The following is a 57,671-nucleotide window of genomic DNA, read 5'->3' as shown; positions in this document are numbered from 1 at the left end:
GATTAAGTGATAGATGGATTTTGATAGGAAGTCCAGACTTTTCCACCATGCGTTTTGCAAGTGAACCAACAATTTCTAGTTTTTCGCGACCTTCCTCAATATCTACTAACCAAATATCGGTAACGGGTAATTCGTCATATCGTTTAATAAATCCTTCAATAAGCTCAGGAGTATAGCTTGAACCTCCACCAATAGTTACAATCTTAAGCATTTTTCATTCTCTCCTTTGTAAAATGTTGATAATTAGGGAAGGGGAGAATGACAAGGTCAAAAACCCACTTCCTTATAAATTTTAATTATGATAACGCACTTACTTTGTCTTTTTGTTCTGCCTTTGTTTCTTCCCGTAATCGCTGCTTGTCCCACATACGGAAGAATGGATAGTAAATGAACATGGCGACTAATAAATCAATAATTTGAATAATCGCGCCGGATAAATGTCCTGTAGCTAAAAATCCACTTAATACGATTGGCATTGTCCAAGGTACTGCGACACCACTTGGAGCTGCAACAAGACCGAGTGACATCGTCACATAGTTAATGATTGTTAGAACAAGCGGTGTTAAGATAAATGGAATCATAAAAAAAGGATTCAAAACAATCGGTGTTCCAAATACGGTTGGTTCACTAATATTAAACACACTAGCACCAATAGATAATTTACCGAGCTGCTTCATTTGTTTACTTTTAGCGACTATAAGCATAAGGAGAACAATTGCTAATGTTGCTCCTGTGCCTCCAAGATTAAGAAAGTTATCGAAAAATTGTTGGGTAATAACATGGGGAAGGGGCTTCCCATCCTGAAAGGCCATGCGATTCTCATCCATTAGGGCCAACCATATTGAACTCATTACCGCGCCAACAATATTGTCGCCGTGCAACCCAATCATCCATAATAAAGATATACAAAAGACTATAACTAAAGTCCCACCAAGACTACCACCAAGATGTTTAAGCGGCATTCCAATCCATGTAGAGATCATGTTAGGAATATCTTCCCATGGTGTCATACCAACAATTAACCGAATAATCCATACTAGAACAATAACTGTAAAAGCAGGAACTAGAGCTGAAAAAGATTTAGCAACTGCAGGAGGTACCGAAGAAGGCATCTTTATAGTAATATTCTTTTGAATAATTATTCGATATATTTCTGTTGATAATAAGGCGAAAATCATTGCGATAAATATCCCTTGACTACCTAATAGATTAATAGGTAACACACCACTAATTATTTCTGTTTTTCCAGTGGATTTCGTAAATAATGTTTGATGTGGTGTTGTTAGAACGAATGCAGCTAGTGAAATAATCCCTGCTGAAACTGGTTCCACCTTATATCTTTCAGCTAATCTATATGCAATTCCAAAACTAATGACAAGCCCTAAAATATCAAAAGTAGCCCCAACTGGATAAGTTAATTTTTCCTGCCAACTTGATCCAAATAAATGTGCCATAAATTCGTTGTATCCATGTATGGGTAGATTAGCAATTATTAAAAATAAAGAACCGACAATGATTAATGGCATGGCCATAATGATCCCATCACGAATCGAAATTAAATGACGTTGATTGCCGACTTTTGCAGCAAATGGTGTAATATAGCGTTCTAAGAAGTTCATTAATTTATTCATATCGACCACCGCCAGTGACGATGTTTCCTCCTCTCATTAACCATTGGATATTAGTTGTAAAGCCTGACTAAGCACAGACTCACCATCACACATGCCGTAATGCATCGGATTAATCACTTCTGCCTCTATTCCGTTTTGATTTGCTAACGCTTTCATATCAGAAAAAAGATAACGAATTTGAGGACCCATTAATAAAACATCTGCTTGATTAATCTCTTTTTTTGCTTCTTCCACGGGTACAGCCCAAATTTTCGCCTCTATATTCTGTTCCTTTGCTGCCTTTTCCATCTTTGTTACTAGTAGACTAGTAGACATACCTGCTGCACAACATAACATAATATTTTTCATTTTATTTACTCTCCTTTGATTCTAATTCTTGTCGTAGATCGATTAATTCATTAGCTAATTCTCTTACTGTCATCGCATTCATCAAATGATCCTGAGCATGAATTAGCAGAATTGAAATTTGACCTTGAAGTTCTCCACGAGCTTCAGATTGAATTAACTCTGTTTGAAATTTATGAGCTTTTAATAATTCCTGATTACTTTCTTCGATTTTTTCCTTTGCTAATTGAAAGTTTTTTTGACGTGCTAAGCCTAACGCTTCCATCGCAGTGCTTCGAGCATTTCCGGCGTAAAGTATGATTTGAAAGGCGATTGATTCGTCCATCCTTTTTCCTCGCTTTCTTCTTTTGTTGATTTTTCTATTTCTTTTTTTGTTTTTAAATCTAGCGATAAAATAAATTTCAATAGTTGATTACCATCAAATGATTGATATATCGCCTTATCAATCATTTCTATCCTTGTAGATAGGGGAGCTAAGTTTCGAAGAATCTCTAATTTATATTTTAAATGAGGTCCTAATAAAATAAGTTCTGCCTGTACAAGTTTACGTTCAACTAATGTACTGTCCACTGCTTCAATATGTAAAGATATGGATTGTTGATCGGCAGCAAGCTTAGTTCGCTTAGATAAAATACTTGTAGACATTCCAGATGAACAACATAAGATTATATTCACCACTGTCATTCCCTTCTCTAGCACACTTTTATTATATGAAAACGCTTTAGAAAACTACAGTTTGATATTCTTCCGCTATGTAGCGGAAGGAGGTGTATGGAAAGTGTTTAGCTTATTCCAAAATTCAACAAAATCTGTAAATGATTCTTGCTTGTTTATTTGTGTTTGCAGTGAAGGTTGATCCATAATAAGAAGTAAACGGTCATACAAATCTTGTATTTCCTGTTCATTGTCTTTTTTTAATGATAGTAGAAAAACTGCTTGGACTTTTTCCTTTGTTTCGCCCCATAGTATCGGTTTTTTTAGAAGAGCAATAGCAATTACATTTTCATAACCACAGGGATTAAAGGGATGTGGCAATGCAATCATTCCGCCAAAAGCAGTAGAAGAGATTTTTTCCCTTTTTATTGTTAGTGGTAAAAATTCATCTGGTGCATAACCTTGCTGAATAATCGACTGTGCTAAAAAAGTAATTAATTCAATATCTGATTCAATTTCCACATTTCGGAAAAACAAATTAGGTCTTAATAAAGAATGATTATTTTGTTGAATAAATGCTTTTATTTTCTTTTGATCCTGATCTGGTAGGAGAGGGTTGACAGTTATTACAGGATAGCAGATCTCCTCCAGAATAGGTATTGTTGATAAAATTAAATGACATGCTTGTTTTATTTTGCTCTGTAATTCATTCATGTCAAAGACACCGATTATTTCAATTTCATTATTAAAAATAGTTTCAATCTTTCTTTTTAAAATTTGTGCAGAACCAATACCTGATGCACACACTATTGCAACTGATAATTTACTGAAAGGCTGTTGCGTTTTTGCATCTTGAAAATGCAAAGCAAGATAACCTCCGTCATCTTCTGAAAGGTCAAATCCGAATTTCTTTTTAATTAAAAGCATTGCTTTTAATGCTAAATCAAATGCTAGTGAATATTGCTTCTTGATCTCCTGAAGTAATTCGTTTTGAATGGATATTCCGTATTTAGCTCGTTTTAAACTAGGGAGTAGATGACGAATAAAGCGATTTCTCCAGTCCTGATTAATATCTAAATCAAATTCCTTCTCTAAGCAACTGACGATCTCTACAGTTAAGGTATAAAGTGAATGATCATGTTTTGGTAACCGATCGTTTTCAATGCTCGTTACTCTGTATTTAATAAACAGTAGAGCGAGAAAAGCTGAATCCAGTCCTGAGAGTGATAGGCCATTTCCGCTTAAATGTCTACTAAGTTCATCACTTATTTGATTTTCTATTTCTTCTTGAAGGAACTCTATATTTATAGGGAGCTCTTTTAACCATTTTCCTTTCGTATTCCGCGCTTGAGCGATCTGAATATACTGCAAAATTGAGTGGATGGCTTCTGGTCGCAGTAAAATGTTATATGTGTTCGATATGTCTTTTATTAATTGGCTCCATGATTCACTAAATCCCATATTAGGAAATACTTGAAGCATACAACGGCGAATATTATATTCCTCACCACTTAAATAGATTCCATAATTTGGTCTGGATTCGAGAGTGATATGATAGGATTTCAATATCAATTTAAGCTCTTTAATATCTTGAGAAATGGTAGATCGACTGACATATAATTCTTGAGATGCCTGATCAATTTTTAAATAATCATATTCATAACACAGATATTCCATAATCCATCGTTGTCTATTGATTTCATAAACTTGTTCAGTTTTTCTATTTTCCTCCTCCATCCACTTAGAGAAGTCTATAAAGTTAAAAATATTCAGTTGATAACCACTTCCTGGCAATGATACAATCTGTGCTATGTCTTTATTTAGTTGTTCATTGATTTGTTTAATAAATGTTCGAATCGATCGTGAAGAAACATTCAATTCATTTGATAAGATAGTTCCACTCACTGGAAGATCTGATTTATTTAATCGTTGAATAATATATAAATGTCTTTGATCCATCCGAAGGTTCCTTTCCTTTTAACATATCCAAACTTATTAATAGAAGCGTATTCTTTTTTATTTCTTCAGAAAACTCGATTATGATTATACAGATTTATATTAAATGAATAAACCATTTAGTGATACATAAGATAATTAGAAGTTATCATTATATCAATATATTATAAGACCCTGAAAAGGTGCAATTATTAGATTAATTACGCTTTTTGTCGAGCTATTGTAATGGATAATACTTATAGTATAATATACAACATGTCTTGTATATGATCAGGAATAAGGCCTGATTGTTTCTACCAAGCTGCCGTAAATAGCTTGACTACAAGGAGTTTTTTGATAAATGCATTCATTTATTCAATCAATTTCTTCTTGCATAATATTATGGCAGCTTCCACAGTGGTGGAGGCTTTTTTTGATATTTAGGAGTCTATTTATTAAGGATGCGAATATCGACTATTACATATTTAAGGTTGTATCCATCCATCTAAAGCACCTGACCCTTCAAAGATTGTGTAATCTTAAAAATGAAGCAAATAGTTTGATTGCCTCGCGAATTGTTAGTTGGAGTGGATCAAGGCGTTTTATTATACCTAGTTTTAATAACTTTATTAGAACTATTCATACTATATTTTTGAAATTGAGGCTATTCTAGTTGGTAGAAGAGTAGTCCATTTGGTTTGTTCTAAAGAATGGGAGGACATATAGTGAAAGATTTTTTTCAATTTGCTCAACGTAGAACCTCATATAAGCAGGAAACGCTTGCGGGAATTACTACATTTTTATCTATGGCCTATATTTTAGTAGTAAATCCCATGATATTAAGTCAGTCTGGGATGGATCAGGGCGCAGTATTTACTGCAACGGCTGTATCAGCAATTATTGGATCATTATTAATTGGTCTTTTAGCCAATTTTCCAATAGGAATTGCACCAAGTATGGGGCTAAACTCATTTTTTACATTCTCAGTATGTATAGGGATGGGGATTCCATGGCAAACAACATTAACAGGTGTATTCATTGCAGGAATTCTCTTTATTTTATTAAGCTTGTTTAAAATTCGAGAAATGATTATTAATATTATTCCAGAGGATTTGAAGTATGCAATTTCAGGTGGGATTGGCTTTTTCGTTGCATTCGTCGGTTTAAAAAATGCGGGTTTAATCGTCGGGAATTCTGATACAGTTGTATCAATAGGGGATCTTTCTAAGCCAACTACTATTTTAGCTATTATTGGTTTTGTCATCACGGTTATGATGATGGTTAGACGAATTGGGGGAGCAATCTTTTATGGAATGGTCATAACAACAATCATCGGGATAATATGGAATGTGATTGATAAACCAACCCATATTATTGGAGCAATACCGAGTATGTCACCAACATTTGGTGTAGTGTTCCACCACTTGGATCAAGTGTTTACTCCAGATGTATTAGCGGTAATATTTACATTCCTATTTGTTGCCTTTTTTGATACTGCCGGAGCATTGATTGCGATAGCAAGTCAAGCTGGTTTGATTAAGGATAATAAAATTCCTAATATCGGAAGAGCGCTTCTTGCTGATTCAACTTCCATTGTTGTCGGTTCTATTTTAGGTACTTCGACAACAGCATCAATGGTAGAATCAAGTGCTGGAATTGGTGCAGGTGGTCGAACAGGCTTTACTTCCATTATCATTTCTGGTTGTTTCGTTATTGCCTTATTTTTTTCTCCGTTATTATCTATTATAACACCTGAGGTAACGGCACCAGCTTTAATCATTGTAGGCGCATTGATGGCAGCAGAAATCAAACATATTAATTGGAATAAAATTGAGATTACATTCCCAGCATTTGTAACAATTATTATGATGCCCCTTACTTCAAGTGTCGCAACAGGTATTGCACTTGGGTTTATTTTATATCCAATTACAATGATTGCTTTAGGAAAGTGGAAAGCAGTACATCCGCTAATCTATGTTTTAAGTATCGCATTTTTAGCCTATTTTGTTTTTATTATTTAATAAAAGTGTATTTGCAAGTTTACCTATCTCTTCTTAATAATAGGAAGGGGATTGACGATCCCTACCTATAAAAAGTGAAAATAAAAAATAAGGTAAAAACCGCTAATTGTTGATTGAATAAGTGCGCAATTAGCGGTTTTTTTATATAGAAATTTTGGTCGGCAGTGACCTTATGCTTGTTTTTTTAATAGCAAATACATAAAATAGGGTGCACCAATTAAGGCGACCATGATCCCAGCTGGAATTCCACTAGGGTCAATGATATTTCTACCAATCGTGTCAGCAACTAATAAAAGCCAGCCGCCAATCATGATGGCTACAGGTATGAATAATTGATTACGTGGACCGACTAAGGATTTAGCTATATGTGGTGCCATTAATCCAATAAATGAAATGCCACCAGTAACTGAAACAGCAGATGCTGCAAGTGCCACAGCTGTTAATAAAAGGGAGATCCTTTCTTTTTCAAGGGATACTCCAACTCCAATCGCTACTGGTTCACTTAAACTCAAAATGTTTAATCGATTAGCCTTGAATAAGGTGTATGGGATGAGAATAAGTAACCAAGGAAGGAATGCCCAAATGAATGGCCAATCATCGCCCCATATATTTCCCGCTAACCACTTAGAGATGAAATCAACTTTTTCGCGCTCAGCGGATGAAATTAGGAGAATCATCACTCCTGATAGTGCCATGGAAAAGCCAATCCCAACTAAAACTAATCTAACCGGTTGCAATCCAATGTTTTTTTGATACGAGAATATATAAATAAGAATCGCCGTGACTAATGCACCTGCAAAAGCTAGAAGCGGCAACATATATACAAACGATCCGACTTCTATTGGAAAAAATAAAAAGAAGATAGAAATTGCTACACCGGCACCGGAGTTAATTCCAATAATACCTGGATCAGCTAAATCATTGCGGGTAATTCCTTGTAAAATGGCTCCGGATAGGGCGAGTGCAATTCCTGCCAAAAAAGTAATAATAATTCTGGGAAGACGAATGGAAAACAAAACGAATTCCTCAGTAAATGACCCTTTTCCAAATAAGGTTGGAAGGAGACGATCATAGGACAAGCTGGCATCACCAATCCCCATCCCGAGTACAATTGTCATTATAATTAACACTAGTAAAATGCATAAGATGATTCGCTGTTTTTTAACCAATGCTGGATGAATCATGAGAACATCTTACCTCCTTTACGAATAATAATTAAGAAGAAAGGTAAGCCTACTGCTGCAACTATAGCTGCGACAGGTGTTTCGTAAGGGGCATTGATTGTACGGCCCAGAGTATCGGCAAAAAGCATAAAGATGCCACCGACAATTGCACTGGATGGTATGATATAGCGATAATCAGTACCCACTAACGCCCGGACGATATGAGGGATCATTAGACCGATAAAAGCCATATTTCCAACGAGTGCTACAGATGTTCCTGCAAGTAAGATAACGACAAAAAATAGAATAGTCTTTATTCGGATCGTTTTTTGTCCTAATCCAACTGCTACTTCTTCATTTAAACTTAAAATCGTTAGTTGCCTTGATAGCAATAGTGAAATTATGATACCAATGATAATTATAGGAATCATTAGTCTAAGCTGCTCCCATGACGTTCCAATAACACCTCCAGAGGTCCACATGGATACATTTTTAGATAGCTTAAAAAAAATGCCAATTCCATCAGCGACAGCATATAAAAACGTAGAGACTGCTGCTCCAGCTAAAACAATTCGAAGAGGGGAGAAGCCTCCTTTTTGAAGTGCACCTAGCCCAAACACCATGCCAGTTCCAATTGCTGCCCCAATAAAGCAGCTAATGGTAATCCAAATATAATTAGCAGATGGAATAAAGGCAAGGGTGAGTGCAAGAGCTGCATTGGCTCCAGCAGATAAACCTAGTAAACCGGGGTCGGCTAATGGGTTCCTTGTTAAGCCCTGCATGATAGCACCTGAAACTGAAAGGGCAGCACCTACAATAATCGCAGCAATTTCCCGAGGGAAACGTATTTCACGTAGCATTAAAATAGTGTCACTTTTTCTATTTGAGGTAAGAGCCAGCCAAACATCTTTTAAGGTTGTTTCCGCTGCACCAAATATCATGGCAACTACAAACATCCCGATAAGAACAACAATTCCAATGAAAAGCTTAAATACGAATGGGATGGAGTTTTTAGTCTTTTTTTTCATTATTTTCCCATCTTTCATACATAGAATATAAAAGCAATTTTCTGACTACCTGTGCAATTTCGTAGCATTCCTATTAGGATTTATACCAATTTTTTTCACTACTAAGTAAAAAAGTAGGTAAGTACCAGTAGTTTAAATAGTCATGCATTATGTCATATACGAAAAGAGCCAATGGAAAAGAAGGAGTTGCCCTAATTTAATATGGACAACTCCTTTTCAAATTTATTTACCTAAGGCTACTTCGCATAAATTGTGGCAATGAAGTAAAGGGTAAAAAAACCGAAAATAGCTAGGTTACGGGGCATCTTTTCTATATATATTTTATTTTCTAACTTATATTGGTAGGTTAGAAAAAAATTATATTTCAATAACAAAAGTTTTAGAAAAGAGTCTTACCTAAAAATGATTCCTCAAAAAATTTAAGCTGCTTTTCTAATGTAATTGGATCATTAAAAGAAGCGCCATTTCCTTCCATTTCAAAGACATGGTTGTTTTTGACAGCAGGAATATTTTTATAGGATTCTGTTTTTTGGAATGAGTCATCGGCATCAGAATATTTACTTAAAATCACATAATCACCTGCATATTCTGGAAGAACTTCTGTAGATAAAGTATAATAACCTGACTTTAAGGCTTTTTCTTTTACTTTTTCAGGCATTTTTAGCTTCATTGATTGATATAATATTTCTGTTCCGCGAGCCCAGTTATCACCGTAAACGTACAGTTCTTTTCCAAAACTCTCTATAACGGATACAGTGGCATTTTCACCTATCTTTGCACGGATTTCATCTCCGGCAGCTTGAGCACGTTTTTGGAAATCTTCTACCCAATCTTTTGCTTCTTTTTCTTTGTTTAATAGTTTACCAATTTCGATATGTTGGGTTAAATAATCCACTTTTCCCCAAGTATAAGTAACTGTTGGAGCTATTTTCTTCAGTTTATCAAGATTTTTTGTCGTCGATAATCCGATAATGAGGTCTGGTTTTAATTCAATAATTTTTTCTATATTATCTTCAGAAACCTCTTGGGCATCTTTTAATTGGTCTTTAAAAGCAGGGCTGTTTTTTGACCAAGTATCAGCACCTACAACATTCACACCTAATGATAAGACATTACCTGTAAATCCTGATAATAAAACTACACGTTTTGGATGGGCAGGTACTTTTATAGGACCATTTTCAGATTGATAGGTTATTGTTTTTTGTTCCTTTTCTTTCGTAGCATTGCCTTTATCTTTTTCGGTTGTCCCATTACTGCATGCACTAACTATGAGCACTAAGAGCAAAATGAGAGGGAATAGAATTTTCTTCATGTTTATTTTCTCCTTTTAGAAGGTTATAAGTAATACACATTGGTTTGTTTGTCCGTGGATCTCTGCCAATTTCAGCATCAATTTGAAAAACTTTCTTCAATACTTGACGATTCATGACTTCCTCACAATTACCAGCTTTTACAATTTTGCCGTCTTTCATCGCGATCAAATAATCTGCAAAACGGGCTGCTTGGTTTAGATCATGCAACACCATAATAATGGTTCGTTGCTGTTCAATATTTAGTGTTTGTAGAAGCTCTAAAACTTCAAGTTGATGGGCCATATCTAAATATGTAGTAGGTTCATCAAGAAAGATGATATCGGTCTCTTGTGCGAGAGCCATCGCAATCCATACACGTTGACGTTGACCACCAGACAATGCGTCGACGGGGCGAAATTTATAATCAAAGGTACCTGTTACATCTAGTGCCCAATCTATAACTTCAAGATCTTTTTTTGTTAAACGTCCGAAACCCTTTTGATAGGGGAAACGACCATATGAAACAAGCTCACCAACAGTTAATCCACTTGCACTTTCTGGTGATTGTGGAAGAATCGCCATTTTTTTAGCTAAAGCTTTCGTATTTTCTTTAAGAATATCTTTCCCATCCAAAAGAACGTTTCCAGAATGATGATTAATTATTCGAGTAATCGCTTTTAAGAGGGTAGATTTCCCACATCCATTTGAACCGATAATCGTTGTAATTTGTTTATCAGGAATGCTGACACTGAGATCATTAACGATGATCTGTTCACCATACCCAATGTTTAAATTATTTGTAAAAAGGCGTCCCATGTTAAAAACCTCCTTTTGAAAGTGTAAATGATAAATATGTATGATAATGATTCTCATTTTCATCAATAACTATAGAGTGTATTATTTTTATTGTCAATCACTTTTTTTATCTATTTCAAACTTAACCTAATCACTTATAAATGATCATTTTTGTGGAAGGTAGGGGATGAGGAAGATAAAAAAAGTTTCTATAAATGAGAAAAAAACGATTGAAATTGATAATCGTTATCAGTTACACTAGATTTAGTGAAAATGAAATTGAGGATATAAGATAAATAATTTTGATGAATTCATTGCTGAGGAGTGTTCAAATATGGAACGGCAGGATTTATTTGATGTAACAATCATTGGTGGAGGGCCGGCAGGATTATATTCGGCATTCTATAGTGGATTAAGAGAAATGAAAACAAAAATTATTGAATTTCAACCATACCTAGGTGGAAAGCTGCATGTATATCCAGAGAAAATGATATGGGATGTAGGCGGCCAAACTCCTATTCCAGGGGAAAAATTAATTGAACAACTAGTTGCTCAAGGATTAACTTTTAATCCAACCGTCGTTTTAAAAGAAAAAGTTGAGTCCATTTCAAGGAATGAAGAGGGGATATTTGTTTTAGAAGGTTCAAGTGGAGAAAAGCATTATTCAAAAACAATTATCGTTGCTATTGGTAGTGGAATATTAAATCCGCAAAAGCTTGAAATTGATGGGGCAGAGAGGTTTGAGGTATCTAATTTACATTATACGGTTAAGTCACTAAAACAATTTAAAGATAAAAATGTCCTTATTTCAGGCGGTGGAAATTCTGCTATTGATTGGGCAAATGAATTGGAGTCCGTTGCTAAAAATGTTTATTTGACATACAGAAAGAATAACCTGGCGGGTCATGAAGCACAAGCTACACAGTTATTAAACAGTTGTGCAGTTTGTTATTTAAATACAACAATAAAAAAACTAATAGCTAGTCGTAATCATGAAGTTATTGAAGGAGTCGAACTTGAGAATCATGAAACAGGTGAGATTTCGAAGTTATCTGTAGATGAAGTCATTATTAATCATGGCTATCAGCGTGATGCAACATTACTTGAAAATAGTGATTTACATATTGAACTTGTTGATAATTATTATATTTCTGGAAATGCAATGAGTGAATCATCCGTAGAGGGTTTATATGGGGCTGGGGATATACTTATGCACGATGGCAAGGTTCATCTAATAGCTGGTGCATTCCAAGATGCTGCAAATGCAGTTAACAAGGCGAAACAGTTTATTCAGCCTGAAGCGAATAAATTTGGAATGGTCTCTTCGCATAATGAATTATTTAAAGAGCGAAATAAAGTGCTTGTAAAAGAAATGATGAAGAAATAAATTTTTTAATAACATAATATTATCCTTATCCTTCACTTGTCATCAAACAGTTGATAGGTACTATTCTCATATTCTTATAAATAAAATTTATTAAATTTTAAAGGGTTTTTCCTTCGAATGCCGAAATAAATAGTTAATCTATTATGGAAGGAGAGAAAAGGATATGGGGCAACAGGATTTGAAACGTTATAAAGAATCGGTGAAGGAGTATATGACCGATGCTGTAACAAATTTACAGAAATATTTAAGCCTACAAACTGTTTCTGCACAAAGCAAGGCTATTCCTGAAACGGTCGCATATGTAGTTAAACAGATTGAGGATATCAATGGGGAAACCATAGTATTAGATGAGCTAGGAGGGAATCCTGTCATTTATGGTTATTTTGCAGCAGGGGAAAATGGCGACTCAACGAAAACCCTGTTGTTTTATAATCATTACGATGTCCAGCCACCAGAACCACTTGAAGAATGGGATACTGATCCTTTTGAACCAACGATTATTGATGGGAAATTATTTGCCAGAGGTGCCTCTGACAATAAAGGGGATTTAATGGCCCGTTTAACAGCAATTAAACTATTACAAAATCAAGATGGTGGCTTACCTTGCAATGTGAAATTTCTAATCGAAGGTGAAGAGGAGATTGGTAGCCCCAATTTAGCACCTTATCTTGAAAAATATCAAGAACTATTTCAAGCAGATGCCTGTATTTGGGAATTTGGTGGCAAGGACGAAAAGGAACGTATCAGTATGGTAGCAGGAATTAAAGGAATGGCGTATCTCGAATTGACATGTGTTGGGGCAGATATTGATATGCATTCTTCAGTAGGTGCCTATGTCGACAATGCTGCTTGGAGACTAGTTCAGGCTTTAGCTACAATGAAGAACGAACAAAATGATATATTAGTTGAAGGTTTCTATGATGGGATTATAGAACCTACAGAGGAAGAGAAAAAAGTTGTTTCAGAACTGCCTTTTAATGAAGAAGCTGTAATTGACTTATATGGATTAAAACGTTCACTTATAACGAAGGCAAAAGGGATCGATCCTAGAACAGCAATGGTATTTCATCCTACAATGACCATATGTGGATTAGACAGTGGCTATACTGGGGAAGGAGCTAAAACAGTCTTACCAAAAATAGCGAAAGCTAAGCTGGATTGTCGTTTGGTACCTGGTCAGGATCCAAATCATATTTTATTAAGTGTGAAAAAACACTTAGAAAAGCATGGATTTAATGATATTGAAGTACAAATGATAAACGGACAAAAAGCCTACCGTTCCAACTATAACCACCCATTTATTGACCATGTTCTAGAATCGGCAAAGGAAGTTTATGAAAATGATGTAATCCTTTCTCCAAATGCTGCAGGAACAGGGCCAATGTATATCTTCGGTGAGCACTTAAAGCTACCAATAGTTAGTACAGGTGTTGGTTGGGTTGGATCAAAGGCACATGCACCAAATGAATCTATTCGCATAAAGGATTTTGAGGATGGTATCGTTCATATGGCCTATATGTTAAATGGATTTTCTTCTGCATTAGAAACAAAGGTTGAGTCAACTGAAGTTAATAATTAATATTTTATAGTGCAAAAGAAACAACCCATCGAGAATGGATTCGAATGGGTTGTTTCTTTTGCTTTTTCACTTCCTGTTTCAATTTCCCTATATATTTCTTTTTCATCACAAACCAATCTAAGCCTTTGTTTAACTGTTCAATATTGGTTTGATAGTAAGTTGAATTGATGAACGCTACTTTATCTTTTGACTCTTTGGATGATAAATGACTAGTTCCGAAAATACCAACAATGATAATCAGCGTAAATATATTGCCGATAATAAAGAATTTGATAATAATGATTCTCTCAAATGAAATTTAAAAACTGTCAAAAATTTCTCCATTTTATCCCACCCCTCAATAAAGATTTCGTTTAATTTAGGCTCTAGCAATTTACAGTTGTGAATTGGAATAGACTGTTTTTATTAATCGATTCAAGAGCTCAATTGCTTCTTTATCATTCCTTACTCTAATAATGATATATGCATATAATATTTCAAAAAGAATTTTCCATTCATTTAGTGCTGTTTCAATTGACTTATTGCTCGATAGTGTTAAATTACGATAACCCAAATTTTACTTAATTTCATTCAATAGTCCTTTAATGATTGCCTCTCCCTCATACAATAAACAAATTTGTTCACAAAAACTTTCAATTTGCTCCATACGATGAATGGACAGGATAACTGTTTTTTTAGCTGTGATCTGCTCTCAATGATGGAAGACAATAAATTAGCATTTACAGAATCTAACACACTAAATGGATCATCTAAAATAAATAATTCAGGATTATGCATTAATGTTGCGAATAATTGATTTTTTTGTTGTTTTCCTTTAGATATTTCACTTGCTTTTTTTGGTTATATATTAAGCTATATCAAGTTTATCCAGCCAATAATCTATTGCATCATCGTCTTGCTTGCGGCTCATTCCTTCCAGTTCTCCAAAATAGTGAAGTTGTCCGTTGATTTTACTTTTTAAATACAATCCACGCGCTTCAGGAAGATAGCCGATGGAAACCTTAGATCGGTCAAGTCGCCCGTCTTCCCATGTAATCTCACCTTGATCAGGCGTTAACAAACCTAACAGCATCTTTAAAGTCGTTGTTTTTCCTATACCATGATGGAAAATGTAGATAGGTTAACCCAATCTCAGTTTTTTAGTAGGTAGTAGTTTGAAAATTGTGTTCCAATAAATTTAGCTTTCCTTGCATTGCAGGCTCCACTTCATCCAAAAAGGGAGTGTGCTATAATAATTTTCAAATTGGGCTAATACGATTTTAAAATAAATAGATAAAAAGGAATGAGATCTACATGGATAAAATTAAAATTCTCATTATAGAAGATGATGGGCCAATTGCTGATTTACTATCTTATGGGTTAATTATGGAAGGTTTTCATACCCAAATTGAAACATCTGGGTCGTCTGGTTTGAGTGCCCTGGATACATACAAACCTAATGTTCTTCTACTTGATTGGATGCTTCCTGATTGTAGTGGATTAGATATTTGTAAACATGTAACAACTAATTATAATATTCCTATACTAATGATTACTGCTAAGTCAGATATAACTGATAAGGTAATCGGACTAGAATATGGAGCGGACGACTACATTACAAAGCCGTTTGATATGCGTGAAGTGGTCGCTAGAATTCGAACCATTGTAAGGAGATTGGATCAAGCTAATAAATTGGAATATCAAGTAGAGAACAATGAAATTCATGTAAAAGATATTACGATTATTCCGGAAGAAAGGCTGGTAACAAAGGCTGGAAGGCATGTAGAGCTTACCCCAAAAGAATATGATTTATTAATAACCCTAATAGGTCACAAAGGAAAAATCTTTACTAGATCAGAGCTACTTGACCTGGTTTGGGGTTATGATTTTGCTGGAGATACACGTACTGTTGATACTCATATTCAACGACTTCGAAAAAAACTTGATTCAGGAGATCTTATTACCACAGTGTTTGGAGTTGGCTATAAATTCGTAAAGCAGGTGAGATAGAGAATGCTGGGAACGATCAAAGCCAAATTTATTGTTGGTTTTTTTGTAATCTTTTTATTATCCTTCCTTGTGCTTAATCAAACGGTAAAAGAAATAATTTGGTCAAATAACAAAAAAATTGTAACATCAGATTTAATTGAGCTGAAAAACAATAGTAGTGTATATGTCCGCCAATCCTTTTTAATTAATCATTTTACAAATAACAAACTTTACTTTGGTGAGATGGCAGAAGAAATGGTATATGATTTAGCTTATTCAACTGGTAGTAATGTGAGTGTATATAATTTAGATGGTTCTTTATTATTTTCTTCGAATAAGAAGAATTTCTCTGGAAAAGCGAAAGATGATCTACAACAAGCTATCAAGGGGAAGACAGCATATCACATCACTTATGATAAAAATAAAGCAGAAGTTCTTTTCTCATATCCGGTTGTAATTGAAGGTTCGAAAGTTGGTATTTTACGTTTTTCAAAAGATTTCAGCCTTCTTTTTAATCAAAGTAAGAAAATATTAGACATTATTTTTTATATTGCGCTTGCAATCTTTGCAGTAGCATTTCTTTTTTCGTATTTCCTTTCTAGACATATTACTATACCACTAGTTAAACTCACACAGGTATCTAATGAGGTAATAGAGGGAAATTTAGATGTTAATATTCATTTTAGAAGGAAGGATGAGATCGGTAAGCTGGCAGTTAATTTTAGCGAAATGATCCACAGAATAAACAGTCAGATAACCACTATAGAGAGGGATCGTGATCGTTTGAAGGAATTAAATGAAAAGGAAAAGCGCTTTTTTGACAATATTACACACGAACTTAAGACTCCACTCACTTCCATTCTTGGATATGCTGAAATTATAAATAAAAAAGGAGAATCGGATAGAAAGTTTTTCGAAAAAGGTATGAATCACATTATAGAGGAAAGCCGCCGACTTCATAGTATGGTGGTTAAACTTCTTGAGGTGTCTAGAGGAACAACAAAAGATTATCCATTTAAAAAAATTAACGTTAGTTCCATTTTAAAGGACGTATGTGAATCTATGTCCTTTCGTGCTGAACGATATGCGAAAAGCATTGAGTGTGAAGTTAATGAGAATTTGTATATATTTGGTCAATCTAATCGGATTCGTCAGCTTTTTATTAATCTTTTAGATAATGCAATTAAATACAGTTCTCCTCATTCACAAATAGAAGTAAAAGCAGAGGTTATTGGAGAAAAGGTTTGTTTTATGTTTAAGAATCCAAGTGATCCTATTGAGCATGACCAATATGCTAATCTGTTTCAACCCTTTTATTCAATAAATCGAGAAAAAGCAGAGGAGGGAAGTGTAGGCTTAGGGTTAAGTATCGCTAAATCCATCATCGAAGACCATGGTGGGATTATACGAATCTTTAATGAGAAGCACCATACAATTGTGATTGTTGAAATGACATGCATTAAGGGTGAAAATTTATCATGAAAAACAAACAATTAATCAAATGGTCAGGGGTACTATTGTCTCTTACCATTATTTTATCTGGGTGTAATATAGAAAAGCGTTCAGAAACAATTATTATTCCAAACAATTCAGACAATGATACAAAGGGGCAAGGGAGTCAACCCTTTCAGGTGGAAACAATTTATCGACTGCCTAATACTGTTAATTTATTACTTGGTTGGTCCGATAAGAAGTCAGTTATTGGAGTGTTTAATGAAGGAGGATCACATGATAAATTGTTAAATAATCTCCAACGGTTAACAACTCCATATGAAAAGCCTGAAATGTTAAAAAGGATCAATAATAATACGACCAATTTAAATATGTCACCAGATGGGAAATTTATTGCACAAACAATTATGTCATCTAATGGTGTTTCATTGAAGTTAATCCCAGTAGGAGATGGCAAGGATATAGAAGTAGTAAAATTTAATTATAGTCAACAGATTTATCTTCAAGATGTAACATGGTCAAATAACAACAGATACCTATGTTATCTAAGCCTTAGTTCCCTTAAGGGTGAACCTAGGGCAGTTGGTATATATGATATAGTTTCAAAGAGTCTCCGAACATATGAACTAAATGAACTTAATAATGAGGGAACGCTAATAGGAGTTAGTATTTCAGATGACGGAAAGAGTTTATTGTTTACCATGTTGCAAACTTCTAATTATAACAGTATTATTTTAGGGACTATCAACAGTAATAAAATCAATATCCAGTACAAGCATCAGACAGGTGGTAATAGTAATACTTGGCTAAATAATCATCAGTTTGTGTTCCTAGGCAAAGATGACACATTGTATGAATATGATCGCCGGAATGGTGAAATTTCCGTATTGTTAGAAAAGGTAGATATATTCGAATTTTCTAGCGACCGAAAGAAAATCGTTTATTCTTTAAATAACCAAAATGATATTTATGTAGGAAAGCTACAAGGGAAAAATATCCTTTATCAGGATCCGATTTATCGTGGGATAATACCATCTGAAATATATTGGAGTCCAGATAGTCAATGTCTTTTATTACGTGGAACTAAAATGTATTCACAAGTACAAAATCCCCAATCGCAAATTATCCAACCAGAGGATCAGGGATTGATTATTGTCTTTAAATAATGTCTATTAGGAAAAATAAGTATTAAAAATACAAGGGGCAGTCTTTTTCTTTAAAGACTGCCTTATTGTTTTCGATTGAAATTTAAATTACAAGGAAACAAATACTATTAGTTTTCATGTTAGTAAATTCAATTAACTTTTAATCAGCCTGCTAAATCTTCATCCATTTGATCAATTTTGTATAAACCTTCAACTACTAACATGAGAATTTCCTCAAATTCCCTATCAATAGAATTATTCTCCACATCCTTTCAGTCCTCTTATGTTGCACCAAATAAAGTTGTGAACTCAAATTTCCTAGTATATTTTAACAATATTTTTCTTCTCTTAACCTTCAAAACTAATATTTTATGTTTCATATATTTACTTTTTGTCCAAGGGTTAATGTAATTACTTTAGTATTGTGACATTTTGTTTACAAGTTGGATGAACTACTGCTACATCTGAGTTTTATATTAAGAGTGTAAGGGAGTAGGTAAGAATGGATATTGAAATTATGAGCATATCCTAGAATCTATTAGTCCTATTTTAATAAATTATGGTAAGGATTGAACAGAATGAGTCACAACATGAAACAGCTTCCAAGTCAAAAAGGTAGACGCTATATGCCAGGATTAGACGGCCTCAGAGCTTTATCTGTTCTTGCAGTCATCGCATATCATTTAAATATTAAATGGGCTCAAGGGGGATTACTTGGGGTAGGGATATTTTTTGTCATCTCAGGCTATCTCATTACTGATCAAATAATTATTGAGTGGAGAAAGCAACATAGATTTAATCTATTAAGGTTCTGGAAGAGAAGGGTACGTAGGCTGATTCCAGCAATGCTATGGATGCTTTTATGTGTGGGAATATGGCTTGTATTATTTGATCCTGAAAGATTGCAATCTCTACAGGGTGCTTTTTTATCATCGATATTTTATGTGAATAATTGGTGGTTAATTTTTCACAAGGTTTCGTACTTTGAAAGTTTTGGTCCTGCTTCTCCAATAGGTCATATGTGGTCTCTCTCTATTGAAGAACAATTTTATCTTATTTGGCCACTCCTTTTGATTATAGGATTAAAAATGGTTCAACGCGGTAGTGAGCTGTTCATCTTGATTTTAATTGTTGCCACCTTATCCGTTTTTTCAATGGCATGGATGTATGAACCAGGTACTGATCCAAGCAGAGTTTATTACGGGACAGAAACAAGAGCATTTGGTCTTCTTATAGGAGCAGCACTAGCTATTGTTTGGCCCAGTCAATGGCTACGTGACAAAGTTCCAATACGTGCGCGTCTGATGTTAGATCTGATAGGTGGCTTCAGTTTGCTAATACTCATCATTTTGATTGGCTATTCAAATAAATTTGATGATTTTCTTTATCCTGGAGGTTTTGTGCTCTTAAGTGTAGTTACCGCCATTTTGCTTGCTGTACTGGCTCACCCAGCAAGCTATATTGGAAAGCTTATGGGTTGCAAACCTCTGCATTGGATCGGAGTTCGATCATATAGTTTATACTTGTGGCACTTTCCAGTTATTATATTATCCAACACGTCAGATGTGGAAAATTCAAGTGTCAAACACTTAATCATACAATTAATGGTTAGCTTTGTTTTGGCTGCTATTTCTTACAAATATATCGAGGAGCCTTTTAGAAGAGGGAGTTTTAGGAAGGATAAACGTGGTGAAACACGTCTATCACGCAGAACTTATTTCCGTCCGCTATATTTGGGAATCATTTTATCCACTGTAATTTTTCTAATTATCTTCAGATGGTATGTCGCTCTGTCTGAACCAGATGATCAAACTCCAGTAGCGGATGATTCAATACACCATATTAAGGTAAGTCGAGATAAAAAGGATGAAAGTAAAAATCTAGACAATGTCGCTACTCAAGTAGGAAAAGGAATTACTGTAATAGGAGATTCTGTCATTCTCGATGCAGCGCCATATTTAGAAGAGCTACTCCCAGGAATCGTGGTCAATGGTAAAGTGGGTCGTCAAATGATTCAAGCACAAGAAGTTATCGATCAACTCCAATCAGAGGGAAAATTAGGAGATAAGATTATTATTGAACTTGGGACCAATGGACCTTTTAATTCTGATAAATTACGTAATTTACTGGAATCTCTAAACGATTCAAAGGAGATTTTTTTAGTGAATACTCGTGTCCCAAGAGATTGGCAAGATACTGTAAATAAGGAGATTGCGGCAGTTGCTAATGAATTTAATCATATTACAGTTATCGATTGGTATTCAGCAAGTGAAGGGAAAAACAATTACTTTTATCAAGATGGAGTGCATTTAAATTCGGAAGGTGCAAAATTTTATGCTTCTATTCTTGTTGATGCAGTTAAAGTAAAAAATTAGTAAAAATTTAAAAGGGTTCACTTATCTATTTATAAATAGAAGAGGAGAAATATCATGCATATAAAATTTAAAACATTATTATGGGGAATTCTGATTATCTTGTTCGTAGGACTAGTAGTGTTTTTTACTCAAGAAAGACAAGAGGATACAACGAATTTTGATAAGCCAGTATTAAAAAAGGTACTTGATGACCGAACTCTAAAAGTAAAAGAACATAATTCGTCATCTACTGAGGAGGTACAAAAGGAAAATCAATCTACTGTACACCCAAAACCCATAAATGGGAAAAGTATAACGGCAATCGGAGATTCAGTTTTATTGGGTGTTTCTCCATATTTGGAAAAAATGATTCCTGGTATTGTTGTTGATGGAAAAGTAGGTCGACAAATGATTGATGCCCAAGAGGTAATCGACCAACTAAAATCTCAAGGTAAACTGGGTGAACAAATTATTATTGAACTAGGTACGAATGGACTGTTTAATCAAGACAAATTACGAAGTCTACTGGATTCGATAAAGAATTCTAAGCATATATACTTAGTTAATACAAGGGTTCCTAGGGAATGGCAGGATAAAGTAAATGAGAATCTTGCAGAGGTGGCTAAGGATTATAAAAATACAACCGTAATAGATTGGTATTCATCTAGTAAAGAAGTAGAGAATTATTTTTATGAAGATGGAGTGCATTTAAAGCCAAAAGGCGCGGAGTATTATGCAACCTTAATTATGAATGCTGTTCAAGAGGAAATTGAAAAATAAGCAAACATAAAAACAAAAATAGTTTTTTACTCAAAATTAGTAGCAAAGATGGGAAAGAGATGTTTATGTATAAATTAAAAAGGAAGAAAAAGATAAATCTAAAAAAGATTATTTTATTTATTTTAATATTATTTTTCATTATTGGCGGTTTGGTTTGTTATGGTTTTTATCGAACTCTTGCTCAATCAGCTCAACATATGTATAAACCATTGCATAAAGATGAGAAATTACAGCAAAACGAAACAGATATAAAGAATCCTAAGCCCATATCGATATTATTACTAGGTGTTGATGAGCGACATAATGATGTTGGGCGTTCCGATTCAATGATAGTTATAAATATTAATCCAGAAACAAAAAGGTCCACAATGGTTAGCATTCCACGGGATACCAGAGTTTTTAACCCGGAGAAAAATTCCTATAGTAAAATGAATGCCGCCTATGCTTATGGTGGAGTTGAAGGTTCTGTTCGAGCAGTAGAGGAATTTTTAAATATTTCTATTGACTATTATATTAAAGTTAATATGGATGGTTTTAAGGATATCGTAAATGCAGTTGGTGGCGTGACAATAAACAATCCATTTGCTTTCATTCTTGAAGGTGTTTATATCCCAGAGGGAAGGCAACATATCGATGGCAAAGTAGCCCTAAAATATGTTCGAATGCGTAAAGAAGATCCTCTTGGGGATTTTGGTAGACAAAAAAGGCAAAGAGAGGTAATAGATCAAATTATTCATGAAGGAACTAAAATTAAATCACTTTCAAATTATCCTAAAATATTAAAAATACTAGAAAAAAACGTACAAACAAACTTAACATTGGACCAAATAATCGATATTCAAAGAGCATATAAACCCGCAGTCGAGAAAGTAAAACAAGTAGAAATTGAAGGTGAAGGGAAGATAATTGATGGCATTTGGTATTATGTTGTATCAGATGGAACACGCGGAGAACTGTCAAAGCTACTATTAGGAAAATAATTTAACGAATAAATTAGTTTTGACTTTTTATTGATAACTATCAATTAGTGTTCAAAATGCGATTTTTAAGTCACAGATTTGGGTCAAACACCATTTGAAGGTATTGTTTTGATAATCAAAATTTAACGATAAAAACCTTATTTTTTGTCGGAAGACTATATTTCACACCAAATGTTCAATGCGGGAATCTAACATTTGGTGTTTTCTATTAACCTAATTTATGTTGATGAAATAATCCAAGCAGTTTAGAAATACTCAAAATATATAAAGGATTGGAGAAATCGTCATTCAATCTAAAATGGATTCTCTGAATTCTTTATATTTGTCTTTTTATGAGGGATCTCCTCAGTTTATAAATTAACATTCGTATGATGTTTATCGTTGACTTTATCTTTTTGAACTGTACTTTTCTCTTTTACTAAATCTTCATTTAGAAGACTGTTTGTAACATTTTTAAATTCTCTTAATGTCTTTCCGGCTGCTTTTCTGATTCCGGGTAGCTTTTTTGGGCCAAATACAATTAAAGCAACTGCTCCAATAACAACTATACTTCCTGGACTTAACATGTATTCCTCCTTTCTATTTATTTTTTTACACTATTTAATAGTTTTGCAACCAGAAGATTTAAATAGATATTGTATAACAAGTAACGAACAACCTAGTGGTCAAGCTGTATTCCTTATATATTTTTCAAAAATAGTATTTTTTAGAAAAATACTAATTGACAGATGAGCAGTTCGTATGTACAATTTAATTTTGTAAAAACCTATCGGATTGGTTGGTTTTAAAAGGAATGATTATACATAACAGTTTAAATCAAATGGATTCTGATAGGTTTAAAACAAAGTAAACAGGGGTGATTAGATTGAAAAGGGGAATTATCAGTTTTATCAGTATAATATTACTAGGGATGGTACTTTCCGCATGTGCATTGAATAGCTCAAGCAGTAAGGAAACATCGGAATCAAAAAGTAAGAAAGTAGATAATGTTGCAGGTGTAGTAAGTACTGAAAGTAAAAAATATGAAGCTACCGATCTATCAGCATTACCTGACAAGGCAATAGCGAGAAAAGATACATTTATTGCAGGTATTTCAGCTCCAGGAGGGGTGTTCCTTCCTTACTTTTATGAGAATGGTTGGGACGGAAATGCAACTGATCCGATTTTTGCTCCTTTAGTGAATTTAGATGAGGAAGGGAAGCCAGTAGGCATTTTAGCTGAGAATTGGGATGTATCAGATGATCAGTTAACCTACACATTTCATCTAAGAAAGAACTTGAAATTTAGTGACGGAACCCCGCTAACAGCAGATGATGTTGCTTTTACATTAACACTTTTACATGATCCAGCTTATGCCGGATATCAGGATATATCGTTAGCTGCAATAAAAGGTGGGAAGGATTACAAGGAGGGGAAAGCTAAATCAATCGAAGGGATTAAAGTAATTGATCCAACCACAATTGAAATTACAACCGAAAAAGTAAATGCGAAATCCCTGCTACTACTTGGAGGGCAGATATTATCAAAAGCATACTACGGGAAAGACTATCAATATGGCAAACTTGATTATTTAAAAGATCTTTATTCTAAACCAATGGGTGCAGGGCCTTATAAATTTGAAAAATATGTACCTGGTCAAGAGATTCGTTATGAAGCTAATGAAAACTATTATGCTGGTAAACCGAAAACAAAGCATTTAATCTATAAAATTATTGATTCAACCACCTCTTTGCAGTTGTTTGAAACAGGAGAACTTGACTATGCTGGTTTCTCAGCAGATGAAGATACAGTGGAACAATTAAAAAGCTTAGGATTCGCTTCAATCCAAACCGGACCTGTGAATGACTTCGGATTTATTTATATCAACAATACACGTCCACAGTTCAAAGACAAGGAAGTGAGGCAAGCACTAATTTATGGTTTGGATCGCCAAAAAATTGTTGATGTAAAATTCAAAGGCTTCGGTCAGGTAGCAAATGTTCCAGTTTCTCCAGTCTCATGGGCATACAATGATGAGGGAGTAAATAAATACGAGTTTAATGCGGATAAGGCAAAAGAATTATTAGAAAAAGCAGGATGGAAAGTAGGGTCAAATGGTATTCGAGAAAAAGATGGAAAAAAACTAATTATACATTACTTAACATCAAAGGCGGATGATCCAGTCATACCAATTGCAAAGGAAAACTATCAAGATATTGGAATTAAATTTGAGCCGGAAATTATGGACTTTAATGCATTAGTTTCAAAGTTATCTGATAAAGATTATGACCTTGCAACGGTTTCTACTTCTCAAATTCTCGATCCAAGTGATCCCGTAGAAGAATTAGCAACAAATCATCCAAATAATTCAGCGGGTTATTCAAATCCGAAGGTAGATGAATTGATTCAAAAAGGCTTATCAACCTTGGATATTGAGAAACGAAAAGAGATTTATCATGAGCTTTATAAAGAGTTGGGGAAAGACCCTGCCTTCATTCTTGTTCATTACCGCCAAAGTGCTAAAGCGATTAGTGGTCAAATTGAAGGTTTAAATCCAGATAATTACACTGGTATAAGCTCTAGTTTGCCAAATATATCGATTAAAAAATAATGAATATAATGGATTGTCAAATATGGGATCTGACCCTTTGCAATATTATTTTAGTGAAAATGACTTTTTTTCCAAGATATTTGCAAAGGGGGCAGCCCCCTTTACTTTTTGGCTCTTTTCTCACACATTGTTGCTATTTAAGGAAAGTTATAACGATTAGATATCGATTGAGGATCGCAACAAGTATCATTAGAAAGAGCAGCAATCTCCATTAGAACCGCTAGAATCCTTTATTGGAAGTAAAATCCGGCAGTTTGGCTTTTACAATAGCAACAAGCTATACGAAAACAGCCTACTTTTTAAACTAACTTATTCTATGGGGGATAGAAGATGAAGAGGTATACTTTACATAGATTTTTACAGATGATCATCATTTTATTTGGAACCTCGTTTATTATTTTCTTCCTGTTCGCGATGCTTCCGGGTGATTATATTGATTCCAATATTAATTTATCTCCAGAAAGAGCCCAGGAATTGAAGGCATTATATGGACTAGATCAACCGATTTTACAAAGATATTTTACTTGGCTCGGAAATGCACTACATGGTGATTTTGGCTATTCTTTAAAACATCAGGAAAATGTCATATCCCTGTTAAATAAGTATGTTTGGAATTCATTCATCGTAGCTATTATCGCTTTATTTTTAACTTGGACTATTGCACTTCTAACAGGAGTTTTTTCGGCAATCAAGCAATATTCATGGTTTGATGGATGTGTTACATTTTTGGTTTTTGCAGCGATGTCCTTTCCATCTTTTTTTATAAGTCTTTTGTTCATAAAATGGTTTGGTGTAGATCTACAAATATTACCAATCGGTGGAATGATTGATACAGGAAGTCATAGTACAGGATTTGCTTATATTCTTGAAGTAGGTAAACATATGATACTACCGGTAATTATTCTTACCCTTCTTAGTGTTGGATCGTTAACAAGATATTTTCGTACTGGAATGCTTGAGGTTATTCGACAAGATTTTATACGTACTGCACGTGCGAAAGGATTGAAGGAACGTACGGTGATTTTTAAACATGCGCTAAAAAATGCAATTCTTCCAGCTATTACATTACTAGCATTTGAACTGCCAGGACTTTTTTCTGGAGCAATTATTATGGAACAAATATTCAATTGGCCTGGTGTTGGAAGAATTCAATTAGAGTCTGTAAGTTTTCGAGATTATCCTGTGTTGATGGCATTTACATTATTTCTATCAAGTTTAACGATCATTGGGAATTTCTTGGCTGATATCACCTATGCGGCGGTTGATCCTAGAATCAGATTAAAATAAGGAGGGAAGTCAATTGCAATCAGAAACCTCATTAATAAAGAAACCCATAACAGAACGTGTAGTGAAATCTCCTTCCTTGTGGAAGCAAACATACCGTCGGTTGAAAAAAAATAAATGGGCGATGTGCAGCTTATTCTTTTTAATATTTATGTTTTTAGTAAGTTTTATTGGCCCACATTTTTCACCTTATATTCTTGATCGGACAAATGTTGCGGATATTAATCAGCCTCCAAGTAGTGCCCATTGGCTAGGTACGGACAATTATGGACGGGATGTATTGACTCGTTTGATGATGGCAGGACAAATCTCTTTGACGATTGGTTTAGCTTCCATGTTTTTATCGATTGTTATCGGATCATTACTTGGTGCAATATCTGGCTACTATCGTGGGATAGTTGATATGGTAATTATGCGCTTAGCAGATATTTTAATGTCTATTCCAGGTTTACCGCTACTCCTAATTCTTGCTGCCATTTTATCTGAGTGGAAGGTTCCATCTGAATATCGTCTTTATATCATAATGATTATGCTTAGTTTTGTTGGTTGGCCAGGTCTTGCACGTTTAGTTCGCGGGCAAATTTTGTCTCTGAAGGAACAGTCATTTATGATGGCAACGGAAGTACTAGGCTTAAGTGATAAGCGAAAAATTTTACATCATTTAATTCCGAATACAGTGCCACTTTTACTAGTTGTTGCAACATTAAATGTTGCAGGGGCGATATTAAGTGAATCTGCATTAAGCTTCCTTGGACTTGGAGTTGTTCCACCGACACCATCTTGGGGAAATATGATGGATGCAGCGAATAATTTCATGGATTTTAGAAAACGACCATGGCTATGGATTCCACCTGGAACAGTTATTTTTCTAACGGTCGTATCGATAAATTTACTTGGAGACGGACTGAGGGATGCCCTTGATCCGAAAATGAGAAGGTAGGGATAGTATAATGGGCGAGGTGCTATTAGAGGTAGATCATTTACAAACTAATTTTTACACAGAAAATGGTGTTGTAAAAGCAGTGAATGATGTTAGCTTTTCGATACATAAGGGTCAAACGGTTTGTATTGTTGGTGAATCAGGGTGTGGCAAGAGTATTACAGCATTATCATTAATGCAGCTTATTCCGGAAAATGGGAAGATAGATGGAGGAGAGGTATATTTCTCTGGAAAAAATCTTTTGAATTTAAATAAAAAAGATATTCGGCGTTTACGTGGAAATGATATTGGCATGATTTTTCAAGAACCAATGACATCTTTAAATCCTGTTTTTACCATAGGAGAGCAAATGATAGAACCGCTTCAAGAACATTTATTACTAAGTAAAAAGGATGCATATAAAAAAGCAATGGAGCTTATCACGATGATGGGAATTCCAAATGCTGAGAAGATTATAAATCAATATCCACATGAATTAAGCGGTGGAATGCTTCAAAGGATTATGATTGCACTTGCGATAAGCTGTGATCCTAAATTAATTATTGCAGATGAACCAACAACAGCATTGGATGTAACTATCCAAGCACAGATTTTAGATATTTTAAGAGAGATTAAGAAGAATTTAAATACATCAATTTTATTGATTACCCATGACCTTGGAGTTGTTGCTGAAATGGCTGATTATGTAGTCGTCATGTATGCTGGAAAGGTTGTGGAGGAAGGTCCTGTTCTGGAGTTGTTTTCCAACCCCCAACACCCTTATACAAAAGGCTTATTAAAAGCAAAACCAGTTATAGGAGAGAGGAAAGATCGTCTTTATACGATTGCAGGTCAAGTCCCTAATCTCGTTGATCTAAAGGAATCCTGTTATTTTGCAGATCGTTGTGAATATGCCATGGATCATTGTCGCATCAAACAACCGTCATTCTCAACAGTATCAGACGAACATCATGTTGCTTGTTGGCTTTTCGAGGAAGGTGTCACAAATGGGTGAAGCATTATTAGAAGTGAAAAATTTAAAAAAATATTTCCCTGTATCCAAAGGAATGTTTGAAAAATTTGGAGATTCGGTAAAAGCTGTTGACGATGTTAGCTTTACAATCGAAAAAGGAGATGTTTTCGGTCTTGTCGGTGAATCCGGAAGCGGTAAATCAACCATTGGAAAAACGATTTTAAGACTTCATGATAAAACAGATGGTGAGGTTTCATTTAAGGGTAGGGATGTTTTTGCGTTATCAAAAAAAGAACTGAGAGAGCTTCGGACAAAGACACAGCTTGTTTTTCAAGATCCTTTCAGCTCTTTGAATCCCCGCCTTCGCGTAGGCGACGCAATTGGTGAAGCAATGATTGAGCATGGATTAGTATCTAAAAAAGAAGTAAGAACGAAGGTATTAGAAGTTCTAGAGAAATGTGGCCTTTCTTCATATCATATTGACCGTTATCCGCATGAATTTTCTGGCGGTCAGAGACAGAGAATTGTCATTGCTCGAGCAATGGCATTAAACCCTGAATTTATTGTGATGGATGAACCTGTTGCTGCACTTGATGTTTCTATTCAAGCTCAAATCATTAATCTATTTAGTGATTTACAACGTGAACATGGGTTATCATACTTATTTATTTCGCATGATTTAAGTGTAGTAGAGCACTTATGTACAAAGATTGCGATTATGTATTTAGGGAACATCGTTGAATTTTCAACAAAAGAAGAGTTGTTTGATCATCCTTTACATCCATATACGAAGGCACTACTTTCCGCTGTTCCTATACCGGATCCAACCATCAAGCGTGAGCGGATTATATTAAAAGGAGATATACCTAGTCCGGTCAATCCACCATCTGGATGTAAATTTCGAACAAGATGTCCTTTGGCTACAGATATTTGTGCACAAAAGATACCGGAATATCGAGAGGTGCAGAGCAATCATTTTGTTGCATGTCATTTAGTCTAATTAAAAAGTTACTATTAGTGTAAACGTAAGAAAAGCAAAGCTTATTTTTTAAGTTTTGCTTTTTTATTTACTCTTATTGAAAGAGTAGAAGTAAATAATAAAAATTTATATGTTTTATATTGCCTTATACCGCTTACAAAATGAAAATGGTATGATCGTACTTAAAGATCAAAAAAATATAGGTGTTATATTTTTATTTATGGTTTTCAATTTAAAACAATTATATATAGGAAAGAAACGAACAAAAGGGTGAGAAACTTTGAATTTAAAATTATTGGCGTCTGATCTATCAAAAATTTATAGCAAAAATAAAAAAGTAGATGCTGTATTACTTGGAGGCTCCGTTTCGCGTAATTGGGATGATGAATATTCGGACATAGAGTTATTTATTTTTTGGAAGGAAGCTCCCTTGGATGAAGATCGATTATCCCCTATAAAGGTTACAAATGGTAGTATCATTGAATTTTACCCATATGAAGAGGAAGAATGGTCAGAAACTTATATTACTAGAGGAGTAAAATTGGAAATTAGTAACTTTTTAACCTCTACAGTTAAAAGAATCATTAATGATGTAATCAAAAATTTTGATATTGAATTAGCTAAACAATGTCTTGTAGCAACTGTTCAGAACGGTCATGTTCTATTTGGTAATAACGTGATAAATGAACTTAAAAAGAAAGTGGCACATTATCCAAATGAGCTGAGTAAAGCCATGATTAAGCATTACTTAGATATGGGGAATCAATGGAACAATCGTGAGGCATTACTTGCACGTGAAGATTGGTTGATGCTTCATCAAGTTATTGTATCGGTACATTCAAATGTGATGGGCGTGTTGTTTGGATTAAATCGGCATTATGTCCACCATCCTGCTTTTAAATGGCAAAGATATTCATTAGAGGCTATGAAAATCACACCAAAGGATAGTGCAAAACGATTATCTTCTATACTACTAGAACCTCCCAAAAAAAGTGTTCAAATACTTGAAGAGATTATTCAAGAACTATATGAAATCGTTCAAAGGGAATATCCTCAAATGGATTTGTCCAGATTTATAAATCAATCAGCATTTTTAAGACCTAAGAATAGTAATATTTAAAAATTTGAAAATAGATCTTTTATGATTAGTAACCAGGAAAAATAAAATATTAATTATTAATGGGATCAATAACCCATTTTGGGACAAGGAAAACAAGGAGCAAACTAAAAAATTGCTAGACGTTTTTTGATTGCTCCTAGGAGGGATAATATATAGTCATGCTAAGACGTGTTATTGAATTACCAGTATTTTGATATGTATGTGCCCTATCAGCTTTGAAACGAATAGAATCCCCAGTTTTTATTGTATATTTTAAATCATTTACATATAAAGTTAGTATTCCATCATAAACAGTAATAAATTCCTCTGTTCCTTCTTGATGTGCTTCAGCTTGTAGGAACCCATTTTCTTCGATTTCTACTGTATATATTTCAAATCTCCTATTTTCTTGGAAAGGAAAATAAGGGTATACTTTATATTTGCCATTATCTTCGATTAATGGTTGAATTTCATGACGAAAAACAACTTTTGCCTGAGGTTGTGGTTCATTAATTAATGAGGTAAAAGATGTTTTTAACCCATTTGCGATTTTCCATATCGTTGTAAGTGTAGGACTTGATTCACCTCTTTCTATTTGACCGATCATGGTTTTACTTACTCCAGTAAGTTCGGATACTTTTTCTAAGCTTAATTTTTTCCTTTCCCTTATTCCTTTTAAATTTTTAGCAAGTATTTGATGAATTTCTTCCATAGTTACCTCCGAATTTTCTGTACATTATAGTGATGTTCATATACAATAAATTAGAAAGTCGTTATATTGACCTTTTTAGTCATTATAACATACCTCTTGAAAGGTGGGAAGGAAATGCCGATCATGTCGTTTTTACTATATGTTTTTGTAGCCAGCTTTACTCCTGGTCCCAATAATATAATGGCGATGGTATTTGCACATAATTATGGACTGAAAAAGACCATTCGTTTTTGCTTAGGTGTTGGTACAGGTTTTTTTATCATTATGATATTATGCAGTTATTTTAATTTGCTTTTAAAAAACTATATTCCCAAAATTGAACTTGCCATGTCAGTGATTGGCGCTGTTTATATGATTTATCTTGCTGTGAAAATTATAACGAGTAAAGATAGTAATTCTGAAGGTGATAAAAAAAATAATAGCTTTACTACAGGAATGCTTCTACAATTTATCAATCCAAAGGGGATATTATACGGTTTAACTGTAGTAGCAACCTTTATTCTTCCTTTTCAATCATCAACTATTAGTATTACTCTCTATTCAATATTTCTAGGATTTATAGGTTTTTTAAGTACTTTTTGTTGGGGAATGTTCGGTTCTGTTTTTCAGAAATTTCTTTCAAAATACAAAAACCAATTTAATATAGTAATGGCCTTACTATTGGTATATGTTGCTATATCAATATTAATCTAGTAATGTAGAAAGTTATTTGAATAAAAGAGTTGTCTTTAAAGGGAAGTCATTTTATAAGACAACTCACAGGTGTTTCTATAATATACATTTTTTTAAATCAAGAATGGCTTGCAGGTGCATTCCTTCGTGAAAGATGGTTCGGATAAGCACTTGTTCAATTGTATGCATACCCATTTCAGTTGGTGGAAATTCCTCTTCTAATCTCTCTCCATATGTTTCTTTAATATCAGAAGGTTGTTTCTTTAATAAACACTTTAATTCTTCATAGGAAGGGGTTTCAGAGGTGAATTGAGTAGGTGATGTTCCAAAGCCAAACCAAGTTTGAAGTGGTTCTATTTCTACCATTTTATCCTTTGTTAATGCATGAATCCATAAATACTGATCAAGATAGATATGCCCCATGTTCCAACGAATGTTATTATTAAATCCATTTGGAACGATGTCTGCTTCTTCCTTTGTTACATTTTCGAGTACATGTAGAATATAACTACGATAGCTCTTTAGTTGGTTAAACAAAACCTCATGACGTTGATTCATCCATATATTCCTCCTCATAGTAAACTATTTAATTATTCGACAAAGATAGAAATTTTCCTTTAAAATTTATTTAATTATCAATCAGTAGAAATTATTTGAAGACTATTCTATAGATAATGTCATATGCGGATAGGTGTCCTTGCAGGAATTTTTACAGTAATTGTCGAAAGTTTGCTTATATAAACTACAATTTGAATTTGAATGGGTTTAATTTTATAAGTTTACTGAAAAAAAGAATTTGGAGGAAAAGTGTTTGATCGAGGAAATTAATTATAAGTTTTGGACTGTATGTATGATTCAGAATCAGGATAAAGTTCTATTACTAGATCGACAGCATGATCATTTCAATGGCTTTATACCTCCTGGTGGAAAAGTAAAATTCCCAGAAAGCTTTGTTGAATGTGCAATTAGAGAAGTAAAAGAAGAAACCGGATTGGATGTTAAAAACCTAAAGTATAAAGGCATATATGAGTATGTTAATCCAGAAAAAAATGATCGATACATTATTTTTAATTATATAACCAATGAATTTGAAGGGCAATTACTGCAAAATTCATCTGAAGGCAAGCCAGTATGGGTTAATATAGATGAAATCCATCAGTTACCTATGCAGCAGTCCATTCGGAGAAGATTTCCGTTATTTTTTCAGGAAGGAACCTTCGAAATCCATGTTAAATGGGATAATCAAAAAAATACTGAAGGTGAAGTATTCATTAGAAAAACATAATACTTGGAACATGATAAACTACAAGTTTTTAATCGGGAGGATACCTTATGGAGATTCGACTTGCTGAAGAAAAAGACATTGATCAATTAATAAAAATGAGATGGGATTTTACTATTGAAGAAGATTATGAGAATAAGATTCAACCATCTGCCTTTGAAGATTTTAAGCAAGAATGCCGAACATTTTTGGAGAAATATTTAGATGGTGATCAATGGTTTATCTGGATTGCTGAAGATGAGGGGATAATTGTTTCCCATATATATATAGAATTAATACAAAAAGTTCCGAGACCTGGTAGGATTACAAAACCTTTTGCCTATATGACTAATGTTTATACCGTTAAAGAGTATAGAAATAAAGGGATTGGTAGCAGATTACTATCAAGAATAAATGAATGGGTAAAGGAAAATAATTATGAATTTGTTATTGTTTGGCCAAGTGATGATAGTGTGAATTTTTATCAAAAAAATGGTTATGTTCAATGTACAGAACCAATGGAATATTTCCCTAATTAAATCATGATAGAGTGAATGATTTCCATTCACTCTGTTTAAGTTTAAACATAATTATTTTTTGATCGGGCGCTCAAGAGTTAGAATTTCATCTTCTAGTGAGGCATATTGCTGTTCAACGACCGTTTTTACATCGTTTACTGCTGCGTTGTAAAAGTGAGGAGCTAGTGATTCTTTAATAAAATCAAATACTCTTTCAGCAGCAAATTCCGATATTTCTTCATCTCTTTCTTGTGAGAAAAAGTATTGAATATCTGATATCATAAGTTGTTTTTGTTCTTTAGTAAGTTTAATAAACAAGTAAACCACTCCTTAAATAATAATTAAGTATTATTATACTTTTGAAGGAACAAAATGATAGACTTTATTTTTATAATGAATTATGTACATTGGAGAATTAGTGTTTATTAGGAACTGTTACAAGAATCGTTGGAAATTAACGTGGGGGTTTAATATGATAATAAAATTAGAAAATAAACATCGGGATATTGCTCAGAAAATCTTGAAGGTTCAAATTCCCTCATATCGTGTTGAGGCAGATATTATCGGTTACTATGATATCCCACCATTAAAGGACACAGTGGAACATATCCAAAAATGCCAAGAAACCTTCTATGGTTATATTATTGAAGAAGAATTATGCGGTGTGATTTCATTTAAAGTGAATAAGGGAGTAGTTGATATACATCGATTAATTGTACACCCAAATCATTTTAGAAAAGGAATTGCCCAACATCTACTTGATCACATTTTGGGAAGTAAAGATTATGTTGCCATGAAAGTATCAACCGGATCCAAAAATACACCAGCTGTACAGTTTTATTATAAAAATGGTTTTCAGAAGATTGAAGAAATAGTCGTAGATGAATCTCTTTCAATAAGTTGTTTCGAGAAACAATTAAATAAAATTTGATTAGGAGGATCAAAATGTTTTATCGACGAAAGTTTTATTTAGTAAAAAAGGAGTTTGTAGATATTTTTAATAAGCATTTTAATGAAACGAATTCACCGAACCAATTAAAACATGGTTCGCGTTTGATCGGAAGATGGATGAAGCCAAATGAAGACGATATGATGGAAATATTTGCCATATGGGAATATGACAGCTATGATGATTATCAAAGGATCGAAGCGAAAATTAAAAGTGATTCCTCACATTTACAACGAATAGCTAATTGGTATGAACAAAATGGTGGTAGAGAACAAGTATATCGCAATTATATAGTAGAAGTAAGAAACGAAGTATTAACTTCAACTGTTATATAAAATAGTATATTTTTTCCATAAAGTATATGAGGATGAATGTCTATGAGAAAAGTAGAGGTTACTGAATACAATGAAAATTGGATTATATTATTTCAGGAAGAAGCACGAAAATTAACAGAAATCTTTGGCACAGAGCTTCTTGAGATCCATCATTTTGGTAGTACAGCTGTAAAAGGTTTAAAAGCAAAGCCTATTATTGATATGCTGCTTGTGGTAAAGGATATTCAATTGGTGAATAAGTTTAATGGAGAAATGAGATCACTTGGTTATGTGCCAAAGGGAGAAAACGGGATACCTGAACGAAGATATTTTCAAAAGGGTGGAGACCAGCGAACCCATCATGTTCACATCTATGAAAAAGACAATAAACAGATTATTAGACATCTTGCGTTTCGAGATTATCTGCGTGAACATCCCGATTCAGTAAAAATGTACGGTGACTTGAAAATGGAATTAGCTAAACGTTTTCCATTCAATATTGATTCATATATAGATGGTAAAGAAAGTCTTGTATTGGAGCTGGAAAAGAAAGCATTAAAATGGTGGATGAGCACCCATAAATAATTTTCCTCATACTGAAAAGCAGTTTATATGTTGAGTGTTAGGAGGAAATATAATGGCTTCTATCCTTGTAAATTGGGGAGATTCACAGTTCAACTTACTTGGATTACTAGTAAGGAGCTCCCAAAACTACAATTAATTACGAGTGTGCATGGTTTTTGCTTTTTTAAAGGAAAGCTGTTACTAGTTAATTTAAATCATAGAGGGTGGGACTTTCCTGGTGGCCACAGAGAGGGAAATGAGGAAGCGATTGATTGTTTTAAACGTGAAGCGATGGAAGAGGGATATGTTGAAGGAATGGTTGAACTTCTTGGTTATATTGAAGTAAATCATTGTTATAACCCATTTTGGAATGAGAACAGTCCGTATCCTAAAATAGGATACCAAGTGTTTTATCGGATGGAAGTAGAGCATATTCACCCTTTTTTAGGTGATTATGAATCATTACAAAGGGTATTCATTCAGCCTCAAGATGTAAAAAAAATCCATTCTGATTGGAACCCAATCTATCAAGAAATATTAAACCTTGCTACTAACAATTTTGAAAGGTAAATAAAAGGTTGTTTATTTTAGGCTGTTTGTAGTTTGTTGTTTTTGTAAAAGTCCAATTTCCGGCTTTTACACCCAATAAAAGATTTCAGCGATTCTTATATAGTAAGTAGTTCTTTTCTCATTGAAATGAAAGGTGTAGCTGTCTTCAACTGATAGTTATTTGTTAAAACTTTACTTAAATAGCAACAATGTTTTAAAAAGGAGAGCCTTATTTTATGCGTCATAGAGGATCAGCGGTTCTTATAAAAGATCATGAAGTCGCTTTAATTAAACGGATAAAAGATGGGTGCACTTATTATGTTTTTCCAGGTGGTGGTATTGAGAGTTCGGAAACTCCTGAGGAAGCGACCATCAGAGAAGCCTACGAAGAATTAGGGGTACGGATATCGATTATAGACGATTTTGGTCGTGCTTACTTTAATGGAATACAATATTTTTATTTAGCGGAAATACGTGATGGAGTATTTGGAACAGGTAAAGGATTGGAATATACCGATAAGAGCAGAGGCTTCTATGAGCCTATTTGGGTTAACATAAGTAGTTTAGCCTCATTGGATGTCAGGCCAAAAGAAATGGCTAAAAAGATCCGTAGATTGTTTAATTGAAAGAATCTTATCTCAATAATGTTTTACTAATAATAGGTTGAAGAACTGCAATTCTCCTTATAGGGCTGAGGAGAGAGGTAAATAATGGATCAAAACGTTTAAATACTTATTCGGTAGGTGTAAAAATCTAGTAGTAAAGCTTACAAAGGCAAATAACTATATCTAATTCAGACAATTGATCTTATCCAAGGAGGATGACCGATGGGATCTAGAATCATGCATCTAATTATAGCTGAACAAATAGCAAATAAAATCTCCATCTCGAATAAGGAAGCATTTATATTAGGTGGAGTAGCCCCAGATGCTGTAACATCAAAGGAAATCTCCCATTTTTATATCGGAAATTTAAGCGACTTTACAAGAAGTATTGATTTTAATGGATTTTTCGAAAATTATAAAGAGATGTTTCCCTCGGACTATCTATTAGGCTATTATATACATCTTATTGCAGATGACCTTTGGTTAAAAGGATTTTACATGCCGTGGCTAAAGAACAGAATGGAAAATGACGAAAGCATATTAGAGCTATATCATAATGATTTTCGTTTATTAAATGGGAAGCTATTAAACTTTTATCATATTAATGATGTACAAATACATAATACGGATACAATTGATGAAATTTGTGATCTAAATGAAGTACATATTGAAGATATAAAAGCATTTTTGCCTTTCCTTTATGAAGATATACAATATGAAGAAGCAGTTCTTGATGAAAATCTAAATGTATTTACCTTTAATCAAATCATTGGCTATATTGAAACATCAATTGAAAAAGCTTTATATCATTTGAAAGACTTAGATCTAGTCTTAGATTAGAAAGGAAGAGAAATGTGAAAGAAGGATACATAGCTGTTACAGGCGGGAATGTATATTATAAAATAGTTGGTGATGGAAGCAAGACTCCAATCATCCTGTTACACGGTGGACCAGGAGGGACACATGTTCCTTTTATGCATCTTGAAAATTTGGGGAATGATCGACAAGTAATTTTTTATGACCAATTAGGGTCAGGAAAGTCGGATCGGCCAAACGATCATTCATTATGGAATATTGATCGTTTTGTCGAAGAATTAGGGCAAATTAGAGAAGCGCTTGGTCTCTCGAAACTTCACATACTAGGACATTCATGGGGAACCATGCTAGCAGCAAGCTATTTACTGAACCAGCCTGAGGGGGTACAAAGTATTATCTTTTCTAGCCCTTGCTTAAGCGTACCACAATGGGAAAAGGATCAAGCATTGCATTTAAAACAATTGCCTGAAGAGGTTCAAGAGATTTTATCTAGATGTGAACGTGAAGGGACCACAGATACAGAGGAGTATAAAACTGCGATGAAGGAATTTAATAAGCGGTTTGTGTATCGTCTAGATTCAAAACCGAAGGAAATGGAATCACCTTACGCGAAATCGAATTCGATTGTTTATAATACAATGTGGGGGCCTTCAGAGTTTTGCACTACTGGAAATTTAAAGGGATATGATGTTACAGAACGCTTAAAAGAAATTCAATTACCTGCTATGTTTACATGTGGTCGTTATGATGAAGCAACACCGCAAACAGTTGAAGGATATAGTCACTGTTTACCGGGATCAATTTTTCATGTATATGAACAAAGTGCACATTTACCGTATTTGGAAGAACCAGCTGAGTATATTGGTAGAGTAAGAAGTTTTTTAGACCATGTTGAAAAACAATAGGATGACATAAAAGGTGGAGGGCTATGGATAGATTACCTAAAAATCTCGAGAGCCTTTTAAAAGGTTGCAGCTGGGAAGAAATCACTATTGGCTGTTCAGAGTCAAATACATTTCGTGTAAAAGGTGATAATTATCATCAATTCTTAAAAATTCAATCCATAAATGCAAAAGAGAAATTGTTGAATGAAAAGGAACGTTTGGAATGGCTTCAAGGAAAACTACCAGTTCCTAAAGTACTTTATTATGAACAAGATGATATAAATGAGTACTTATTGATTTCTGAAATAGCAGGAAAAGATGCCTCAGTTGAAATAGATAAAACAACGTCTGTACCCGATTTAATGAAACAATTAGCATTAGGATTGAAAATGATCCATTCAATAAAAATCGATCAATGTTCTTTTGATCAGACAGTACAAAAAAATTAGAAGAGGCAAGGTTAAGAGTTGAAAAAGGTTTAGTGAATGAGGATGATTTTGATGAGGAAAGAAAAGGTATTCCCTCCGATGTCCTTTTTCAACATTTGAAGGATTCGGTTCCCAAGGATGAAGACTTAGTATTTGCCCATGGAGACTATTGTTTACCCAATATTATTTTGCAAAATGGGAAAATAAATGGATTTATTGATATGGGAAGAGCAGGAATATCTGATAGATATCAAGATTTAGCACTTGCAGTAAGAAGTATTACGTATAATTTTGGTAAAGAAATGCTCCCGTATTTTTTCAATGAATATGGAATGCAAAGATATGACAAAGCGAAAATTAACTTTTATCAATTAATGGATGAGTTTTTTTAGTGGGACACAGGGTCTGACCCCGTGTCCCCCGTGTCCCAAAAATAAAGTTATCAGAATGTTACTAATTGCCTATACAATCATCGTATTATATTCCTTATAATAGAAAGGTAACCAAATATATGTAAAGGAGGAGTTGTTTTAATGGCGACATTAAAATCAGGGGAAACCGCAACTCAAACAGGTACTTATGTTGAGGTAGGACACGGTGGAGGTAAGGTAAAAAACGCGAAACGTGTCGAAGTAAAGCAAGGGGATAAACTTCCAGAGTTAGAAACTTATACTGTTACGATTGAACATAAAGGTGAAAAGAAAACTAGAAATCGCCAACATCGTTGGCATTTAGTAAAATAGAAGTAAAGGAGCTTGCATTAATGCAAGCTTTTTTATTTATTTTTTTATGAAATTACTTGTAAAGTGTTATTTAGAATCTTTATCGCCACTTTTTACTTCTTCGATTGTTTTCTCCTTTTCCTCATGAAATTCAACAGTAGATTGTGCAGTAATATAATCAAAAGGAGTATAGGAATTATTCGGGAGCATTCTGATTTTTTTACGATTTTAAAGATAATGAGTCCTAACACGAAAACAATCATTACGGTAAATAAAATGGAAAGAGAAGTTAAAATAATCATTTTATCTCTCCTTTATTTTGATGTTTCAAATCTTCGATATTATTCATACGTCATCTAGTTTCAAAAGTTCTTAAATAAAAAATTGACTTTTTTAACAAATTTCCTTTTGGATTTATAGGAATTTTATAGAAATTATGGTTGCGTTTTTACTATGCGCCTGTTATATTACTTTTAGATATATCATAAAACGATATAGTAATTGAATGATTAGATTGTCATGATAAGAACAGTTAACAAACTCAGATTTTTTATATTATTGCATCACTCACACAACCAAGACATGGTTTTGTGATTTACAGAGTACTTTGAAGAGATGATAGTGACATTACAATAAAAAAATAGGAGTTAGACAGATGAAATCAATTTTAACACCAAAATGGGTAACTCTTTTTGCAATTTTTCTACTTGCAATTGGATTCTATTTTAAACAGAGCATTGGAGCGACAATACAGATAGGAAGTCTATTATTGGCATTGTGGTTAGCAATTACTTTGCATGAATTAGGGCATGTTATATTTGGAAAAATGAGTGGCTATCAATTTGTCTTTTTTACAACTGGACCATTGCTAATTGAAAAAACAAAGAAAGGTTTTTGCTTAAAAGAGAATAAACATTGGTTTCATTTTGGTGGAGTGGCAATGATGACACCACCTAATGGAAACAATATTAAAAAAATGATGCTGTATGCAGCTGGTGGACCTATACTTTCATTAATCATAGCTATGACAAGCTTTCTACTATATGGACAATATACTAACTCTTTTTATATATATTTAGGCATCATGAATAGTGCTATTTTCTTTGCAACGATCATCCCAGTGAAAACCAATATGCAAACAGATGGGTATGTAGTCCTCTCTTTATTAAAGAATAACGAAGACACTACTAAGCTAATAAATGAAATAAATATATCCAAAGAATTACTTAGTAAAAAGCAACCAAAAGACTGGGACTCTAAACAGATACAATTAGCGAGACAAATGCAGCTATCTATTGATCATGTACAATATGCAATGTTCCTCTACTATTTTGAAATTGAACAAGCTGGGTTTTCTTCAGCGGTAAATGCGTTGAAAGATTTTGCTGCCATTCCTGTCACTAAGAAAAATAAGCAGCAATTAGGATTTATCATTCATATGAAACAAATCGAACATTTCTTATCAGAGGATGTTCAATTGGAGATGATTTCAGAATATCAACAATTTCTTTCGAGAATTGAGCCTCTATCTTTTCACAGGGGCGAAGCTATGATTGCATACTTACAAGATAATAAAACAAAGGCACTTGAATTGCTACATAAGGTTCAGAAAAATGTAGAACATAATGAGTCACTATATGGATTTTTTAAAGCGGAAAAAACGCTAACAGAACTGATTAAAGAAAAAATAGCTTTATAAAAAGAGGAATAGAAAATCTGGAGAATTATATTAGATGGGAGCGGGAAAGTTTGGAAACCAATTTATACTTTGTTAGACATGCACACTCAACGTACTCACCAGATGAATATAACCGTCCTTTGTCTGCAAGAGGATTTACTGATGTTAAACAAATAACTCATCTTTTGCAAGGAGAGAATATAGACTTTATCATCTCTAGTCCATATTTAAGAGCCAAGCAAACGGTTGAAGGAATTGCGAAGTTGCTGAATAAAGAAATACTAATTATGGATGATTTTAAGGAAAGAATATTATCTGATAAAAAGGTAGAAGATTTCCAGGTTGCTATTTCAAGAGTGTGGGAGAATCCAACATATTCTTGGGAAGGTGGGGAATCGAATCTCAGAGCTCAAAAAAGGGGAGTTAAGGTTACTTTAGATGTAGTAGAAAGATATAAAGGGAAAAATGTCGTGATTGGTACTCATGGAAATATTATGGTCCTCATCATGAATCATTTTAATAATAAATTTGATTTTCAATTTTGGCAACAGCTTGATATGCCTGATATTTATAAATTGACCTTTAATCATACAAAACTCATTGATGTTCATCGATTATGGTATCGAACAAATTAGGAATGAGTCTTACTTGGAATATTTGTGAATCATTTTTGACGATGACAAAGGGATTGTTCGAAGTTTACAGAACAATCCCTTTTTATCTAATAAACTAAATATGTTGGTAGTTTATAGATCAGTTTCAATTCCCTTTTCATTATTTTTTTTAGTAATGGAACGATCTGATTTTTTCTGTGTTTTCGATTGATCCCATTTAAATATTTTATTAAGCATTTTGTAAATATTCTTGGATTCCTTTGTTAAAAGTGGTCCGATAATCGCTAATATTAATACATAGACAGCGGTAAATGGTTTTAGAATAGGCATTAGGCCACCTGCAAGCCCTAAATTTGCCACAATAATGGAAAATTCTCCTCTTGAAACGATGGTCAATCCAATATTTGAAGCAGCTTTATAGGAAAGACCTGCTTTTCGTCCAGAAATTAAGCCAGCAATCAAATTGCTAAGGATAGTCAGAATGACTGCTCCTAAGGCTAGCCATACTGCTCCACCTAAACTAAATGGATCAATACTTAGACCGAAACTAAAGAAAAATAATGCGCCGAAAAAATCTCTAAAAGGCATAACCATATGCTCGATACGTTCACGGTGCTCTGTTTCAGAAAAAACGAGACCAAGCAGTAAAGCCCCAATGGCTTCAGCAACATGTAATTTCTCAGAAATCCCTGCAATAAAAAATAGGGAGGCAAAGACAACAAGGATAAAAATTTCATTAGATTTAATATTTAGTAGTTTATTAAGGAGGGGGGTACCTTTTCTAGCAATCACGAAAAATAGTAGCATATAACCAAGTGATATGCAGACTGAAATGAGGGTACCAATAATAGTCGTAGATCCACTTAATAGCAGGCCAGACATTACAGATAAAAATAATGCTAGGAAAATATCATCAAACAGAATAATTCCTAAGATTAATTCAGTTTCAGAATTAGCAGTTCTTTTTAAATCAACGAGTACTTTTGCAACAATTGCGGAAGAGGAGACACTTACGAGACCAGCAATAATCAGAGTTTCCATCACAGGAAATCCAACAACAAAACCATACACTAATCCTAAAGTGAAATTAAGAACAACATAAATGGTTCCACCTATAACAATTGAGCGACCAGAGCGGATTAATTTTCCTACGGAGAATTCTAGTCCTAAATAGAATAATAGAAATAATACACCGATGCGTCCAAAAAATTCAATTATTTCGGAGCTCTGAATAAATGTAAAATCAAATATCCCGATTTTAGGAGCATGTGGACCAACAAACATACCTAAAAGAATAAGAAAGGGGATAATGGAAAATTTCAATCTCCCCGCCAACAATGCCCCAATTGATACTAATAGAAGTGCTGTACCGACTTCGAAAACTAAGTGATTTGTCATTTAATCATCCACCTTTCTTTGAAAGAATATCTTTTACGAATTTTTTCACCTGATTACGTTGGCCTGAGACAATGACTGTATCTCCTGCTTCTAAAAGGGCTTCAGGTCCAGGTGTATGAATTTTTTGATGATTAATTTTGATGATGGCAATAATATTTACTTCATATCTTTGGCGAATACTTAGTTGTCCAATTGTTTGTTGGTTAGCGATTGCTGTAGGATCAACTTTAAACCATTCAATCACTAAATCATCAAATGTCATTTCAATTGTTTCTAACGCTTTTGGAGCATAAGTCATTCCTCCAATTATTGCAGCAATTTGCCTAGACTCTGTGTCATCTAATGAAATATTAGCTACTGATTCATCAAAATCATCTGGGTCAAAATAATAGACATCTCTGCGACCGTCATCATGAATAATAACGACGATCTTTTCAAGGCTTTTAGTAACAATTTCAAACTTCTTACCAATTCCAGGTAATTCAATTTCACGAATATTCATTTTCTATTCCTCCTTTAGTTAAAAACTTCCTATATATATAAATTTTTTTATAGGTTTACGTCAATTTCTGTTCTGATTTTTTCGGTTTTAGAAATCCCAATATATTTAAGTGTCTCAGAAGGTGTCGAATGATTAAAATGTTCCTTTAAAATTGAGATAGCTATTCCACGTTTATAAGCATGGTATCCAAAAGTTTTTCTCATTGAATTTGTTCCAATCTTTCCAACAATACCTATCGCTTCTGCCGCCTGATGAATGATTCGATAGGCTTGTTGTCGAGTGATGGGTTGTGAAGTTCTAGGAGATTTAAATAAAAAGTCTTCTTTTGTAAGCTCTTGATTCTGAATATAATGGATAATCGCTTGTTTTACTTTATGATTAAGATAAATTTCCTTCGTTTTATCATGATGTGGCAGGAGATAGAAGTTTTTCACCCCATCCTCGTCTAAAACATCTTCAACCCTAATTTTTAAGATTTCGGTTATTTTCAACCCGGTATTAATCCCCAAAGTAAAGAGAACGTAATCTCTCTCTGAGTGTTTTTTTAAATACCTCTTAATTGCATTAATTTGCTTTATATCCTTTAATGCTTCAACATACTCCATTACAAAACACTCGCTTTCAGCTTTTTTTATCCCGTATTTTTCTACTAATCACATAAATACTACATCCGAGTGTAAGGATTGAAAGGAATTTACTAGCAAGTATTAAATAACTTGTTGTTTGTGTATCTACAGTGATATGCGGTAGTTCTACGAAGATTAGTACGGTGAGGATGCTAAAACAGAGCACATTAAATGCATTATAAAAGGCTTGATTGATGATCTTGCAGCTTTGTTCTTTATTTTCATTTAAATAGGTAATGGTTACATAGGACATAACTAATATTAAGACATACGTTAACAGAATAATTGCCAACCAAATGCCCAATTTAGTTGCCTCCCAACATTTAAATATTTGTAGCTATACGTGGTGAAATATCTTGTTATTAAAGGAGAATAGAAGTGAAAAATACTATAAAGTAATGTTACTTAATTATAGCTTAACATAATATTAAGTAACATGCAAAACATAAGCAGACTTCTAAATGTATTTAGTAACAGCACTAAGAATACTTCAAAAACCGTCTAATATTTTGAGGTGATCGAAAATGTCAAGTGGTTTTGGGATGAGAAAATGAAAAAAACTTGAAAAATAATTGACAATTATGTGAAGAGAATGAATAATATAATACAAGGGGGATGATCGTATGGGAGCTAAAGCAAAGCTACTTAATGCTGTTAAATACATCGGTAGTTTTCTACTCGTTGTAGGAAGTATTGTATTTAGTTTTGGTTTTTTTGGAAGCGGTTCCGGTGTTTTAACTGCGATTGGAATAGGTACAGTAATGGGGGCTGTATTTATCTTCTTAATGGGTGTCTTCTTTGTAATCACTGAGGAACTATTAGGAAAGATTGACCATCGAGAGAAAATGACTAATTAGTAAATTTTTATAAAGGGGTATATTTACTTTTGACATAACTGTTTGAGGTTCAAATCACATATGATTTGAACCCTTTTGTTTTTTACAAAGGGGAAAGGAAGATGAAATTATTTAGTAAAAAAGAGTTAGGGATTCTAAAGATTCAGTTCTCCCATGCTTTTTGATATAATTATTACTTAATTAAACAATGTTAAGATGGCCAAATATTCATAAACAGGTATTTCGGGAGGTAGTTTTATGATAAATAGAAGAGAAATTTTTGCTTATGTAAAGGAAAAATTTGATACAGATCCTGACTACCCCTGGTTTAAGTATCCAGATAATGCTGTATTAAGACATAATGGGAGCGGCAAGTGGTATGGACTAATTATGAATGTTCCAAAAATTAAATTAGGTTTATCTGGTGAAGAAAGTGTCGATATAATAGACTTGAAGTGCGAACCAGGAATAGTAAGTTTATTAAAGAATGAACAAGGTACTTTGCCCGCATACCATATGAATAAGAAGCATTGGATTACAATTGTTTTGGTTAGTCCTTTTCCTAAAGAAGAAATCTACAATTTAATTAATTGGAGTTACAAATTAACAGAATAATATAAAATTCACATTTTCAACTATATAGGCAGATATAAACATCTTTTAGTGTACCTCTAATGTTTATAAAAAGAAAACAACAATAAATAGTAACTAAGCCAATTTCCGAAAAAGGTCTGTGAAATTATGTACTTAAACAAACGAGTTCTTTAGTTGAACAGAACAGTATATAAATGAAAAAAAGCTTGGGATGTTTCCCAAGCTTTTTTTAGCTATTTGAATTGTAAATTTACTTGTTCTTTATATGAAGAATTCGTATATTATTTTGGCTGCGTTTTTAGATTTTCTCTAGTTATCGGAACTACTTAACATTGAACTGCAAACCTTTTATTAATACAAATGTAAATTTTGTATTTCAAAATAGGATACGTTAATGTTATTAGGAATGTTTCTTATTAAATATAACCCCATACCATACACAATAATGTCCCGAAGATAGTAACTAGTGCAATAAACACTCCATAATAAATATTTATATAAATTGGCTTTTTATCTTCTGTTTCACCTGCATGCATAAAGACGACCAATTGTACGGCTGCTTGTATAAAGGCTGTTAGGAGAAGGATTGTCATGCCGACAGAGAATGACAAATCAAGAAAGTAAACTGCAAGTGCAACAGTAGTTAATAGTAAAGAAAAGACAAACCCCATGACTTGTTTCATTGGAAATAATTCCTTCATGTTCACATCATTCCTTTCAAATAGATGAAGCTGAATATAAAGATCCAAACGACATCTAGGAAATGCCAGTAAAGGGAGAAGATAAATGACTTATTCGCTGTTTCTGAATTTATTCCATTCTTTTTTACCTGTATAATGATAAATAGTCCCCAGAATAATCCAAATGTAACATGCGCTCCATGTGTGCCAAGTGTGGTTAAAAGTATTGCAGTAAATGCACTTGTTTGTAATCCTGCTCCAATGTGTACGTAATGTATAAATTCATAAATTTCAAAACCTAAGAATCCCAATCCAAGGAGAAGTGTGATCGTAAAGAAGATGATCATCGCTTTCTTATTATTGATCCGCATTGCGTGGATTCCTAATCCTATTACAAAACTACTTGTTAAAAGTAAAATTGTTTCAATTAGTACAGGTGTAATATCGAATATCTCTGCACCACTAGGACCATTTCCGGTTCGATTATATAATGTAAAGTATGAGGCGAAAAGTGTTGCAAATAGCATCACCTCAGCGCCTAAGAATATCCAAAAGCCAATAATTTTTAAGCGATTTTCTTCTGTGCGATATTCAAGAGGGAGTGAGTGATCTATTTTCATTTTTTTATACCTCCCAATTTATTTTCTGTTTCAATAATTTCTGCAACATCAATATAGTGACCATGGTCTTTCTCAAATGAGCGGTAAGCCATACAAGCAAAAATACCTATTGTTGTTAAAATTAATGGAATCCAGATACTAAATACAAATGTAAAACCCCAGACAAAAAAGATGCTAGCCATGATAAATGGTAAACCACTTTTATTTGGCATGTGAATTTTTTTATATTTTCCATTAAATAAGGAGTACTTATTTTTCTTTGAATCCCAAAATGCTTCATTTGATTGAACTTGCGGCAAAATGGCAAAATTGTATTCTGGTACAGGAGTATGTGTAGCCCATTCAAGAGAACGTGCATTCCATGGGTCTGAGCCGATATCTCTTGTTGCGTAACGAGTACTGTAGTAGATATTATAAACAATTAAAATGAAACCAGCGGCAAGTCCTAATGCTCCGATAAATGAGATCATATTTAAAGGGCCAAATCCAGTGGATGCTGAATAAGTGTACATGCGTCGCGCTTGCCCGTCTAATCCGCTAAAGAACATTGGCATAAACGCTACTAGAGTACTAATTCCGATGATTGATGCTGCCCATTTTCCAATTCTTTCGTTGAGCATAAAGCCAAACATTTTTGGCCAGTAATAAGTAAGTCCTGCAAGCATCGCGAATACCACACCAGGAATGATAACCATATGGAAATGTGCAACCAAGAACATTGTATTATGGTATTGATAATCTGCAGCTGACATTCCTAGCATAACCCCTGTTACACCACCGATAGTAAAAATCGGTAAGAATAGAAGTGAATACAGCATAGGTGTAGTCACCGTGATTTTCCCTTTCCAAAGTGTAAACAACCAGTTGAAGATTTTAATACCTGTTGGAACAGCTATCGCCATCGTTGTAATTGAGAAAATGCTATTTGCTAGTGCCCCTTGACCCATTGTAAAGAAATGATGTGCCCATACTAAAAATGAGAGAAGGGAGATAATTACCATGGAAGCAACCATCGATTTATAACCATATAAGTTTCGGCGCGCAAACGTTGAAATAATTTCACTATAGATTCCAAATGCCGGTAAAATTAAGATATATACTTCAGGATGTCCCCATACCCAAAATAGGTTAGCCCATAGCATATCCATACCACCGTTTGTCGTTGTAAAGAAGTTTGTTGCAAATAATCGATCCATCGTTCCCATTAAAAGTAATACTGTTAAAACAGGAAAGGCAAAAACAATAATTGCATTCGTTATTAAGATAGACCAAGTAAACATCGGCATCTTCATTAATGTCATTCCTGGTGCTCTCATTTTTAAGATTGTTGTAATAAAGTTAATTCCTGTCATTAATGTTCCGAGTCCAGCAATTTGTATAGCGATCATATAGTAGTTTGAGCCAACAGATTCACTAAATTCAGTTCCCGCTAGTGGGAAATAAGAAGTCCAACCCGCATCAGGAGAACCCCCGACAACAAATGATATATTGAATAACATTGCCCCCATAAAGAATAACCAGAAACTTAAAGCATTTAAACGTGGAAATGCAACATCGCGAGCACCAATTTGTAATGGGACGACAAAGTTCATTAAAGCCATAATGAAGGGCATTGCCATAAAGATAATCATTACAATTCCGTGCGTAGTAAAAATTTCGTTGTAATGCTGGGCGTCTAATAATTTGTTATCAGGTACGGCAAGTTGCGCACGCATCATGATCGCATCTACTCCACCACGGAATAACATGAGTAAAGCAGAAATTAAATACATTATTCCAATTCGTTTATGATCCACTGTCGTTAGCCACTCACGCCATAAATAACCCCATTTTTTAAAATAGGTCAATCCTACGAGAATTGCTATAACTGTAAGACCAATTGCTACCATAGAAACATAGATTGCTAAACTAGGATGTGGTATGGCAAATCTATCAAAAAAGTCCATCCTTTTTAACTCCTTTCAAGATCAAATTCTAGAAGTAAAGAAATTTAAGTTTAAACAGCTTTATAGGTAAGGGGGGCGTCAATCATGAATTATTTGTTTAATGGTTATCATGATTTTCTTCCTCAGTCTCATCAGGATGATTTTTCGTGTTAGAGCCATGATGATGACCAGCATTTTCCCCTTCTGGAGCAGGTGCATAATCTAAATGAGTACCGGTGAACGTGGATTGACCCACATGACCTGGTTCTAACAGCTCATCAAATTTTTCTTCAGTTAAAGGTTTGGCTGTTTTCTTCACTTCTTCTACCCACTCATCATATTTTTCTTTCGACATGGCTTTGACATTGAATGTGTTTTCAGCAAAGCCTTTCCCACTGAAGTTGGCATTACGTCCCATGTACTCACCAGGAACATCGGCAGCTAAATGTAAAGTATTGACCATATCGGACATTGCATATTTCTGACCACCAAGTTGAGGAATCCAAAAGCTAGTAATTGGCCCATATGAATATAATCGAAATTCAATCGGACGATTCGTTGGAATATAAAGGTAGTTTACCGTTTCGATATCCTCCTCTGGGTAACTAAAATGCCATTTCCAATTGGAGGTTGCCGCGTATATGATTAATGGCTCTTGATCTCCATAGCCTTTTGGAGTCGCCTCTACTTTATAATTGGATTTAACCGACATGATTGAAAGAACAATAACAATGATGACTGGTACTCCAACACAGATTGCTTCTACAATCGGGTTTCCCTCAATATGTGGTGGCTCATAATCCTTGCTTTGCTTAGAAGCTCGGAATTTAATTAGCATATAAAGCAGAAGACCAAAAACTACAATGACAATAAATGACATAATGAATATAGAAATCATAATGTCATTAGCTTGTGTTTTAGCTTGAGGTCCTTTAGGATCTAGTACCATTAAAGGTTCACAGCCTGAAAGTACAGTCAATATAGCAAACATCGCTAAATAGATTAACCATTTCATTTTCATAAAAAAACTCCTTTCAATTAAAGATAAAATTCTGAAAGCTAATTTGAAATCATCTTAATATGTTTTATTAAATTTATCTGTAGAATGATTGTGACTTCACATAAAGTTCATGAATAAAGAGAGAGAATTGTCACCAATTATTCAAGATAAACACAGAAAAGGAAGGATAGTTTCATTTGTTTATTAGCTTTATTCTTTAATATAAGGTAAAATAAAAGGATGGCTATTTTTAGAAAATTCATATCAAAATTTAAGTTTTTATAGATTGGTTTATTACATAAACCTTTGTTCATTATTACTTTTTACCATTGAGTCAATAAATTTTTTTAGAAGTTATCTAGTCAAATAGCTTGTAATTATGATATACTAATTTATAGATTACAAATTTTTGATTTATAATTGATAATTTAATAGATAAATTTTTTTGGAGGAGCCTGTCACCAAGGGATAAGTATGTCCCTTTTGTGACAGGCTTTTTTGAGTTTTCATTGAAGATGATTAAATAATTAGGTACCTAATTGCCTTTTTAAAATTGCAGAATCATCAAAATTATCAATTATAAAATACAAGGAGGAGATGTATCAATGATTATTGGATTATCCATTATATTGTTACTTGTTTTAATATTACCCTTTACTAAATTTGTTGAACGAAATTTAGAAATATTTTTATTTATAATGGGAATATTAGCTGTCATTGTAAGCCAAGTTTACTCATGGTCACTTGTTAAAGAAGCAATCATCCATCCGATTAACATTACTCTTGCAGTACTCATAGCCGGATTAGTTTTTCGCTGGTTCCAACGACCGATTGAGAAAGGAATCCTGTGGATTAGCTCAGTAATGCCATATCGCTTATTTATTGCACTTTTTGTCATCGTTCTTGGAATTGTATCAAGTATTATTACAGCAATTGTAGCAGCTATCATCCTAGTTGCGGTCATTAGTGTATTACGATTGGACCGAAAATCCGAGATTCGTCTCGTTGTGTTAGCATGTTTTGCAATCGGTCTGGGGGCAGTGTTAACTCCAATTGGTGAACCACTTTCTACAATTGTTGTAAGTAAATTGGATGAAGATTTCTTTTATCTCCTTAAATTAGTTGGAACTTCTGTTATTCCAGCAGTGATTGTTTTTGGAATTATCGCCGCTTTTGCAGTGAAACCGGGTGGTAGATTAAATGAACCTGCCTGGAAATCTGAAATAGCTGCCGCAAGTGAATTAGCAGGATCTAAAGAGAATGAAACGGGTAGTGTAAAAGCAGATACAGGCACACAGACTGAGTCCTATGCGGAGATTATTATTCGCAGTTTAAAGATTTATTTATTTGTAATGGCTTTAACATTTCTTGGTGCTGGTTTTGAACCATTTATTGAAGCGTACTTACTTGATTTAAGTCCTTTAATTATGTATTGGATTAATATGCTCTCTGCTGTTTTAGATAATGCGACATTGGCTGCAGCGGAAATAAGTCCTGCTATGAATGATACTACGATCAAAGATATCTTAATGGGTCTCCTCATTAGTGGGGGAATGCTTATTCCTGGAAATATACCCAATATTATAGCTGCTGGTAAACTGAAAATTACAAGTGGAGAATATGCACGATTTGCTTTTCCTATTGGTTTAGCAGCAATGGTTCTTTACTTTGTTATTATTTTGATAACTGATATTTTGTTCTAAAATGTTAAACTGAAAATAGAAATAGGGTTGTCTGGTAGCAATATCTTTTCATCAGACAACCCTTTTTTATAATCAGTAAAAAGTGAGATCCATTGAAAATAATTATAAATAAATCGTAGATTTAATTAGATCTCAAGTATTCCTCAAATGAAGGATAGGAAACGACATATTCTTGGTTAACCACCTCCCATAAGTATAGCGAGGCAATCGATTGATAAGGTGCCCATGCTTTTCCTTTTTCTTCTAAAAGTTTTTTACCATCTGATTCTTTTGAAACTGAATAAAGCCATTTGACACCACGTTGGAGACCAATATCTAGTAGGGATAATACATCGAGTCTACCTAGTGAGAAGATGAGAAACATTTCCGCTGTCCAACGACCAATTCCTTTGACTTGTGTTAATTGTTGTATTACCGTTTCATTCCCCATGTATGAAAATTGCTCAAATAGTAGCTCCTTTTTAGTAATTTTTTCGGATAAATCTCGTATATACGAAATCTTTCGGTAGGATATACCTATCTCTCTTAACTGCTCATCTGATAATGCTAAAATAGTCTCCGGTGAGAGATTGGAATTCGTCAATTTTTTTAGCCGCTCATTTAAAACGGAAGCAACCTTTGAAGATAATTGCTGTCCGACTATTGATCGTAATAATGCTTGATAGGGATCATCACTTATTTTTATATTGAGCGGACCAATAAGTTTCATTAGTTGTTGTAAGATAGGATCGGCAGTTCCTAATTTTTGTAATATTATTTGGTTCAATCGAATCACTTCCCTAAATTTTTGATTAACTAGATATGAACTTCATCATTTTAGAATAATATTAACATTATTCAGTTATTTTTAAATCATATAAAAATATTTTTAGATGTAATTTAAGCTAAATTTATTATCAATAGGGGTGGAAAGGAGTTTGGTTACAACTAAAAAAAGAATAAGAGGCATTTTTTATACTCATTTACACATACCTCTAATGGGGTAAGGCATTCGTTCTAAATGTAAACAAAGTGATTGAGGATACAGAAGGACTGCTGTGCACTCTATAATAGAATTAAAAAATTATGGAAGGAAAAAATTATTTCATTACTGTTGAAAAAGCTAATATTCATGACAATGAATGAGATAGAAGGTTTGAATGAAGAGTAAAACAGAGAAAATGAAAATACGTAAAAAGATTGATACATTAGTCATGGATGTATAGTCTATTATTTTAACTTTCTAATGAAAATGATTGATTTTTATCCAGAATATGCTAAGATGGGTTTAATTAAATGAAATTGATCACTAGGGGAGTCTTTTAAGAAGACTGAGACAGAGGTTCTGGACCCTTTGAACTTGATCCAGTTGATGCTGGCGTAAGGAAGTGGCTGTATTTTTCGGTGCGATGAACCGTGAAAATCAGTCCGTCCTTATATCTAGGGCGGTTTTTTTATGCCTTATAACAATAAAATATAGATTCTGCTAGGGGAGCCGAGTTTGGCTGAGAGAGATCAAAGAAGATTGATACCCTTTAAACCTGATCCGGGTGATGCCGGCGTAGGGAAGCGGTCCAAACCTATTTTTTAGGTTGTCTTTTTATGGGATATAACCGCTTTCTTTTTAGGAAAGTGGTTTTTCTGTTGTGGAGAAAAAAGAATTTATCTTCGTTTTCAAAATTACAACGTTCTTGATTTGCCAGCTCTTATCGAAATTAAACAAATTTCGAAAGTTCTTAAGGGAAAGGGGGGTGATTCAATGTCTAAAACTAGAAAACTAACATTGACTTCAATAATTATTGCGATTACTACACTAACAAGTAATATCGTGTTTATTCCAGTAGGGTTTGCGAAAATTTTTCCTGTACAACATATGGCTAATGTTTTGACTGCTGTATTGCTTGGCCCGGTTTATTCCGTAGCACAGTCATTCATCGTTTCATTACTTCGAAATATGAATGGAACTGGTTCTATTTTTGCTTTCCCAGGGAGTATGATTGGTGCTTTTTTAGCAAGCTTTCTATTTTTTAAAACCAAAAAGCTTATATGGGCATTTATTGGAGAGGTAACTGGAACAGGGATTCTTGGTGCGCTCGCTGCCTATCCGATTGCAACTCTGCTTTTAGGGAATAAAGTTGCCTTATTCGGGTTTGTACCGTCTTTCATAATCAGTTCCTTAGGCGGTGCAATTATTGGCATTGTTTTTATCAAAATATTATTCAAAAACAAAATAATAGGGGGAATCATCTATGAAAACAGCTCTTACAATCGCAGGCTCTGATTCAGGTGGAGGAGCAGGAGTACAAGCCGATTTGAAAGCATTCTCTGCATTAGGTGTGTATGGAATGTCTGTTATTACAGCTGTTACAGCGCAAAATACTGTTGAGGTACGATCGGTTCAGATGCTGGATATTTCGATCATTCGTGATCAAATTGCAGCAATATTTGAGGATTTACCGGTGGATGCTGTGAAAATTGGCATGCTTGGATCAGCGGAAATTGTAAAAAATGTGGCTGAAGAACTCAACAAGTATAAACCAAAACAGATAATTCTAGACCCTGTAATGGTTTCAAAGGGAGGACATCATCTTTTATTGACGGATGCTATACAATCCTTAAAGGAAAAATTGCTTCCAGTGGTAACACTTGTAACTCCTAATATTCCAGAAGCGGAATGTTTAACTAATACTAAGATTGAAAATATTGAGGATATGTATCAAGCATGTAGAAATTTAAAAGAGCTTGGGGCAAAATCTGTCCTCCTAAAAGGAGGACATCTTGAAGGAGATCCCAATGATTTATTTTTCGATGGCATGCAATTCACATGGTTAAAAGGGAAACGAATTCATACGAAGAATGTTCATGGGACCGGCTGTACTTTATCCTCCGCAATTACAGCGTATATAGCCAAAGGATACTCTTTGCAGGAGGCTGTTAAAGCAGGTAAATCCTATATTACAAAAGCAATTCAATATAGCATTAATATTGGATCTGGTCATGGTCCTACCCATCATTTTTTTGATATTTATGAGAAAGCTGGTTTAGTAGAAAGAGAGGAAAATAAGGGGGAGTTATAGTGAATAATATCAAAGAATTATTTAATAGAGTAAAAGAGTCGAAGCCACTTATTCATCATATTACGAATACAGTAACCATCAATGATTGTGCCAATGTGACACTTGCAATTGGGGGATCACCTGTAATGGCAACAGAAACGAATGAGATGGAAGAGATGATCCAGTTAGCAGATGCACTAGTGATAAACTTTGGAACCATTCATGAACAGGTTTTTGAATCTATGATTCGTGCTGGCCGTGCTGCAAATCGTAAAGGGATACCTGTAATATTTGATCCTGTTGGTGTAGGTGCAACTTCTTTTCGAACAAGTAAATCACAGATTCTATTAGATCAGGTCAAAATGGATATCATACGTGGGAATGTAAGTGAGCTTCATGCGTTAATTGGTGGAAGTAGTCAAACGAAAGGAGTAGATGCAGGTGAAGTTTCAGTTTCTCCGATAGAAATAGCGAATCGTGCAGCGGAAAAATATAAGTGTTCAATTGGGATAAGTGGCAAGGAAGATGTCATTTCAGATGGAAAACGAACATTCATCCTGCAAAATGGTGATGAAATATTAACAAAAATAACAGGTACTGGCTGTATGTCAGGTTCTATCATTGCAAGTTTTGCTGCAGTAAGTGAAGACCCTTTAAATGCTACGATGGTTGGAATGTCTGTCATGTCAATAGCGGGTCAAAGGGCAAAACAACATCTGAAACTGAATGAAGGTCTAGGAACATTTAAAGCAAAACTTATAGACGAAATTGATCTGATGAATGCTGAAACATTTAATCTTGAGGTGAGAATACATGAATATTGATTATCAACTGTATCTTGTTACAGATGAACAAACGTCCGAAGAGGAATTGCTTCCTATTGTTGAAAAAGCGGTGCTAGGTGGAGTCACTGCTGTGCAACTTCGAGAAAAACACTCAGAAGGAAAAATCTTTTTTGAAAAGGCAATAAAACTTAAACAACTTCTAGCAAAATTTGATGTTCCATTAATCATTAACGATCGTGTGGACATCGCATTGGCAGTCAATGCAGAAGGAATACATATTGGACAAAAAGATCTCCCCTTAGTGGAAGTGAAAAAAATAATACCCAACTCAATGATTGTCGGTGTTTCTGTTCAAACTGAGGAACAAGCATTGGTTGCACAAAAGGAAGGGGCTGATTATATCGGTGTTGGTACTGTTTTTCCGACAACTACAAAACCTGATGCGATCACTATGTCTTTTGCGACTTTAAGAAAGATTGTTCAAGCCATTCATATTCCTGCAGTTGCGATTGGAGGGATATCATTAGAAAATGTTCATCAGTTATCAAATGTAGGAGTATCTGGTATTTCCGTAGTTTCGGCGATTATGAAAGCGGATGATCCAAAATCTGCTGCACAAATGTTACGGAATAGTTTCAAATAATCATATGAAAAGAGGGGGAAAAATGGAAAGAATTCAAACAGAACGATTTACAGACAGACTTTATAAAAAGGTTGAACCTATTTGGCACCAAAATTTTCACCATTCATTTGTGCAAGGAATTGGTCGAGGGACACTCGAAAAAGAATTATTTTCTTTCTATCTGAAACAGGATTATGTTTATTTAATTGAGTATTCCAAGCTTTTTGCTATAGGGGCACAAAAGGCAACTAGTATTGAGATTATGAAACAATTTTCTGTCTTACTGCATGAAACTCTTCATTTTGAAATGGATGTTCACCGTTCATATGCTAAATCATTTGGGATAAGTGAGGAAGAGTTGGAACAATCAGAACCAACTCCAATTAATTTAGCGTATACCAATTATATGTTAAATGTGGCCCATAACGGTACTTTAGCAGAATTGGTGTCATGCCTTCTTCCTTGTGCATGGGACTATTGGGAGATTGGAAAGAAATTATATAGTAATTACCATAATGAATTGGAAACAAATCCTTATAAAAATTGGATTAAGGCTTATTCATCTGATGAATTTGGAGCCCTAGCAAAGTGGTTAATTCAACTCATGGATGAATTAACCTTTGAAAAACCCGAAAGAGAATTAACAATTTTAGAAAATCATTTTCAAACGACCTCTCGTTTTGAATTTTTATTTTGGGAAATGCTTCTAAATCAAGAAGAATGGCCGTTGCAGGTGCAGAATATGGTATAAGTTTTGAAGGTTTTTAACAATTTAATTGGAAAATCTCATTTTTTACTAGTTCTGGGACAGTTTATAAAGCTGTCCCATTACTATTTTTTAAAGCTGAATTGCTTACATAACATTTTCTAAAAGCCACTTTTCTGTTTGACCTTCAATGTCAGTGTGAGTCCAAGCTATTATTGCATTTTTCTCTCCTAACTGATTGATTTGATGTTGAAAAAACATATCCGAAATAAAATACCCCAGTCTGTTATAACCAAAGGTACGCCCACCATAAATAGAAAACCATTCTCGAAATATTTGTTCGGGTGAATGGATAGCATAGTCATGTGCAAAAGCCATTTTAATTTCATGTTTATGTGCTTTTGCATATGTTAACCAATTATTCCCCTCATCGTTAAATGAGAAATACATGGAAGGATCCAAGTTTTTTGCGGTTTTACGGGAAAAATGAATAGCTGCTCCTTCTTGGTGAAGCCATATAAGTGGATTATTCCAATTTAACTTTGACCATTCCATTCCTGACATGTCTGAAAGGATATAATGTGCAACATGACCAAATTCGTGTGCAACAATTGTTCTTAAATGATCTGGTGAAGGGGATAATCTTTCTAATGCAAAGGATATGTTAGGAATAATTTGTCTGTGTGTATATGCATTTGATCCAAACCCCCCAACTATTAAGTTTACTTCAATTGGAAAAGTAAGTTGATACATATTGGAATACTTTTCATCGATTTCTTTGATAATAGGTTTTATGTTTTGGTGAACTTGGTTAATTCTTGAAAAAAACTGAGGGTATTTTTTTATTGATTGAGAATGTCGTTCATCGGTATCCTTACAATGATAGGCTAAATATTCTTGGAAAATGTCAGGATATTCATTGTAGTAGCTTCTTAAGAAACGAATTGAAGGGTGATAATTATTCATAAAAAAAGGTATCGTGTCAATTATTTTCAAGGGA

General features: G+C 34.0%; 63 protein-coding genes, 1 pseudogene and 3 riboswitches (1 of these 67 cut by a window edge). Of the genes and pseudogenes, 38 read left to right on the top strand and 26 right to left on the bottom strand.

Annotation, left to right across the window (positions count from 1 at the left end; all coding sequences use genetic code 11):
* The 6 genes from MHI39_RS14000 to MHI39_RS13975 form a co-directional block, all read right to left on the bottom strand.
* A protein-coding gene (locus MHI39_RS14000; RefSeq protein ID WP_058005401.1) for a 6-phospho-beta-glucosidase crosses the window boundary here: on the bottom strand, positions 1 to 211 show its start. It extends 1,100 nt beyond the left edge of the window; 211 of the gene's 1,311 nt are visible here — the first part of the coding sequence; it begins with the start codon at positions 209 to 211; the stop codon falls past the left edge of the window.
* Positions 212 to 296: 85 nt separating this feature from the next.
* Positions 297 to 1,631, bottom strand: coding sequence for a PTS cellobiose transporter subunit IIC (celB, locus tag MHI39_RS13995; RefSeq protein WP_058005400.1), 1,335 nt, complete (start codon positions 1,629 to 1,631; stop codon positions 297 to 299).
* 36 nt (positions 1,632 to 1,667) lie between these two features.
* The gene (locus MHI39_RS13990; protein WP_058005399.1) at positions 1,668 to 1,979 is read right to left on the bottom strand and encodes a PTS sugar transporter subunit IIB; all 312 of its coding nucleotides are present in this window, start codon (positions 1,977 to 1,979) and stop codon (positions 1,668 to 1,670) included.
* Between the two features lies 1 nt (position 1,980).
* Entirely contained in the window at positions 1,981 to 2,301 is a 321-nt protein-coding gene (locus MHI39_RS13985) for a PTS lactose/cellobiose transporter subunit IIA (protein WP_058005398.1), read from the bottom strand.
* Positions 2,229 to 2,654, bottom strand: coding sequence for a hypothetical protein (locus MHI39_RS13980; protein WP_180211833.1), 426 nt, complete (start codon positions 2,652 to 2,654; stop codon positions 2,229 to 2,231). The genes MHI39_RS13985 and MHI39_RS13980 overlap by 73 nt, the downstream gene beginning before the upstream one ends.
* Before the next feature lie 72 nt (positions 2,655 to 2,726).
* Positions 2,727 to 4,589 (bottom strand): BglG family transcription antiterminator, encoded by a 1,863-nt coding sequence (locus MHI39_RS13975; RefSeq protein WP_342539436.1) that lies wholly within the window; start codon positions 4,587 to 4,589, stop codon positions 2,727 to 2,729.
* Between the two features lie 237 nt (positions 4,590 to 4,826).
* Positions 4,827 to 4,928, top strand: a riboswitch (purine riboswitch).
* A gap of 362 nt (positions 4,929 to 5,290) precedes the next feature.
* On the opposite strand from MHI39_RS13975, the gene MHI39_RS13970 reads away from it, so the two are divergent.
* On the top strand, positions 5,291 to 6,586 hold the full coding sequence (locus MHI39_RS13970; RefSeq protein ID WP_342539434.1) for an NCS2 family permease: 1,296 nt from the start codon (positions 5,291 to 5,293) through the stop codon (positions 6,584 to 6,586).
* A 170-nt stretch (positions 6,587 to 6,756) separates the two neighbouring features.
* On the opposite strand, the gene MHI39_RS13965 is transcribed toward MHI39_RS13970, so the two are convergent.
* The 4 genes from MHI39_RS13965 to MHI39_RS13950 all read right to left on the bottom strand — a co-directional run bounded on the left by MHI39_RS13965 (position 6,757) and on the right by MHI39_RS13950 (position 10,885).
* The gene (locus MHI39_RS13965; RefSeq protein ID WP_342539432.1) at positions 6,757 to 7,770 is read right to left on the bottom strand and encodes an iron ABC transporter permease; all 1,014 of its coding nucleotides are present in this window, start codon (positions 7,768 to 7,770) and stop codon (positions 6,757 to 6,759) included.
* Positions 7,767 to 8,777, bottom strand: a complete 1,011-nt coding sequence (locus MHI39_RS13960; protein WP_180211836.1) for an iron ABC transporter permease — start codon at positions 8,775 to 8,777, stop codon at positions 7,767 to 7,769. The genes MHI39_RS13965 and MHI39_RS13960 overlap by 4 nt, the downstream gene beginning before the upstream one ends.
* A gap of 379 nt (positions 8,778 to 9,156) precedes the next feature.
* A complete protein-coding gene (locus MHI39_RS13955) occupies positions 9,157 to 10,089 on the bottom strand; it encodes an iron-hydroxamate ABC transporter substrate-binding protein (protein WP_058005392.1) in 933 nt (310 codons plus the stop codon).
* The gene (locus MHI39_RS13950; RefSeq protein ID WP_058005391.1) at positions 10,040 to 10,885 is read right to left on the bottom strand and encodes an ABC transporter ATP-binding protein; all 846 of its coding nucleotides are present in this window, start codon (positions 10,883 to 10,885) and stop codon (positions 10,040 to 10,042) included. The genes MHI39_RS13955 and MHI39_RS13950 overlap by 50 nt, the downstream gene beginning before the upstream one ends.
* A 313-nt stretch (positions 10,886 to 11,198) precedes the next feature.
* On the opposite strand from MHI39_RS13950, the gene MHI39_RS13945 reads away from it, so the two are divergent.
* Positions 11,199 to 12,251 carry an NAD(P)/FAD-dependent oxidoreductase gene (locus MHI39_RS13945; RefSeq protein WP_071975808.1) on the top strand — a complete coding sequence of 351 codons (1,053 nt, stop codon included), beginning with the start codon at positions 11,199 to 11,201 and terminating at the stop codon, positions 12,249 to 12,251.
* A 163-nt stretch (positions 12,252 to 12,414) separates the two neighbouring features.
* Positions 12,415 to 13,830, top strand: a complete 1,416-nt coding sequence (locus MHI39_RS13940) for a M20/M25/M40 family metallo-hydrolase (protein WP_342539426.1) — start codon at positions 12,415 to 12,417, stop codon at positions 13,828 to 13,830.
* Between the two features lie 336 nt (positions 13,831 to 14,166).
* Here the strand turns inward: MHI39_RS13940 and MHI39_RS13935 are convergent.
* Positions 14,167 to 15,007, bottom strand: a pseudogene (locus MHI39_RS13935) (ATP-binding cassette domain-containing protein); the annotation flags it as partial.
* A 116-nt stretch (positions 15,008 to 15,123) separates the two neighbouring features.
* On the opposite strand from MHI39_RS13935, the gene MHI39_RS13930 reads away from it, so the two are divergent.
* The 6 genes from MHI39_RS13930 to MHI39_RS13905 all read left to right on the top strand — a co-directional run bounded on the left by MHI39_RS13930 (position 15,124) and on the right by MHI39_RS13905 (position 22,509).
* A complete protein-coding gene (locus tag MHI39_RS13930; RefSeq protein WP_216383701.1) occupies positions 15,124 to 15,819 on the top strand; it encodes a response regulator transcription factor in 696 nt (231 codons plus the stop codon).
* Between the two features lie 3 nt (positions 15,820 to 15,822).
* A complete protein-coding gene (locus tag MHI39_RS13925; protein WP_216383703.1) occupies positions 15,823 to 17,280 on the top strand; it encodes a HAMP domain-containing sensor histidine kinase in 1,458 nt (485 codons plus the stop codon).
* Positions 17,277 to 18,416 (top strand): WD40 repeat domain-containing protein, encoded by a 1,140-nt coding sequence (locus tag MHI39_RS13920; protein ID WP_216383705.1) that lies wholly within the window; start codon positions 17,277 to 17,279, stop codon positions 18,414 to 18,416. Before MHI39_RS13925 ends, MHI39_RS13920 begins: the two co-directional genes overlap by 4 nt.
* A 557-nt stretch (positions 18,417 to 18,973) precedes the next feature.
* A complete protein-coding gene (locus MHI39_RS13915) occupies positions 18,974 to 20,770 on the top strand; it encodes an acyltransferase family protein (protein ID WP_236036367.1) in 1,797 nt (598 codons plus the stop codon).
* Positions 20,771 to 20,824: 54 nt separating this feature from the next.
* Positions 20,825 to 21,529 carry a hypothetical protein gene (locus MHI39_RS13910; protein WP_216383707.1) on the top strand — a complete coding sequence of 235 codons (705 nt, stop codon included), beginning with the start codon at positions 20,825 to 20,827 and terminating at the stop codon, positions 21,527 to 21,529.
* Between the two features lie 65 nt (positions 21,530 to 21,594).
* On the top strand, positions 21,595 to 22,509 hold the full coding sequence (locus MHI39_RS13905; protein ID WP_216383710.1) for an LCP family protein: 915 nt from the start codon (positions 21,595 to 21,597) through the stop codon (positions 22,507 to 22,509).
* 350 nt (positions 22,510 to 22,859) lie between these two features.
* On the opposite strand, the gene MHI39_RS13900 is transcribed toward MHI39_RS13905, so the two are convergent.
* Positions 22,860 to 23,075 (bottom strand): twin-arginine translocase TatA/TatE family subunit, encoded by a 216-nt coding sequence (locus MHI39_RS13900; RefSeq protein ID WP_216383712.1) that lies wholly within the window; start codon positions 23,073 to 23,075, stop codon positions 22,860 to 22,862.
* A 344-nt stretch (positions 23,076 to 23,419) separates the two neighbouring features.
* On the opposite strand from MHI39_RS13900, the gene MHI39_RS13895 reads away from it, so the two are divergent.
* The 6 genes from MHI39_RS13895 to MHI39_RS13870 all read left to right on the top strand — a co-directional run bounded on the left by MHI39_RS13895 (position 23,420) and on the right by MHI39_RS13870 (position 30,374).
* Positions 23,420 to 25,099, top strand: coding sequence for an ABC transporter substrate-binding protein (locus tag MHI39_RS13895; RefSeq protein WP_216383771.1), 1,680 nt, complete (start codon positions 23,420 to 23,422; stop codon positions 25,097 to 25,099).
* 330 nt (positions 25,100 to 25,429) lie between these two features.
* Positions 25,430 to 26,386 (top strand): ABC transporter permease, encoded by a 957-nt coding sequence (locus tag MHI39_RS13890; RefSeq protein WP_342539418.1) that lies wholly within the window; start codon positions 25,430 to 25,432, stop codon positions 26,384 to 26,386.
* Positions 26,387 to 26,399: 13 nt separating this feature from the next.
* On the top strand, positions 26,400 to 27,323 hold the full coding sequence (opp4C, locus tag MHI39_RS13885; protein WP_058005387.1) for an oligopeptide ABC transporter permease: 924 nt from the start codon (positions 26,400 to 26,402) through the stop codon (positions 27,321 to 27,323).
* A 10-nt stretch (positions 27,324 to 27,333) separates the two neighbouring features.
* Positions 27,334 to 28,317: an ABC transporter ATP-binding protein gene (locus MHI39_RS13880; protein WP_342539415.1), complete on the top strand. Its 984-nt coding sequence runs from the start codon at positions 27,334 to 27,336 to the stop codon at positions 28,315 to 28,317.
* Positions 28,310 to 29,275, top strand: coding sequence for a dipeptide ABC transporter ATP-binding protein (locus MHI39_RS13875; RefSeq protein ID WP_342539413.1), 966 nt, complete (start codon positions 28,310 to 28,312; stop codon positions 29,273 to 29,275). The genes MHI39_RS13880 and MHI39_RS13875 overlap by 8 nt, the downstream gene beginning before the upstream one ends.
* 259 nt (positions 29,276 to 29,534) lie before the next feature.
* Positions 29,535 to 30,374: a DUF4037 domain-containing protein gene (locus tag MHI39_RS13870; protein WP_342539411.1), complete on the top strand. Its 840-nt coding sequence runs from the start codon at positions 29,535 to 29,537 to the stop codon at positions 30,372 to 30,374.
* Between the two features lie 136 nt (positions 30,375 to 30,510).
* On the opposite strand, the gene MHI39_RS13865 is transcribed toward MHI39_RS13870, so the two are convergent.
* Positions 30,511 to 31,065, bottom strand: a complete 555-nt coding sequence (locus MHI39_RS13865; RefSeq protein WP_342539409.1) for an XRE family transcriptional regulator — start codon at positions 31,063 to 31,065, stop codon at positions 30,511 to 30,513.
* A 114-nt stretch (positions 31,066 to 31,179) separates the two neighbouring features.
* Between MHI39_RS13865 and MHI39_RS13860 the strand changes: the two genes are divergently transcribed.
* Positions 31,180 to 31,758 (top strand): LysE family transporter, encoded by a 579-nt coding sequence (locus tag MHI39_RS13860; protein WP_342539407.1) that lies wholly within the window; start codon positions 31,180 to 31,182, stop codon positions 31,756 to 31,758.
* Between the two features lie 75 nt (positions 31,759 to 31,833).
* Here the strand turns inward: MHI39_RS13860 and MHI39_RS13855 are convergent, their stop codons facing one another.
* On the bottom strand, positions 31,834 to 32,295 hold the full coding sequence (locus MHI39_RS13855) for a DinB family protein (protein ID WP_071975814.1): 462 nt from the start codon (positions 32,293 to 32,295) through the stop codon (positions 31,834 to 31,836).
* A gap of 253 nt (positions 32,296 to 32,548) precedes the next feature.
* Here MHI39_RS13855 and MHI39_RS13850 point away from each other — a divergent pair, with 253 nt between their 5' ends.
* Both MHI39_RS13850 and MHI39_RS13845 read left to right on the top strand, forming a co-directional pair.
* Positions 32,549 to 33,022 carry an 8-oxo-dGTP diphosphatase gene (locus MHI39_RS13850; RefSeq protein WP_173720030.1) on the top strand — a complete coding sequence of 158 codons (474 nt, stop codon included), beginning with the start codon at positions 32,549 to 32,551 and terminating at the stop codon, positions 33,020 to 33,022.
* A gap of 47 nt (positions 33,023 to 33,069) precedes the next feature.
* Positions 33,070 to 33,537: a GNAT family N-acetyltransferase gene (locus tag MHI39_RS13845; RefSeq protein ID WP_058005381.1), complete on the top strand. Its 468-nt coding sequence runs from the start codon at positions 33,070 to 33,072 to the stop codon at positions 33,535 to 33,537.
* A gap of 51 nt (positions 33,538 to 33,588) precedes the next feature.
* Here the strand turns inward: MHI39_RS13845 and MHI39_RS13840 are convergent, their stop codons facing one another.
* Complete coding sequence (locus MHI39_RS13840; RefSeq protein ID WP_071975815.1) at positions 33,589 to 33,834, bottom strand: DUF2164 domain-containing protein; 246 nt, start codon at positions 33,832 to 33,834, stop codon at positions 33,589 to 33,591.
* A 154-nt stretch (positions 33,835 to 33,988) separates the two neighbouring features.
* Here MHI39_RS13840 and MHI39_RS13835 point away from each other — a divergent pair, with 154 nt between their 5' ends.
* From MHI39_RS13835 to MHI39_RS13790, 10 genes are all read left to right on the top strand, one after another.
* Positions 33,989 to 34,447 carry a GNAT family N-acetyltransferase gene (locus tag MHI39_RS13835; RefSeq protein WP_058005379.1) on the top strand — a complete coding sequence of 153 codons (459 nt, stop codon included), beginning with the start codon at positions 33,989 to 33,991 and terminating at the stop codon, positions 34,445 to 34,447.
* A gap of 14 nt (positions 34,448 to 34,461) precedes the next feature.
* On the top strand, positions 34,462 to 34,800 hold the full coding sequence (locus MHI39_RS13830; RefSeq protein WP_251346501.1) for an NIPSNAP family protein: 339 nt from the start codon (positions 34,462 to 34,464) through the stop codon (positions 34,798 to 34,800).
* 42 nt (positions 34,801 to 34,842) lie between these two features.
* Positions 34,843 to 35,364: a GrpB family protein gene (locus MHI39_RS13825; protein ID WP_071975817.1), complete on the top strand. Its 522-nt coding sequence runs from the start codon at positions 34,843 to 34,845 to the stop codon at positions 35,362 to 35,364.
* A 30-nt stretch (positions 35,365 to 35,394) separates the two neighbouring features.
* Positions 35,395 to 35,913, top strand: coding sequence for an NUDIX domain-containing protein (locus MHI39_RS13820; protein ID WP_342539402.1), 519 nt, complete (start codon positions 35,395 to 35,397; stop codon positions 35,911 to 35,913).
* Between the two features lie 215 nt (positions 35,914 to 36,128).
* Positions 36,129 to 36,518 (top strand): NUDIX domain-containing protein, encoded by a 390-nt coding sequence (locus MHI39_RS13815; RefSeq protein ID WP_342539400.1) that lies wholly within the window; start codon positions 36,129 to 36,131, stop codon positions 36,516 to 36,518.
* Positions 36,519 to 36,719: 201 nt separating this feature from the next.
* The gene (locus tag MHI39_RS13810) at positions 36,720 to 37,337 is read left to right on the top strand and encodes a zinc dependent phospholipase C family protein (protein WP_071975820.1); all 618 of its coding nucleotides are present in this window, start codon (positions 36,720 to 36,722) and stop codon (positions 37,335 to 37,337) included.
* 14 nt (positions 37,338 to 37,351) lie between these two features.
* Entirely contained in the window at positions 37,352 to 38,218 is an 867-nt protein-coding gene (locus tag MHI39_RS13805) for a proline iminopeptidase-family hydrolase (RefSeq protein WP_058005373.1), read from the top strand.
* A gap of 23 nt (positions 38,219 to 38,241) precedes the next feature.
* Complete coding sequence (locus tag MHI39_RS13800; protein ID WP_342539396.1) at positions 38,242 to 38,646, top strand: phosphotransferase; 405 nt, start codon at positions 38,242 to 38,244, stop codon at positions 38,644 to 38,646.
* Positions 38,647 to 38,678: 32 nt separating this feature from the next.
* Complete coding sequence (locus MHI39_RS13795) at positions 38,679 to 39,017, top strand: phosphotransferase (protein ID WP_342539394.1); 339 nt, start codon at positions 38,679 to 38,681, stop codon at positions 39,015 to 39,017.
* 141 nt (positions 39,018 to 39,158) lie between these two features.
* The gene (locus MHI39_RS13790) at positions 39,159 to 39,368 is read left to right on the top strand and encodes a YjzC family protein (protein ID WP_058005371.1); all 210 of its coding nucleotides are present in this window, start codon (positions 39,159 to 39,161) and stop codon (positions 39,366 to 39,368) included.
* A 66-nt stretch (positions 39,369 to 39,434) separates the two neighbouring features.
* Here the strand turns inward: MHI39_RS13790 and MHI39_RS13785 are convergent, their stop codons facing one another.
* Positions 39,435 to 39,557: a DUF3951 domain-containing protein gene (locus MHI39_RS13785; protein ID WP_236722846.1), complete on the bottom strand. Its 123-nt coding sequence runs from the start codon at positions 39,555 to 39,557 to the stop codon at positions 39,435 to 39,437.
* 445 nt (positions 39,558 to 40,002) lie between these two features.
* On the opposite strand from MHI39_RS13785, the gene MHI39_RS13780 reads away from it, so the two are divergent.
* Both MHI39_RS13780 and MHI39_RS13775 read left to right on the top strand, forming a co-directional pair.
* Positions 40,003 to 41,046, top strand: coding sequence for a M50 family metallopeptidase (locus tag MHI39_RS13780; protein WP_071975822.1), 1,044 nt, complete (start codon positions 40,003 to 40,005; stop codon positions 41,044 to 41,046).
* Positions 41,047 to 41,096: 50 nt separating this feature from the next.
* Positions 41,097 to 41,660 carry a histidine phosphatase family protein gene (locus tag MHI39_RS13775; protein ID WP_071975823.1) on the top strand — a complete coding sequence of 188 codons (564 nt, stop codon included), beginning with the start codon at positions 41,097 to 41,099 and terminating at the stop codon, positions 41,658 to 41,660.
* Positions 41,661 to 41,771: 111 nt separating this feature from the next.
* Here MHI39_RS13775 and MHI39_RS13770 read toward each other — a convergent pair whose 3' ends face one another.
* The 4 genes from MHI39_RS13770 to MHI39_RS13755 are packed head-to-tail and all read right to left on the bottom strand — an operon-like array spanning position 41,772 to position 44,469.
* Positions 41,772 to 43,037, bottom strand: a complete 1,266-nt coding sequence (locus tag MHI39_RS13770) for a cation:proton antiporter (RefSeq protein ID WP_342539391.1) — start codon at positions 43,035 to 43,037, stop codon at positions 41,772 to 41,774.
* 4 nt (positions 43,038 to 43,041) lie between these two features.
* Positions 43,042 to 43,539, bottom strand: a complete 498-nt coding sequence (locus tag MHI39_RS13765) for a cation:proton antiporter regulatory subunit (RefSeq protein WP_058005367.1) — start codon at positions 43,537 to 43,539, stop codon at positions 43,042 to 43,044.
* A 47-nt stretch (positions 43,540 to 43,586) separates the two neighbouring features.
* Positions 43,587 to 44,144, bottom strand: a complete 558-nt coding sequence (locus MHI39_RS13760) for a tyrosine-type recombinase/integrase (RefSeq protein ID WP_058005366.1) — start codon at positions 44,142 to 44,144, stop codon at positions 43,587 to 43,589.
* 16 nt (positions 44,145 to 44,160) lie between these two features.
* Entirely contained in the window at positions 44,161 to 44,469 is a 309-nt protein-coding gene (locus tag MHI39_RS13755; protein ID WP_058005365.1) for a hypothetical protein, read from the bottom strand.
* A gap of 319 nt (positions 44,470 to 44,788) precedes the next feature.
* Here MHI39_RS13755 and MHI39_RS13750 point away from each other — a divergent pair, with 319 nt between their 5' ends.
* Complete coding sequence (locus tag MHI39_RS13750) at positions 44,789 to 45,022, top strand: hypothetical protein (protein WP_058005364.1); 234 nt, start codon at positions 44,789 to 44,791, stop codon at positions 45,020 to 45,022.
* Between the two features lie 237 nt (positions 45,023 to 45,259).
* Positions 45,260 to 45,616: an MmcQ/YjbR family DNA-binding protein gene (locus tag MHI39_RS13745; RefSeq protein WP_058005363.1), complete on the top strand. Its 357-nt coding sequence runs from the start codon at positions 45,260 to 45,262 to the stop codon at positions 45,614 to 45,616.
* Between the two features lie 395 nt (positions 45,617 to 46,011).
* Here MHI39_RS13745 and qoxD read toward each other — a convergent pair whose 3' ends face one another.
* The 4 genes from qoxD to qoxA form a co-directional block, all read right to left on the bottom strand.
* On the bottom strand, positions 46,012 to 46,296 hold the full coding sequence (qoxD, locus tag MHI39_RS13740) for a cytochrome aa3 quinol oxidase subunit IV (RefSeq protein ID WP_058005362.1): 285 nt from the start codon (positions 46,294 to 46,296) through the stop codon (positions 46,012 to 46,014).
* 2 nt (positions 46,297 to 46,298) lie between these two features.
* Positions 46,299 to 46,895, bottom strand: coding sequence for a cytochrome aa3 quinol oxidase subunit III (gene qoxC, locus MHI39_RS13735; protein ID WP_278891436.1), 597 nt, complete (start codon positions 46,893 to 46,895; stop codon positions 46,299 to 46,301).
* Positions 46,892 to 48,841, bottom strand: a complete 1,950-nt coding sequence (gene qoxB, locus MHI39_RS13730; RefSeq protein WP_342539388.1) for a cytochrome aa3 quinol oxidase subunit I — start codon at positions 48,839 to 48,841, stop codon at positions 46,892 to 46,894. Before qoxB ends, qoxC begins: the two co-directional genes overlap by 4 nt.
* A 97-nt stretch (positions 48,842 to 48,938) precedes the next feature.
* On the bottom strand, positions 48,939 to 49,841 hold the full coding sequence (gene qoxA, locus MHI39_RS13725) for a cytochrome aa3 quinol oxidase subunit II (RefSeq protein WP_342539386.1): 903 nt from the start codon (positions 49,839 to 49,841) through the stop codon (positions 48,939 to 48,941).
* Positions 49,842 to 50,425: 584 nt separating this feature from the next.
* Here qoxA and MHI39_RS13720 point away from each other — a divergent pair.
* Positions 50,426 to 51,523, top strand: a complete 1,098-nt coding sequence (locus MHI39_RS13720) for a DUF1646 family protein (RefSeq protein WP_058005358.1) — start codon at positions 50,426 to 50,428, stop codon at positions 51,521 to 51,523.
* A gap of 121 nt (positions 51,524 to 51,644) precedes the next feature.
* On the opposite strand, the gene MHI39_RS13715 is transcribed toward MHI39_RS13720, so the two are convergent.
* Entirely contained in the window at positions 51,645 to 52,289 is a 645-nt protein-coding gene (locus MHI39_RS13715; RefSeq protein ID WP_180211853.1) for a DNA-3-methyladenine glycosylase, read from the bottom strand.
* Positions 52,290 to 52,803: 514 nt separating this feature from the next.
* A riboswitch (TPP riboswitch) is annotated at positions 52,804 to 52,906 on the top strand.
* 74 nt (positions 52,907 to 52,980) lie between these two features.
* Positions 52,981 to 53,087: riboswitch (TPP riboswitch) on the top strand.
* A gap of 174 nt (positions 53,088 to 53,261) precedes the next feature.
* Here MHI39_RS13715 and thiW point away from each other — a divergent pair.
* Genes thiW through tenA form a run of 5 tightly spaced genes read left to right on the top strand, consistent with a single transcriptional unit; the run spans position 53,262 to position 56,716 of the window.
* The gene (gene thiW / locus MHI39_RS13710; RefSeq protein WP_078110987.1) at positions 53,262 to 53,783 is read left to right on the top strand and encodes an energy coupling factor transporter S component ThiW; all 522 of its coding nucleotides are present in this window, start codon (positions 53,262 to 53,264) and stop codon (positions 53,781 to 53,783) included.
* Entirely contained in the window at positions 53,752 to 54,579 is an 828-nt protein-coding gene (gene thiD / locus MHI39_RS13705) for a bifunctional hydroxymethylpyrimidine kinase/phosphomethylpyrimidine kinase (RefSeq protein WP_058005355.1), read from the top strand. Before thiW ends, thiD begins: the two co-directional genes overlap by 32 nt.
* Positions 54,579 to 55,382, top strand: coding sequence for a hydroxyethylthiazole kinase (gene thiM, locus MHI39_RS13700; protein WP_242598089.1), 804 nt, complete (start codon positions 54,579 to 54,581; stop codon positions 55,380 to 55,382). Before thiD ends, thiM begins: the two co-directional genes overlap by 1 nt.
* Positions 55,372 to 55,986 carry a thiamine phosphate synthase gene (gene thiE / locus MHI39_RS13695; protein WP_058005353.1) on the top strand — a complete coding sequence of 205 codons (615 nt, stop codon included), beginning with the start codon at positions 55,372 to 55,374 and terminating at the stop codon, positions 55,984 to 55,986. The genes thiM and thiE overlap by 11 nt, the downstream gene beginning before the upstream one ends.
* 22 nt (positions 55,987 to 56,008) lie before the next feature.
* The gene (gene tenA / locus MHI39_RS13690) at positions 56,009 to 56,716 is read left to right on the top strand and encodes a thiaminase II (RefSeq protein WP_180211854.1); all 708 of its coding nucleotides are present in this window, start codon (positions 56,009 to 56,011) and stop codon (positions 56,714 to 56,716) included.
* Positions 56,717 to 56,818: 102 nt separating this feature from the next.
* Here tenA and MHI39_RS13685 read toward each other — a convergent pair whose 3' ends face one another.
* Positions 56,819 to 57,667, bottom strand: coding sequence for a hypothetical protein (locus MHI39_RS13685; protein WP_342539381.1), 849 nt, complete (start codon positions 57,665 to 57,667; stop codon positions 56,819 to 56,821).
* Positions 57,668 to 57,671: the final 4 nt, after the last annotated feature.

The sequence above is a fragment of the Heyndrickxia sp. FSL K6-6286 genome (assembly GCF_038630395.1).
In the GTDB taxonomy this organism is placed as follows: domain Bacteria; phylum Bacillota; class Bacilli; order Bacillales; family Bacillaceae_C; genus Heyndrickxia; species Heyndrickxia oleronia.
This window is presented reverse-complemented; position numbering and strand designations above follow the sequence as displayed.

Coding starts and splice junctions, on each gene's coding strand:
- MHI39_RS13865 (WP_342539409.1), bottom strand. CDS start 31,065: ATGGAAGAAATTCATCAAATACTTGCTAAAAATTTAAAAGGAATAAGG.
- MHI39_RS13845 (WP_058005381.1), top strand. CDS start 33,070: ATGGAGATTCGACTTGCTGAAGAAAAAGACATTGATCAATTAATAAAA.
- MHI39_RS13720 (WP_058005358.1), top strand. CDS start 50,426: ATGATTATTGGATTATCCATTATATTGTTACTTGTTTTAATATTACCC.
- MHI39_RS13930 (WP_216383701.1), top strand. CDS start 15,124: ATGGATAAAATTAAAATTCTCATTATAGAAGATGATGGGCCAATTGCT.
- thiE (WP_058005353.1), top strand. CDS start 55,372: ATGAATATTGATTATCAACTGTATCTTGTTACAGATGAACAAACGTCC.
- MHI39_RS13760 (WP_058005366.1), bottom strand. CDS start 44,144: ATGGAGTATGTTGAAGCATTAAAGGATATAAAGCAAATTAATGCAATT.
- MHI39_RS13860 (WP_342539407.1), top strand. CDS start 31,180: ATGCCGATCATGTCGTTTTTACTATATGTTTTTGTAGCCAGCTTTACT.
- MHI39_RS13940 (WP_342539426.1), top strand. CDS start 12,415: ATGGGGCAACAGGATTTGAAACGTTATAAAGAATCGGTGAAGGAGTAT.
- MHI39_RS13765 (WP_058005367.1), bottom strand. CDS start 43,539: ATGAATATTCGTGAAATTGAATTACCTGGAATTGGTAAGAAGTTTGAA.
- MHI39_RS13925 (WP_216383703.1), top strand. CDS start 15,823: ATGCTGGGAACGATCAAAGCCAAATTTATTGTTGGTTTTTTTGTAATC.
- MHI39_RS13895 (WP_216383771.1), top strand. CDS start 23,420: ATGGTACTTTCCGCATGTGCATTGAATAGCTCAAGCAGTAAGGAAACA.
- MHI39_RS13835 (WP_058005379.1), top strand. CDS start 33,989: ATGATAATAAAATTAGAAAATAAACATCGGGATATTGCTCAGAAAATC.
- MHI39_RS13800 (WP_342539396.1), top strand. CDS start 38,242: ATGGATAGATTACCTAAAAATCTCGAGAGCCTTTTAAAAGGTTGCAGC.
- MHI39_RS13880 (WP_342539415.1), top strand. CDS start 27,334: ATGGGCGAGGTGCTATTAGAGGTAGATCATTTACAAACTAATTTTTAC.
- MHI39_RS13875 (WP_342539413.1), top strand. CDS start 28,310: ATGGGTGAAGCATTATTAGAAGTGAAAAATTTAAAAAAATATTTCCCT.
- MHI39_RS13950 (WP_058005391.1), bottom strand. CDS start 10,885: ATGGGACGCCTTTTTACAAATAATTTAAACATTGGGTATGGTGAACAG.
- qoxD (WP_058005362.1), bottom strand. CDS start 46,296: ATGAAGGAATTATTTCCAATGAAACAAGTCATGGGGTTTGTCTTTTCT.
- thiD (WP_058005355.1), top strand. CDS start 53,752: ATGAAAACAGCTCTTACAATCGCAGGCTCTGATTCAGGTGGAGGAGCA.
- MHI39_RS13910 (WP_216383707.1), top strand. CDS start 20,825: ATGCATATAAAATTTAAAACATTATTATGGGGAATTCTGATTATCTTG.
- MHI39_RS13960 (WP_180211836.1), bottom strand. CDS start 8,777: ATGAAAAAAAAGACTAAAAACTCCATCCCATTCGTATTTAAGCTTTTC.
- MHI39_RS13915 (WP_236036367.1), top strand. CDS start 18,974: ATGAGTCACAACATGAAACAGCTTCCAAGTCAAAAAGGTAGACGCTAT.
- MHI39_RS13770 (WP_342539391.1), bottom strand. CDS start 43,037: ATGACAAATCACTTAGTTTTCGAAGTCGGTACAGCACTTCTATTAGTA.
- MHI39_RS13890 (WP_342539418.1), top strand. CDS start 25,430: ATGAAGAGGTATACTTTACATAGATTTTTACAGATGATCATCATTTTA.
- MHI39_RS13900 (WP_216383712.1), bottom strand. CDS start 23,075: ATGTTAAGTCCAGGAAGTATAGTTGTTATTGGAGCAGTTGCTTTAATT.
- tenA (WP_180211854.1), top strand. CDS start 56,009: ATGGAAAGAATTCAAACAGAACGATTTACAGACAGACTTTATAAAAAG.
- MHI39_RS13945 (WP_071975808.1), top strand. CDS start 11,199: ATGGAACGGCAGGATTTATTTGATGTAACAATCATTGGTGGAGGGCCG.
- MHI39_RS13990 (WP_058005399.1), bottom strand. CDS start 1,979: ATGAAAAATATTATGTTATGTTGTGCAGCAGGTATGTCTACTAGTCTA.
- qoxB (WP_342539388.1), bottom strand. CDS start 48,841: ATGGACTTTTTTGATAGATTTGCCATACCACATCCTAGTTTAGCAATC.
- celB (WP_058005400.1), bottom strand. CDS start 1,631: ATGAATAAATTAATGAACTTCTTAGAACGCTATATTACACCATTTGCT.
- MHI39_RS13810 (WP_071975820.1), top strand. CDS start 36,720: ATGGGATCTAGAATCATGCATCTAATTATAGCTGAACAAATAGCAAAT.
- MHI39_RS13975 (WP_342539436.1), bottom strand. CDS start 4,589: ATGGATCAAAGACATTTATATATTATTCAACGATTAAATAAATCAGAT.
- MHI39_RS13920 (WP_216383705.1), top strand. CDS start 17,277: ATGAAAAACAAACAATTAATCAAATGGTCAGGGGTACTATTGTCTCTT.
- MHI39_RS13785 (WP_236722846.1), bottom strand. CDS start 39,557: ATGCTCCCGAATAATTCCTATACTCCTTTTGATTATATTACTGCACAA.
- thiW (WP_078110987.1), top strand. CDS start 53,262: ATGTCTAAAACTAGAAAACTAACATTGACTTCAATAATTATTGCGATT.
- MHI39_RS13955 (WP_058005392.1), bottom strand. CDS start 10,089: ATGAAGAAAATTCTATTCCCTCTCATTTTGCTCTTAGTGCTCATAGTT.
- MHI39_RS13830 (WP_251346501.1), top strand. CDS start 34,462: ATGTTTTATCGACGAAAGTTTTATTTAGTAAAAAAGGAGTTTGTAGAT.
- MHI39_RS13855 (WP_071975814.1), bottom strand. CDS start 32,295: ATGAATCAACGTCATGAGGTTTTGTTTAACCAACTAAAGAGCTATCGT.
- qoxA (WP_342539386.1), bottom strand. CDS start 49,841: ATGAAAATGAAATGGTTAATCTATTTAGCGATGTTTGCTATATTGACT.
- MHI39_RS13815 (WP_342539400.1), top strand. CDS start 36,129: ATGCGTCATAGAGGATCAGCGGTTCTTATAAAAGATCATGAAGTCGCT.
- MHI39_RS13750 (WP_058005364.1), top strand. CDS start 44,789: ATGGGAGCTAAAGCAAAGCTACTTAATGCTGTTAAATACATCGGTAGT.
- MHI39_RS13905 (WP_216383710.1), top strand. CDS start 21,595: ATGTATAAATTAAAAAGGAAGAAAAAGATAAATCTAAAAAAGATTATT.
- MHI39_RS13790 (WP_058005371.1), top strand. CDS start 39,159: ATGGCGACATTAAAATCAGGGGAAACCGCAACTCAAACAGGTACTTAT.
- MHI39_RS13780 (WP_071975822.1), top strand. CDS start 40,003: ATGAAATCAATTTTAACACCAAAATGGGTAACTCTTTTTGCAATTTTT.
- MHI39_RS13985 (WP_058005398.1), bottom strand. CDS start 2,301: ATGGACGAATCAATCGCCTTTCAAATCATACTTTACGCCGGAAATGCT.
- MHI39_RS13745 (WP_058005363.1), top strand. CDS start 45,260: ATGATAAATAGAAGAGAAATTTTTGCTTATGTAAAGGAAAAATTTGAT.
- MHI39_RS13825 (WP_071975817.1), top strand. CDS start 34,843: ATGAGAAAAGTAGAGGTTACTGAATACAATGAAAATTGGATTATATTA.
- MHI39_RS13965 (WP_342539432.1), bottom strand. CDS start 7,770: ATGATTCATCCAGCATTGGTTAAAAAACAGCGAATCATCTTATGCATT.
- qoxC (WP_278891436.1), bottom strand. CDS start 46,895: ATGAAAATAGATCACTCACTCCCTCTTGAATATCGCACAGAAGAAAAT.